Annotated in this window: 51 protein-coding genes and 12 tRNA genes (2 of these 63 only partly in view); 28 read left to right on the forward strand and 35 right to left on the reverse strand. The window is 61.1% G+C overall.

Annotation, left to right across the window (positions count from 1 at the left end):
* The 5 genes from DWU99_RS04075 to DWU99_RS04095 form a co-directional block, all read right to left on the reverse strand.
* A protein-coding gene (locus DWU99_RS04075; RefSeq protein ID WP_115476704.1) for a DUF2058 domain-containing protein crosses the window boundary here: on the reverse strand, positions 1 to 491 show its 5' portion. The gene continues 70 nt to the left of window position 1, outside the view; 491 of the gene's 561 nt are visible here — the first part of the coding sequence; it begins with the start codon at positions 489 to 491; its stop codon lies beyond the left edge, outside the window.
* 29 nt (positions 492 to 520) lie between these two features.
* Positions 521 to 733, reverse strand: coding sequence for a SlyX family protein (locus tag DWU99_RS04080; protein WP_115476705.1), 213 nt, complete (start codon positions 731 to 733; stop codon positions 521 to 523).
* The gene (locus tag DWU99_RS04085; protein ID WP_115476706.1) at positions 730 to 2,079 is read right to left on the reverse strand and encodes a UDP-glucose dehydrogenase family protein; all 1,350 of its coding nucleotides are present in this window, start codon (positions 2,077 to 2,079) and stop codon (positions 730 to 732) included. The genes DWU99_RS04080 and DWU99_RS04085 overlap by 4 nt, the downstream gene beginning before the upstream one ends.
* 149 nt (positions 2,080 to 2,228) lie before the next feature.
* Positions 2,229 to 3,008 carry an FKBP-type peptidyl-prolyl cis-trans isomerase gene (locus DWU99_RS04090; RefSeq protein ID WP_115476707.1) on the reverse strand — a complete coding sequence of 260 codons (780 nt, stop codon included), beginning with the start codon at positions 3,006 to 3,008 and terminating at the stop codon, positions 2,229 to 2,231.
* A gap of 173 nt (positions 3,009 to 3,181) precedes the next feature.
* Positions 3,182 to 4,942 carry a cation:proton antiporter gene (locus tag DWU99_RS04095; protein WP_115476708.1) on the reverse strand — a complete coding sequence of 587 codons (1,761 nt, stop codon included), beginning with the start codon at positions 4,940 to 4,942 and terminating at the stop codon, positions 3,182 to 3,184.
* 159 nt (positions 4,943 to 5,101) lie between these two features.
* Here DWU99_RS04095 and DWU99_RS04100 point away from each other — a divergent pair.
* The 3 genes from DWU99_RS04100 (at position 5,102) to DWU99_RS04110 (ending at position 5,421) form a co-directional block, all read left to right on the forward strand.
* Positions 5,102 to 5,177: transfer RNA gene (locus DWU99_RS04100), tRNA-Ala, on the forward strand.
* A gap of 8 nt (positions 5,178 to 5,185) precedes the next feature.
* Positions 5,186 to 5,261 (forward strand) — tRNA-Glu (locus DWU99_RS04105).
* A gap of 83 nt (positions 5,262 to 5,344) precedes the next feature.
* Positions 5,345 to 5,421: transfer RNA gene (locus tag DWU99_RS04110), tRNA-Asp, on the forward strand.
* A gap of 68 nt (positions 5,422 to 5,489) precedes the next feature.
* On the opposite strand, the gene DWU99_RS04115 is transcribed toward DWU99_RS04110, so the two are convergent.
* Both DWU99_RS04115 and ppsR read right to left on the reverse strand, forming a co-directional pair.
* Positions 5,490 to 5,957: a DUF1249 domain-containing protein gene (locus DWU99_RS04115; protein WP_115476709.1), complete on the reverse strand. Its 468-nt coding sequence runs from the start codon at positions 5,955 to 5,957 to the stop codon at positions 5,490 to 5,492.
* 22 nt (positions 5,958 to 5,979) lie between these two features.
* Positions 5,980 to 6,795, reverse strand: coding sequence for a posphoenolpyruvate synthetase regulatory kinase/phosphorylase PpsR (gene ppsR / locus DWU99_RS04120; protein WP_115476710.1), 816 nt, complete (start codon positions 6,793 to 6,795; stop codon positions 5,980 to 5,982).
* 222 nt (positions 6,796 to 7,017) lie between these two features.
* On the opposite strand from ppsR, the gene ppsA reads away from it, so the two are divergent.
* From ppsA to DWU99_RS04140, 4 genes are all read left to right on the forward strand, one after another.
* The gene (gene ppsA, locus DWU99_RS04125) at positions 7,018 to 9,390 is read left to right on the forward strand and encodes a phosphoenolpyruvate synthase (protein WP_115476711.1); all 2,373 of its coding nucleotides are present in this window, start codon (positions 7,018 to 7,020) and stop codon (positions 9,388 to 9,390) included.
* 138 nt (positions 9,391 to 9,528) lie between these two features.
* Entirely contained in the window at positions 9,529 to 10,227 is a 699-nt protein-coding gene (gene lepB / locus DWU99_RS04130; protein WP_115476712.1) for a signal peptidase I, read from the forward strand.
* Positions 10,228 to 10,303: 76 nt separating this feature from the next.
* Positions 10,304 to 10,393 (forward strand) — tRNA-Ser (locus DWU99_RS04135).
* Between the two features lie 150 nt (positions 10,394 to 10,543).
* A complete protein-coding gene (locus tag DWU99_RS04140) occupies positions 10,544 to 11,245 on the forward strand; it encodes a PP2C family protein-serine/threonine phosphatase (protein ID WP_158543231.1) in 702 nt (233 codons plus the stop codon).
* Between the two features lie 21 nt (positions 11,246 to 11,266).
* Here DWU99_RS04140 and dnaQ read toward each other — a convergent pair whose 3' ends face one another.
* The 3 genes from dnaQ to DWU99_RS04155 are packed head-to-tail and all read right to left on the reverse strand — an operon-like array spanning position 11,267 to position 13,133.
* On the reverse strand, positions 11,267 to 11,983 hold the full coding sequence (dnaQ, locus tag DWU99_RS04145) for a DNA polymerase III subunit epsilon (RefSeq protein ID WP_115476714.1): 717 nt from the start codon (positions 11,981 to 11,983) through the stop codon (positions 11,267 to 11,269).
* Positions 11,980 to 12,423 carry a ribonuclease HI gene (gene rnhA, locus DWU99_RS04150; RefSeq protein ID WP_115476715.1) on the reverse strand — a complete coding sequence of 148 codons (444 nt, stop codon included), beginning with the start codon at positions 12,421 to 12,423 and terminating at the stop codon, positions 11,980 to 11,982. Before rnhA ends, dnaQ begins: the two co-directional genes overlap by 4 nt.
* A gap of 32 nt (positions 12,424 to 12,455) precedes the next feature.
* On the reverse strand, positions 12,456 to 13,133 hold the full coding sequence (locus DWU99_RS04155; RefSeq protein WP_115476716.1) for a methyltransferase domain-containing protein: 678 nt from the start codon (positions 13,131 to 13,133) through the stop codon (positions 12,456 to 12,458).
* 202 nt (positions 13,134 to 13,335) lie between these two features.
* On the opposite strand from DWU99_RS04155, the gene gloB reads away from it, so the two are divergent.
* From gloB to DWU99_RS04170, 3 genes are all read left to right on the forward strand, one after another.
* A complete protein-coding gene (gene gloB, locus DWU99_RS04160) occupies positions 13,336 to 14,100 on the forward strand; it encodes a hydroxyacylglutathione hydrolase (protein ID WP_115477181.1) in 765 nt (254 codons plus the stop codon).
* Positions 14,097 to 15,344 carry a LysM peptidoglycan-binding domain-containing protein gene (locus DWU99_RS04165; protein ID WP_233510863.1) on the forward strand — a complete coding sequence of 416 codons (1,248 nt, stop codon included), beginning with the start codon at positions 14,097 to 14,099 and terminating at the stop codon, positions 15,342 to 15,344. Before gloB ends, DWU99_RS04165 begins: the two co-directional genes overlap by 4 nt.
* A 100-nt stretch (positions 15,345 to 15,444) precedes the next feature.
* Entirely contained in the window at positions 15,445 to 16,227 is a 783-nt protein-coding gene (locus tag DWU99_RS04170) for an enoyl-ACP reductase FabI (RefSeq protein WP_115476717.1), read from the forward strand.
* 96 nt (positions 16,228 to 16,323) lie between these two features.
* Here the strand turns inward: DWU99_RS04170 and DWU99_RS04175 are convergent, their stop codons facing one another.
* The 17 genes from DWU99_RS04175 to DWU99_RS04255 all read right to left on the reverse strand — a co-directional run bounded on the left by DWU99_RS04175 (position 16,324) and on the right by DWU99_RS04255 (position 29,370).
* On the reverse strand, positions 16,324 to 18,249 hold the full coding sequence (locus DWU99_RS04175; RefSeq protein ID WP_115476718.1) for a SurA N-terminal domain-containing protein: 1,926 nt from the start codon (positions 18,247 to 18,249) through the stop codon (positions 16,324 to 16,326).
* Positions 18,250 to 18,346: 97 nt separating this feature from the next.
* A tRNA-Asp gene (locus tag DWU99_RS04180) sits at positions 18,347 to 18,423 on the reverse strand.
* 6 nt (positions 18,424 to 18,429) lie between these two features.
* Positions 18,430 to 18,504: transfer RNA gene (locus DWU99_RS04185), tRNA-Val, on the reverse strand.
* A 17-nt stretch (positions 18,505 to 18,521) separates the two neighbouring features.
* On the reverse strand, positions 18,522 to 18,818 hold the full coding sequence (locus DWU99_RS04190) for an HU family DNA-binding protein (RefSeq protein ID WP_484488886.1): 297 nt from the start codon (positions 18,816 to 18,818) through the stop codon (positions 18,522 to 18,524).
* Between the two features lie 305 nt (positions 18,819 to 19,123).
* Entirely contained in the window at positions 19,124 to 21,634 is a 2,511-nt protein-coding gene (gene lon / locus DWU99_RS04195; RefSeq protein WP_115476720.1) for an endopeptidase La, read from the reverse strand.
* 171 nt (positions 21,635 to 21,805) lie between these two features.
* Positions 21,806 to 23,107, reverse strand: a complete 1,302-nt coding sequence (gene clpX / locus DWU99_RS04200; RefSeq protein ID WP_115476721.1) for an ATP-dependent Clp protease ATP-binding subunit ClpX — start codon at positions 23,105 to 23,107, stop codon at positions 21,806 to 21,808.
* A gap of 109 nt (positions 23,108 to 23,216) precedes the next feature.
* Positions 23,217 to 23,846, reverse strand: coding sequence for an ATP-dependent Clp endopeptidase proteolytic subunit ClpP (gene clpP, locus DWU99_RS04205; protein ID WP_115476722.1), 630 nt, complete (start codon positions 23,844 to 23,846; stop codon positions 23,217 to 23,219).
* A gap of 79 nt (positions 23,847 to 23,925) precedes the next feature.
* Positions 23,926 to 25,218, reverse strand: coding sequence for a trigger factor (tig, locus tag DWU99_RS04210; RefSeq protein ID WP_115476723.1), 1,293 nt, complete (start codon positions 25,216 to 25,218; stop codon positions 23,926 to 23,928).
* Positions 25,219 to 25,301: 83 nt separating this feature from the next.
* A tRNA-Leu gene (locus DWU99_RS04215) sits at positions 25,302 to 25,387 on the reverse strand.
* A gap of 224 nt (positions 25,388 to 25,611) precedes the next feature.
* Positions 25,612 to 25,687 (reverse strand) — tRNA-Lys (locus tag DWU99_RS04220).
* Between the two features lie 16 nt (positions 25,688 to 25,703).
* Positions 25,704 to 25,780, reverse strand: a tRNA-His gene (locus DWU99_RS04225).
* A 14-nt stretch (positions 25,781 to 25,794) separates the two neighbouring features.
* A tRNA-Arg gene (locus DWU99_RS04230) sits at positions 25,795 to 25,871 on the reverse strand.
* Positions 25,872 to 25,893: 22 nt separating this feature from the next.
* Positions 25,894 to 25,970: transfer RNA gene (locus DWU99_RS04235), tRNA-Pro, on the reverse strand.
* A gap of 170 nt (positions 25,971 to 26,140) precedes the next feature.
* Positions 26,141 to 26,217, reverse strand: a tRNA-Arg gene (locus tag DWU99_RS04240).
* Positions 26,218 to 26,402: 185 nt separating this feature from the next.
* Entirely contained in the window at positions 26,403 to 27,206 is an 804-nt protein-coding gene (locus DWU99_RS04245) for an amidohydrolase (protein ID WP_115476724.1), read from the reverse strand.
* Positions 27,194 to 28,339 (reverse strand): pyridoxal phosphate-dependent aminotransferase, encoded by a 1,146-nt coding sequence (locus DWU99_RS04250; RefSeq protein ID WP_115476725.1) that lies wholly within the window; start codon positions 28,337 to 28,339, stop codon positions 27,194 to 27,196. The genes DWU99_RS04245 and DWU99_RS04250 overlap by 13 nt, the downstream gene beginning before the upstream one ends.
* Before the next feature lie 41 nt (positions 28,340 to 28,380).
* On the reverse strand, positions 28,381 to 29,370 hold the full coding sequence (locus DWU99_RS04255; protein WP_115476726.1) for a LysR substrate-binding domain-containing protein: 990 nt from the start codon (positions 29,368 to 29,370) through the stop codon (positions 28,381 to 28,383).
* A 113-nt stretch (positions 29,371 to 29,483) separates the two neighbouring features.
* Here DWU99_RS04255 and DWU99_RS04260 point away from each other — a divergent pair, with 113 nt between their 5' ends.
* Positions 29,484 to 30,065 carry an FMN-dependent NADH-azoreductase gene (locus DWU99_RS04260; protein ID WP_115476727.1) on the forward strand — a complete coding sequence of 194 codons (582 nt, stop codon included), beginning with the start codon at positions 29,484 to 29,486 and terminating at the stop codon, positions 30,063 to 30,065.
* Between the two features lie 72 nt (positions 30,066 to 30,137).
* On the opposite strand, the gene zipA is transcribed toward DWU99_RS04260, so the two are convergent.
* The 5 genes from zipA to DWU99_RS04285 form a co-directional block, all read right to left on the reverse strand.
* The gene (gene zipA / locus DWU99_RS04265; protein WP_115476728.1) at positions 30,138 to 31,139 is read right to left on the reverse strand and encodes a cell division protein ZipA; all 1,002 of its coding nucleotides are present in this window, start codon (positions 31,137 to 31,139) and stop codon (positions 30,138 to 30,140) included.
* 11 nt (positions 31,140 to 31,150) lie between these two features.
* Positions 31,151 to 34,660: a chromosome segregation protein SMC gene (gene smc, locus DWU99_RS04270; RefSeq protein WP_115476729.1), complete on the reverse strand. Its 3,510-nt coding sequence runs from the start codon at positions 34,658 to 34,660 to the stop codon at positions 31,151 to 31,153.
* A 118-nt stretch (positions 34,661 to 34,778) separates the two neighbouring features.
* Positions 34,779 to 36,074: a hypothetical protein gene (locus DWU99_RS04275; RefSeq protein ID WP_147292888.1), complete on the reverse strand. Its 1,296-nt coding sequence runs from the start codon at positions 36,072 to 36,074 to the stop codon at positions 34,779 to 34,781.
* 210 nt (positions 36,075 to 36,284) lie between these two features.
* Positions 36,285 to 36,542 carry a BolA family protein gene (locus DWU99_RS04280; protein ID WP_199535694.1) on the reverse strand — a complete coding sequence of 86 codons (258 nt, stop codon included), beginning with the start codon at positions 36,540 to 36,542 and terminating at the stop codon, positions 36,285 to 36,287.
* Entirely contained in the window at positions 36,539 to 36,841 is a 303-nt protein-coding gene (locus DWU99_RS04285; RefSeq protein ID WP_115476731.1) for a YciI family protein, read from the reverse strand. Before DWU99_RS04285 ends, DWU99_RS04280 begins: the two co-directional genes overlap by 4 nt.
* Positions 36,842 to 36,965: 124 nt before the next feature.
* On the opposite strand from DWU99_RS04285, the gene DWU99_RS04290 reads away from it, so the two are divergent.
* From DWU99_RS04290 to DWU99_RS04320, 7 genes are all read left to right on the forward strand, one after another.
* On the forward strand, positions 36,966 to 37,622 hold the full coding sequence (locus DWU99_RS04290; RefSeq protein WP_115476732.1) for a YidC/Oxa1 family membrane protein insertase: 657 nt from the start codon (positions 36,966 to 36,968) through the stop codon (positions 37,620 to 37,622).
* A 264-nt stretch (positions 37,623 to 37,886) separates the two neighbouring features.
* Positions 37,887 to 38,207 carry a hypothetical protein gene (locus tag DWU99_RS04295; protein WP_115476733.1) on the forward strand — a complete coding sequence of 107 codons (321 nt, stop codon included), beginning with the start codon at positions 37,887 to 37,889 and terminating at the stop codon, positions 38,205 to 38,207.
* A 4-nt stretch (positions 38,208 to 38,211) separates the two neighbouring features.
* Positions 38,212 to 38,586: a GntR family transcriptional regulator gene (locus tag DWU99_RS04300; RefSeq protein WP_115476734.1), complete on the forward strand. Its 375-nt coding sequence runs from the start codon at positions 38,212 to 38,214 to the stop codon at positions 38,584 to 38,586.
* Entirely contained in the window at positions 38,583 to 39,440 is an 858-nt protein-coding gene (locus DWU99_RS04305; RefSeq protein ID WP_115476735.1) for an ABC transporter ATP-binding protein, read from the forward strand. The genes DWU99_RS04300 and DWU99_RS04305 overlap by 4 nt, the downstream gene beginning before the upstream one ends.
* Positions 39,437 to 40,420, forward strand: coding sequence for a hypothetical protein (locus DWU99_RS04310; protein ID WP_115476736.1), 984 nt, complete (start codon positions 39,437 to 39,439; stop codon positions 40,418 to 40,420). Before DWU99_RS04305 ends, DWU99_RS04310 begins: the two co-directional genes overlap by 4 nt.
* A gap of 49 nt (positions 40,421 to 40,469) precedes the next feature.
* Positions 40,470 to 41,006, forward strand: coding sequence for a YggN family protein (locus DWU99_RS04315; protein WP_115476737.1), 537 nt, complete (start codon positions 40,470 to 40,472; stop codon positions 41,004 to 41,006).
* Between the two features lie 43 nt (positions 41,007 to 41,049).
* A complete protein-coding gene (locus DWU99_RS04320; RefSeq protein ID WP_147292889.1) occupies positions 41,050 to 41,601 on the forward strand; it encodes a YggN family protein in 552 nt (183 codons plus the stop codon).
* 38 nt (positions 41,602 to 41,639) lie between these two features.
* On the opposite strand, the gene DWU99_RS04325 is transcribed toward DWU99_RS04320, so the two are convergent.
* Complete coding sequence (locus DWU99_RS04325; RefSeq protein ID WP_115476739.1) at positions 41,640 to 43,037, reverse strand: class II fumarate hydratase; 1,398 nt, start codon at positions 43,035 to 43,037, stop codon at positions 41,640 to 41,642.
* A 100-nt stretch (positions 43,038 to 43,137) separates the two neighbouring features.
* On the opposite strand from DWU99_RS04325, the gene purB reads away from it, so the two are divergent.
* The 10 genes from purB to pilH all read left to right on the forward strand — a co-directional run bounded on the left by purB (position 43,138) and on the right by pilH (position 55,169).
* Positions 43,138 to 44,505 carry an adenylosuccinate lyase gene (gene purB, locus DWU99_RS04330; RefSeq protein ID WP_115476740.1) on the forward strand — a complete coding sequence of 456 codons (1,368 nt, stop codon included), beginning with the start codon at positions 43,138 to 43,140 and terminating at the stop codon, positions 44,503 to 44,505.
* Positions 44,506 to 44,572: 67 nt separating this feature from the next.
* A complete protein-coding gene (locus DWU99_RS04335) occupies positions 44,573 to 45,322 on the forward strand; it encodes a sulfite exporter TauE/SafE family protein (protein WP_115476741.1) in 750 nt (249 codons plus the stop codon).
* A 35-nt stretch (positions 45,323 to 45,357) separates the two neighbouring features.
* Positions 45,358 to 46,569 (forward strand): cupin domain-containing protein, encoded by a 1,212-nt coding sequence (locus DWU99_RS04340; protein WP_115476742.1) that lies wholly within the window; start codon positions 45,358 to 45,360, stop codon positions 46,567 to 46,569.
* Positions 46,566 to 47,075, forward strand: coding sequence for a DUF7931 domain-containing protein (locus DWU99_RS04345; protein ID WP_115476743.1), 510 nt, complete (start codon positions 46,566 to 46,568; stop codon positions 47,073 to 47,075). The genes DWU99_RS04340 and DWU99_RS04345 overlap by 4 nt, the downstream gene beginning before the upstream one ends.
* Before the next feature lie 249 nt (positions 47,076 to 47,324).
* The gene (locus tag DWU99_RS04350) at positions 47,325 to 50,171 is read left to right on the forward strand and encodes a 2-oxoglutarate dehydrogenase E1 component (RefSeq protein WP_115476744.1); all 2,847 of its coding nucleotides are present in this window, start codon (positions 47,325 to 47,327) and stop codon (positions 50,169 to 50,171) included.
* A gap of 17 nt (positions 50,172 to 50,188) precedes the next feature.
* Positions 50,189 to 51,391, forward strand: a complete 1,203-nt coding sequence (odhB, locus tag DWU99_RS04355) for a 2-oxoglutarate dehydrogenase complex dihydrolipoyllysine-residue succinyltransferase (protein WP_115476745.1) — start codon at positions 50,189 to 50,191, stop codon at positions 51,389 to 51,391.
* 126 nt (positions 51,392 to 51,517) lie between these two features.
* Entirely contained in the window at positions 51,518 to 52,942 is a 1,425-nt protein-coding gene (gene lpdA, locus DWU99_RS04360; RefSeq protein WP_115476746.1) for a dihydrolipoyl dehydrogenase, read from the forward strand.
* A 152-nt stretch (positions 52,943 to 53,094) separates the two neighbouring features.
* Complete coding sequence (locus DWU99_RS04365; RefSeq protein WP_115476747.1) at positions 53,095 to 53,691, forward strand: LOG family protein; 597 nt, start codon at positions 53,095 to 53,097, stop codon at positions 53,689 to 53,691.
* Between the two features lie 35 nt (positions 53,692 to 53,726).
* Positions 53,727 to 54,731: a YhdH/YhfP family quinone oxidoreductase gene (locus tag DWU99_RS04370; RefSeq protein ID WP_115476748.1), complete on the forward strand. Its 1,005-nt coding sequence runs from the start codon at positions 53,727 to 53,729 to the stop codon at positions 54,729 to 54,731.
* 72 nt (positions 54,732 to 54,803) lie between these two features.
* Positions 54,804 to 55,169 carry a twitching motility response regulator PilH gene (gene pilH, locus DWU99_RS04375; protein ID WP_115476749.1) on the forward strand — a complete coding sequence of 122 codons (366 nt, stop codon included), beginning with the start codon at positions 54,804 to 54,806 and terminating at the stop codon, positions 55,167 to 55,169.
* Between the two features lie 82 nt (positions 55,170 to 55,251).
* Here the strand turns inward: pilH and DWU99_RS04380 are convergent, their stop codons facing one another.
* Together DWU99_RS04380 and DWU99_RS04385 are read right to left on the reverse strand one after the other, a co-directional pair.
* Positions 55,252 to 56,157, reverse strand: coding sequence for a DnaJ C-terminal domain-containing protein (locus DWU99_RS04380; RefSeq protein WP_115476750.1), 906 nt, complete (start codon positions 56,155 to 56,157; stop codon positions 55,252 to 55,254).
* Between the two features lie 95 nt (positions 56,158 to 56,252).
* Positions 56,253 to 56,674, reverse strand: partial view of an Hsp20/alpha crystallin family protein gene (locus DWU99_RS04385; protein ID WP_115476751.1) — the 3' portion only. Its footprint extends 25 nt past the window's final position; the window shows 422 of its 447 coding nt (coding positions 26-447); the start codon falls outside the window, past its right edge; the stop codon is at positions 56,253 to 56,255.

Genomic DNA, 56,674 nt, shown 5'->3' on the forward strand with positions numbered 1-56,674 from the left:
AACAGGTGGGCGTCGATATCGCGCACCTGTTCCGCGACGGATTGCGAGACCAACAGATAGCGACCGCCAAACTGGACGATACCCAACTTGCCCGCGTTGAGCTCGGCCAGCTGAGTAGCATCGACATGCACGCGACGGATCTTGCCGCCATATTCGAAATGACGGACTTGGTCGACGTCCGATTTGTTTAGTGCCTTGCCTTCGAGCAATTGCTGCACTTTGGCCCTGCGTTCGCGCTTCAGGCGTGCCTCTTCGGCGGCTTCCTGTTCCGCGCGCTTGCGTTCGGTGGCTTCCGTTTGCGCACGGATCGCGTAGGCCTTGGCGAGGTCGATTTCTTCCTGATGGTTGCGCGCAGGCCGCTGTTTATGCGGCGGCTTGCCTTTTCCCTGAGGAACATTCGGCCTCGGGGCGGGCTGCTGTTGACGCTTCTCGTCCTTGAGCTGTTTGACGATGCCGCTCTTCAGCAGCTGATCTCGCAGTGAATCGACCATGATCTAAATCCGATATTACCTGTTGCGTTTCAATAGTGCGGAGGCGGTGGTTCGCTATGCGGATTGTGCCCCTGCCCCGTCCGCACCGATGCCAGTTCACTGCGCAAGTCGCGAACCAGGCGTTCCAATGCCGCGATGCGCATGGATTGCTCGGCATCCGCAGCGACCAGCCCTTGTACGGCCTCGTCAATGAATGCCAGACGTACTTCCAGCTCGGTCAATCGTTGTTCGTGGGTGCTCATGGTGACTCAGGTTGCAGCACGCTGCGCCCGCGCCCTATACCGTAATACGCGAGTCCGGCATCTTCGACGGCCCTGGGCTCATACAGATTGCGCCCGTCAAAAATGACCGGCTCCTTGAGCAGATCGCGGATGCGTGCAAAATCCGGACTGCGGAAGGCCTTCCATTCCGTCACGATGGCCAGCGCATCGGCCCCTTCCAGTGCCTGGTAAGCGTTGTCGCACAGCACCAGATCATCGCGTTGCCCGTAAATACGCTGCGTTTCCTCTCGCGCCTCGGGATCATAGGCGCGTACTTTCGCACCCGCCTCCCACAAGGCCTCTATCAGACGACGGCTCGAAGCCTCGCGCATGTCATCGGTGTTCGGCTTGAATGCCAGCCCCCACAACGCAACGGTTCGACCGCTTATGTTGCCGCCGAAATGGCGCTGAATGAATTCGAACAGCTTGCTCTTCTGGTCGTAATTGACTGCTTCGACCGCATCCAGCAGACGCGCCTGATACCCCACGCTCCGCGCTGTGCGCTCCAACGCCTGCACGTCCTTTGGAAAGCACGAGCCGCCATAACCGGCACCCGGATAGATGAAGTGATAGCCAATGCGCGGGTCCGCACCGATACCCTGACGCACCAGCTCGACATCCGCGCCAACGCGCTCGGCAATGTTGGCGATCTCGTTCATGAAGCTGATCTTGGTCGCCAGCATCGCATTGGCGGCGTACTTGGTCAGCTCGGCGGAACGCACATCCATGACGACTGTACGATCATGATTGCGATTGAACGGCGCATAGAGTTTGCGCAGCCATTCGACAGCCCGCTCGCTGGAACTTCCAATGACGATGCGATCTGGACGAAGGCAGTCTTCGACAGCATCGCCTTCTTTCAAGAATTCGGGATTGGAAACCACGTCGAATGCTATGTTCGCGCCGCGCGCCGCGAGTTCATCAGCTGCAGCCTTAAGCACGCGATCGGCCGTACCTACCGGTACCGTGGATTTGTTGACGATCACCGTATAGCGATCCAGATGGCGACCGATGTCCCTGGCCACGGCCAGGACATACTGCAAGTCGGCGCTGCCGTCTTCGTCCGGCGGCGTACCCACCGCAATGAAAATGATCTGCGCGTGAGCAATGGCCGATGCAGCCTCGGTCGTGAACTGGAGCTGCCCATTGGCGTGATTGCGTCGCACGATCGGCTCCAGACCGGGCTCGAAGATCGGTATTTCGCCTCGGTTGAGGCGGCTTACCTTGTCTTCATCGATATCCACGCAGACCACGTGGTTACCCATCTCCGCCAAACAGGCCCCTGTGACAAGGCCCACATAACCGGTTCCGAAAATGGTGACTTTCATCTTATGAGATCAAAACCTCGTTCGTGACCGACGATTCTAGCAGGGCAAATAAGAAACCCCAGTGTCAGCCGCGCATGCGGCGCACGCAAAGAAACGGGGCGCGAATCGCTTCGCGCCCCGTTCGTTTGTTACCTGCGATGTGCGAGTGATTACTGCCCGCCAGCATTGCCACCTGGGGCACCATCCGGAGCACCACCAGCCGGCGTCGGGCCGGTGCTCACCAGGGTGACGTCAAAGATCAGCGTTTCATTCGGCGGGAAATTGCGCTGCGGCTCCGCGCCGTAGGCAAGGTTGGCCGGGATGAAGAGCTTGTAGTGACCACCCACCTGCATCAGCTGCAGACCTTCGCGGAAACCCGGGATAACGCGAGCCAGCGGGATCGCGGTCGGGCCAGGCGGATTGTTGTTGGTGGAAGAGTCGAACACGTCACCGCTGATGAAGGTACCGGTGTAGTTGACCTTGACCGTGTCGTTCGGACCCGGACGCGCACCGGTGCCCTGCGAAAGCACCTGGTACTGCAGACCCGAGGCCGTGGTCTTCACGCCTGCAACCTTCTTGTTCTTGACCAGGAAGGCGTCGCCGTCAGCCTTGTTCTTCGCCGAGACAGTGTCGTATTCGGACTTGGCCTTGGCCTGGAATTCCGCCATGAAGCCCTTCCACACCGTGGAAGCTTCGGCTTCGGACATGGACGGCTTCTGACCGGACAGAGCAGCCGTGACGGCCTGACCGACGGTCGCCGGATCCACCAGTTCGCGCATCGGACCAGGAATCTGGCCGGCCATCTGGAAGCCGAGCAGCTGACTGGCCTTGGCCTTGTCGACCGTACCCGTCGCTGCAGTACTGGATGTCTGGGCCTGCGCGCCAGCGGTCAGGCCCAGCGCCACGGCTAGAGCGGCCGCCGTCAGCGTGGGTCGCAGAAAATGCTTCATTTGAACTCCCTCGTGTATTGGATATGCCGGCGTGCCGGTCGGACCTCCCCCAAATGGAGGCTGGCCCCGCATTGTGCGGTGTCCTGTCCGGTCTTGGCAACGACGTTCAGGAATTGACCATCAGTTCACATAAAGGTTCAACGCGACGACTGTGCGCCCTATCGCATTCAGATTCATTCATGACCGGCGGATGACGGCTTTTCAAGGGTTTCACGAAGCGCCGCCTGCAATCGCGCATGCACCTTCACCAGTCCTCGCCAAAGAACGATCGCGAGCACCACTGATACCGCAATGAGCGATAGCGCTACACCGCGTGGCGGCAAAATCGCAGATCCCAGCACGCCGACCAGAATGGCCAGGAACAGCAACGTCGCCAACGGTATGAGCCTCGCAAGAACCTGCCGGATAGCTTGCGTATACGATCCGGCAAAGCGCTCGCTGATACCCAACTCGGCCAGCAACATGCCCAGGGCTTCGGCTTTGCGGTAGACCGCAATCAGCAGTGGCAACGACAAGAACAACGCGCACGCCCAGATCACCGAGTGACGCATCTCCAGATTGAGCCCCCAGTTAACGAACCAATGCGCGTTATGCGCATTCACGTACGCTCCGATGACAAACAACGTGACAACCAATGCGATGTTTACGGCTATGTGCCACAGCAATCGCCGAAACATCGCCGCCAGTGTCGCGTTGTCGTCCACGGGCCGCAGGTTTTCCAGCCATCCGCTGTAACTGATCACCAGCAACCGCAAAGGACGTGGAAGTACATGTCGTCCCGCGCGCGCCAGCAGATCGGCCGAGCGAAGCAGATAAGGCGAAGCCAGCATGCAGATCAGCGCAGCGGCGACAGCAATGGGATAAATGAAATCATCCACCGCACGAAGCGTAAGCCCCAGCGTGGCGATCACGAACGAAAACTCGCCGATCTGCGCCATGCAAAGCCCAGTACGCAACGACGTACGCGGATCGTGGCCGATGAAGAACATGCCGACCGTGCATACCACGGTCTTGCCGATCATCACGGTCAACGCGACCAGCACTGCCGGCAACGCGTAATGCGAAAGCTGTGTCGGATCGATCTTCATGCCAATCGCCACAAAAAACAGCGCCGCGAACATGTCGCGCAACGGCTCAACCAAATGCACTACGCGTGGTGCATTGCGCGCTTCTGCCACCACGGCTCCGGCGAGAAAAGCACCGAGTGCACCGCTAAAACCGAGCCATATCGCGAGCAAGCTCGTGCCGAAACAGATGCCCAGCACGCTTACCAATAGAGTTTCATCGCGATCGAAGCCCGCGATGTAGTCGACCAGGCGCGGCAGCAGCAGCAACCCGACAATCATGCCGGCAATCACGAACAAACCCAGATGTCCGATGATGCTGAATGCCGTCTGCGTCACCACCGTTCCGCTGATCGCCACCGCGGTCAGCAAAGTGAGGATCACGATGGTCAGCATGTCCTCGGCAACCAGCATGCCGACGACGAATCGCGCAAACGGCCATTGACGAACACCGCCCTCCACCAGCGTGCGCGTGGCGACCATGGTCGACGACAGTGCCATGATGGCGCCGAGAAACAACGCGCTCCGATTGCTCCAGCCAAATAGCAAACCAAGTTCGTAGCCGACCCAAAGCATGAAGCCGACTTCGATCGCCGTCACCAGCAGCAGTCCGCCTCCCACCTGGCGCAGCTTGCGCACACTGAACTCCAGGCCCAGCGTGAACATCAGCAAGATGACGCCAAGATTGGAAATATCGGCGATAGCACGAGGATCGGCGACCAACACACCCGGCGTATGCGGACCAATCAGCACGCCAGCCAGGATGTAGCCCGGCAACACCGGCAGCCGAAGGCGCTGGAACAGCACCGTGGTGGCGCCGGCCACCAGCATCACGAGCGCAAGGTCGCCAATAAAACCGATATCGTGCATGCCTCACCCCGCGTCCATGTCTCGACCACAGCTTAAACCGAAGCGATGCTGTGACTGCGCACCGGGGAGGCGCATACGGTTCATCAAGCAGTGTGTTTTTTTGTAAAAAACGCTTGACGGAATTCTGAACCCATCCTATTCTTTCGGGCTTCCAGCGGCGGGGCCATAGCTCAGCTGGGAGAGCGCCTGCATGGCATGCAGGAGGTCGGCGGTTCGATCCCGCCTGGCTCCACCAACACATACGTCCCCATCGTCTAGAGGCCTAGGACATCACCCTTTCACGGTGGCGACCGGGGTTCGAATCCCCGTGGGGACGCCAACTTTACCGATAGCCGAAAGGCCACCGCGTCGAGTTGGAAATGGACTTAGTGTGTTGCAGCGCTGGAAGGTAGTACACAACGCGGAGCGGTAGTTCAGTCGGTTAGAATGCTGGCCTGTCACGCCGGAGGTCGCGGGTTCGAGTCCCGTCCGCTCCGCCATTTGTTAGCAAGATCGTTATCGCAAGAAGCTCGCCATCGCGCGGGCTTTTTTGTTGCCTGCGATACCGCTACTTCTTCAGCGCAGGCTCCAGCGTGCCGCTCGAGTGGCCCTGCTCTCCCAGGTATTCCAGCCAGCGCGCCAGAAATCCGTTCATCTGCAAGCGATGCTGGAATACCGTGTGCGCAGGCGGAAAAGGTCCGAGTACCTGCCACAGATGACGCCCCGGATGGCAATGCAAGGCCTCCGCCACGTGTGCATCGGTATACATGCGCAATTGCGCCGACGGTGCGCGAAGACCAGTCTGCGTATCGACAAACCCGTAGGTCAGTTCAAGTTCGAGCGTGTACGGATGACACTCCTGCACGACCATATGCACGGGTAACCCGTCATCCACATCGGACACGTAGTCGCCCACCGCCAGCTTCTGCGGCGCAAACAGACGCGTCAGCCGATGATAATTCTCGGCATAAAGCCCCATCAGGAACTCAAAGCGTCCCGGCAACAGGGCGGTGCGGCGGTCGAGTACGACACTCATAGATGCGAAACAGTCTCCCTTCTCAGAACATGGTTTTTTCTATACCAAACTGATCGAAGATTTTGCTCGCAATCTCTTCGATCGATACGTGCGTGGTGTTAAGACAAGGAATACCCGCCTGCCGCAAAAGCCGGTCGGCCTGCTCCAGCTCCCACCGGCACTGCTTCAGCGTGGCATAACGACTGCCCGGGCGCCGCTGCTCGCGGATCTGCGCCAGCCGCGCCGGTTCGATCGTCAATCCGAACAGGCGGTTTTTGTAGGTGCGCAGGCGCGAAGGCAGTTCCAGCTTTTCCAGGTCCTCATCGGTCAGGGGGTAATTGGCGGCGCTGACGCCGTAATGCAAGGCCATATAGAGACAGGTCGGCGTCTTGCCCGACCGGGACACGCCGACCAGGATCAAGTCCGCCTGCGCATAGTCCACGTCGAGACCATCGTCATGACTGAGCGCGTAATTGGTAGCGTTGATGCGCGCTTCATATTTGGCGAAATCCACCAGGCCGTGGGAGCGATTCACGGCACCGGAATGGCGCGTGCCCAGCTCGTCTTCCAGCGGACCGATAAAGGGCGCGAACACATCCAGCATCAGCGCGCCGCTGGTGGCAACGATGTCGCACAGCGCCCGGTCGGCCATGGTGTTGACCACGATGGGTCGGTCCCCGCTCTGCGCGTACCGCGTTTTGATGCGCAGCGCGGCCGCCTCGGCTTTCTGCGCATTGTCGATGAACGGCAGCCGGTGTTTTTCGAACTGAACGCCTTCAAACTGGGCAAGGATGCTGTTTCCGATCGTCTCGGCGGTAATACCAGTGGAGTCGGAGATAAAAAACACCGAGCGCTGCATGCAAGGTCCGTGGGCGAGAGTGGTTCCTGCCCTGCACCATATCGCAAGCGCGAACACGTGTCTTTCCTTGACTATCACCTGACTGGTATGCAGTTGGCGCGGTGTCGGGCTTCATTGGTCTTCTTGTGCCATGCACCATCCGCAGCGGACAATACCAGTCTTATGCGGCCCGACTTCCCCACGCCGCTCCCAGCCATTAATTCGTGCTCTGAGGAGACTCCCTTGAACGACCTGGTGCTTTGGCTCGACCAACTGCGCATGACCGACCTTGGCAAGGTGGGCGGCAAGAATGCGTCGCTCGGCGAGATGATCGGCAACCTGGCCCAGCTGGGGGTCTCGGTTCCCGGCGGCTTTGCCACCACCGCCGATGCCTTCCAGCAGTACCTCGAAAGGAGCGGTCTTTCCAAGCGGATCGCCGAACGGCTGGCCACGCTGGACGTGGACGACGTCGACGCACTGGTCGCCGGGGGCAAGGAGATCCGCGGCTGGATCGTCGACACCGCCCTGCCCGCCGACCTGGAAAACGCCATCCGCGAGGCCTACGTCAAACTATGCAAGGACGCCGGCAGCGACAACATCGCGGTTGCCGTGCGCTCTTCCGCCACGGCGGAAGACCTGCCGGATGCGTCCTTCGCCGGCCAGCAGGAAACCTTCCTCAACGTGGTCGGCATCGACGACGTGCTGCACAAGGTCAAGGAAGTCTTCGCCTCCCTCTACAACGACCGCGCGATCGCCTACCGCGTGCACCAGGGCTTCAAGCACGAAGACGTATTCCTCTCGGCCGGCGTGCAGTTGATGGTGCGCTCGGACGTGGGCGCGTCCGGCGTGCTGTTTACGCTGGACACCGAATCCGGCTTCCGCGACGTGGTGTTCGTCACCGGTTCCTACGGCCTCGGCGAAATGGTCGTGCAAGGGGCGGTGAACCCCGATGAGTTCTACGTTTTCAAACCCACGCTCAAGGAAGGCAAGCCGGCCGTGCTGCGTCGCAGCCTCGGCGCGAAGCAGCAGCGCATGGTGTACTCGAACAAACCGGGTGAGCGCGTGCGCATCGAAGAAACGCCGGCGGCGGACCGCAACCGCTTCTGCATCTCCGACGCCGATGTGCAGGAACTGGCCAAGCAGGCGCTGGTGATCGAAAAGCACTACGACCGCCCGATGGATATCGAATGGGCGAAGGACGGCAACACCGGCAAGCTCTACATCGTGCAGGCCCGTCCGGAAACGGTGAAGTCGCGTGCACATGCCACGCAGCTGGAACGCTTTCATCTCAGCGAGAAAGGCAAGGTGCTGGCCGAAGGCCGCGCCATCGGCCAGAAGATCGGCGCGGGCAAAGCGCGCGTGATTCGTTCGCTCGCCGATATGAACAAGGTGCAGCCCGGCGACGTACTCATTGCCGACATGACCGACCCCGATTGGGAACCGGTGATGAAGCGCGCCTCGGCGATCGTCACCAATCGTGGTGGCCGCACCTGCCACGCCGCGATCATCGCGCGCGAACTTGGCGTGCCAGCCGTAGTCGGCACCGGCAACGCGCTGGACGCCATCCCGGATGGTCACGATGTGACCGTGTCCTGCGCCGAAGGCGATACCGGCACGATCTACGACGGTCAGCTGAAATTCGAGCGCGTGACAGCGGATTTGGGCGCGATGCCTGAAGCGCCGCTCAAGATCATGATGAACGTCGCCAACCCGGAACGCGCCTTCGACTTCGGCATGCTGCCGAACGGCGGGATCGGCCTGGCGCGTTTGGAAATGATCATCGCCAGCCACATCGGCGTGCATCCGAAAGCGCTGCTCGAATACAGCAAGCAGGATGCAGAAACCAAGGCGAAGATCGACGCACGCATCGCCGGTTACGCCGATCCGGTGAGCTTCTATGTCGATCGCCTCGCGGAAGGCATCGCCACCATCGCCGCCTCGGTGTATCCGAAGCCGGTGATCGTGCGTCTGTCCGACTTCAAGTCGAACGAATATGCCAACCTGCTCGGCGGTTCGCGTTACGAACCGCACGAAGAAAACCCGATGATCGGCTATCGCGGTGCGAGCCGTTACGTCGATGCGGGCTTCGCCGAATCGTTCGGCCTGGAATGCAAGGCCGTCAAGCGCGTACGCGAAGTGATGGGCCTCACCAATGTGTGGGTGATGATTCCGTTCGTGCGCACGCTGGATGAAGGTCGCAAAGTGGTGGAAGTGCTGGCCAAGAACGGTCTCAAGCGAGGCGAGCACGATCTGAAGGTGATCATGATGTGCGAGCTGCCGTCCAACGCCCTGCTCGCCGATGAATTCCTCGACATCTTCGACGGCTTTTCGATCGGCTCGAACGACCTCACCCAGCTCACGCTCGGCCTGGATCGCGACTCCAGCGTGGTCGCGCACCTGTTCGACGAGCGCGATCCGGCGGTGAAGAAGCTGTTGTCGATGGCCATCCAGACGGCGCGCAAGCGTGGCAAGTACGTCGGCATCTGCGGCCAGGGACCGTCCGATCACCCGGATCTTGCCGAATGGCTGATGGATCAGGGCATCGAATCGGTATCGCTCAACCCCGATACGGTGGTCGACACCTGGTTGCGTCTGGCCAAGCGAAAAGCCGGCTGATTACGGGCAACATGCAACACTCTGGGGCGGTGGAGACACCGCCCCTTTTTTGTGCCTGGAAACTAGATCGGGAACGTGTTGTCCACATACGACAAGAAACGGTTCAGCGATCCCGCCACCGGCAAACAGGAGTGTCCCATGCGCCGTTTGACGTCCTTTCTCTCCAGGAACAAAGGATTCATCGCGTTCATGCTCTGCATGATCATGTTCCGCAGCGCCCTGGCCGACTGGAACGTCGTGCCCACCGGCTCCATGCAACCCACGATCCAGATCGGCGACCGGATCCTGGTCGACAAGGCGGCTTACGATATCCGTCTTCCGCTTACGCACATCTCACTGCTTCATCTGGCCGACCCGCGACGCGGCGATATCGTGGTGCTCGATTCGCATGCGGCGAACGAGCGTCTGGTCAAGCGTGTGATCGGCATCCCCGGAGACGAAGTCGCGATGCGCTCGAATGTTCTCTACATCAATGGCGTGGCCGCCCGCTACACACCCACTTTGGTGCAGGGCATCCACGACGATCAACGGGATCCCGCCCGCTACGCCGTCGAACAGGTCGATGGCATGCAGCACCTGGTCAGGCTGTCGCGCTACCACCCCAGCGAAGTTCGCGATTTCGGGCCTGTCACCGTCCCCCCGGGCAAATATCTCCTGCTGGGCGACAACCGCGACAACAGCGAGGATTCCCGCTACCTGGGCTTCTTCCCACGCGACGAAATCGTGGGGCGTTCGCGCTACGTAGCGATGTCGCTGGACCCCGACAATCACTACCTGCCACGCGAAAGACGCTTTGCAGCCCGTCTGGACGGATACAACGGCGCGGGAAGCCGCTGAACGGCCGGGCGCCAGTTGTCAGGGCCGCGTCCAGCACGTATCATGACCGGCTCGCGTGGACCACACGCACCCGTTCGGAGAGGTGGCAGAGTGGTCGAATGTACCTGACTCGAAATCAGGCGTGCGTGTAAGCGCACCGTGGGTTCGAATCCCACCCTCTCCGCCAGTTATACAAAACGCCCCGCTCGGGGCGTTTTGTATTTCAGGGATTCACTTTCCGATCACCGAACGCTCCCAACTGCCGTGTCTTATGAATTCTTTTTTGCGCCACGCATCCACATCCGGCATGCTGCGCTCATCCACCCGGCGGATGCCCATGATCGAATTCGGACACGGAACCCATGTCGGATTGCGCCGCACGCGCAATGAGGACACTTATTACGCCGACGCAGCACTTGGCCTGTTTCTGGTGGCCGACGGCATGGGCGGACATCAGCATGGCGAAGTGGCTTCCGCGCTGGCGCGCGATGCGATCGTGGAACGGATTCGCAGCGGCCAATCCCTCGCTGAAGCCGTACACGGCGCAGCGGCCCAGGTGCTTGAGCATGCGCAGCGCTACGACGACGCTTTACCCATGGGCACCACGGTCGCTGCTGTTCGTTTTTCCGAACAGGCATACGACATAGCCTGGGTGGGCGATAGCCGCATTTATCTGTGGAACAACGGCCTGCGGCGAGTCAGCCACGATCATTCGCTCGTGCAGCGTCTGGTCGCCGCCGGCACGATTGATGAAGCGCAAGCATCGCGCCACCCTTACCGCAATGTGTTGACCCAGGCATTGGGCATTACGGCGCTGGACCAGCTGCACATCAGTATGGCGAAAGGTCAACTTTCGCCGGACATGAGTTTTCTCGTGTGCAGCGATGGTCTGACCGAGGAGGTCAGCGATACGGCCATTGCCGACATGGTGAGCCGGCAGGAACTGGCTGCGCAGGAATGCGTGGATCACCTGTTGCTGGCTGCGCTCGACCATGGTGGCAGCGACAACGTCACTGCCATCCTCGCGCGCGTCCGTTGATGCGCTGACGCGAAAGCGCATTCACGCTTCGGATTCCTGTCGTCGCCACACCGATTGCCCACCCGCACTCTTGTCCAATGCATCGAGGCGACGCAGATGCGCGTCGACTTCTTCGGTATTCGCACGCAATACGCGGGGACGACGCGACAGAATCACCGGTGTAGCGACCGTGCGGACGCCCGCATCGGTTGCGCCCTCGAAGCCGAGATCCAGTACGACCTGGCCTGAAGTCATCGCCAGATAAACGTCGGCCAGAAGCTGCGCGTCGATCAAGCCGCCGTGCAAATCGCGCGCCGAGTTGTCGACGCCAAGGCGTTTGCACAAGGCATCGAGGCTGTTGCGCTGACCGGGATAACGTTCGCGCGCCATGGCCAGCGTATCGAGCACGCTGCAGCGATCGGCGATGCGGCCGTAGCTTTCGCCGACGCGCGCCAGTTCCGAATCGAGAAAGCCGACGTCGAACGTCGCGTTGTGGATGATCAGCTCCGCGCCATCGATGAAAGCGAGAAACTCATCCACGACTTCGGCAAAGCGCGGCTTGTCGAGCAGAAACTCGTCGGCGATGCCGGTGACTTCGCGCGCACCTTCATCGATCGCGCGTTCCGGATTGAGGTAAGTCTGGTAGTGACGTCCGGTTGGTCGGCGCTCGATCAGTTCGACGCAGGCGATTTCGATAAGGCGATGACCCTGGCGTACTTCAAGGCCGGTGGTTTCGGTGTCGAGAACGATTTGTCTCATGCCTGATCTCTAAACTGTTCGGCTTGTTCGCGCGCGGCCTGATCCACACGCTCGTTTTCGACGTGACCAGTATGGCCGCGAACCCACTTAAAACTCACCTTATGGCGCGCCACCGCAGCCGCCAGCCGCTCCCACAGATCCTGGTTTTTCACAGGCTTTTTGTCCGCGGTGCGCCAACCGTTGCTGATCCAGCGCGGCACCCATTCTTCCATGCCCTGTATGACGTAGCGCGAGTCCGTGGTCAGCGTCACCGTGCAAGGACGGCTCAGTGCTTCGAGCGCGCAGATCGCCGCCAGCAGTTCCATGCGATTGTTGGTGGTTTGCGCTTCGCCGCCGCTGAGCAGACGTTCTGTCCCCTTTGCCCTCAATAGTGCTGCCCATCCACCGGGACCAGGATTGCCGAGGCACGCGCCATCGGTAAACGCTTCCACATCCGCCACTCGTTTTGCTCCAACGTTCTTGTTCGTAGTGTTCAACTGACCGAGCTTCGGCGCGCTCCCGGCGCGAGGCCGGCCGGAACCTGGGCCGTGACCGGCTTGGGCCGCAGCCGCGTCGGCACACTCATGGGGCCTTTCTTGCGCGCGATCAGCACGTAACCGCCTCCAAGCCAGCCGGAAGCCTCTCCCGGACCGGCCGACGGCATCGGCCACACCCGTCCTACCCGCTGGACGCGCTCCACCTGCAGTTCGGAACGGCGCAGACGCGCCGCGAGCTGAATGGGAGACTTGGCATGCGAAGCCGTGCCGCGCGTCTGCCAGAGCCACCAAGGGGTCCATCCGCTTAACGGATTCACGCCAGTCAGCACCAATACGCCACCTGGCGCCAGCACACGGACGATATCGTCCAGCGACAGCGGCACAGGTTCCAGCGCATGGCGCAGCAAGATCAAATCAAAGGCATGATCGGAGAAAGGCAGCGGTTCGGAGGCGCTTGCCCGTATATCGCCCTCTATGCGGTCCCCTGTCAGCCGCAGCGTGACCCACTGGCCAAGATAGGGCGGATTCGGCGGACGGTCCTCCAGGGCTGCTGAGAGCAGCAGCGCACGACTGCCCGTGCAACGCCGCAAATCCGGCGTGTAAGCAACGGCTTCGTCCGCCAGCAAGCCCCGCATGGGCGTACTTGCGTAGATGTCGTGGGCACGCTGGGGCATGGAGAGATGGCCTGTCGCGGAGCGGGTCGGACAAGAGTCTACTGGTTGGCTTCACAAAGGCGAACCAAGGCCCAACAATGTTCGAATTATATTTCGATTAACACGTACGTAACGAGAGCCTCCCCTAGGGGTTTTATAGTCGACCGCCATGCGCAAGCCGGACGCCTGCGCCAGTCGATACGAAACCGCAGCGGAGTACGCCTTGCACGTCGTACCGTTACCGGCGCTTGCCGACAACTACATTTGGCTGCTCCATGACGGCGAGGGCAACGCCATCGTCGTCGACCCGGGCGAAGCCGCCCCGGTGGAGTCTGCACTGCGCTCGCGCAAACTCACGCTGCGAGCTGTTCTGCTGACCCATCATCATCATGACCACATCGGTGGCGCGGGCCGTCTGCGCGACGATCATCGCGTTCCGGTTTACGCCCCGGATGACGATCGGATCGAAGTGGCCACGCATCGCGTGAAAGACGGTGAAACACTACGCCTGGAGCAACCGTCTGCGCGGTTCGACGTGATCGCTGTTCCCGGGCATACGTTGAGCCACATCGTTTACGTCGGCGAAGGCGTATTGCTGTGCGGCGACACGCTGTTCAGCCTGGGCTGCGGACGTCTGTTCGAAGGTTCGCCCGCGCAAATGCTGTCGTCATTGCGGCGCATCGCTTCGCTTCCCGGCGACACGCTGGTGTGTTGCGGTCACGAATACACCGCCGCCAACGGTCGCTTTGCGCAAACGGTCGAGCCCGATAACGCAGCCTTGAAACAACGTGTGGATGAAGTCGCACGGCTGCGCGCGAATCACCGTCCCAGCGTACCGGCAACGCTGTCCAGCGAACTGGCCTGCAATCCCTTCCTGCGCGTGGATAGCGAAGGCGTGATGGACTGGTGCCGCCAACATGGTGCGGCCAATGATCCCGTCGCCCGCTTTACGGCGTTGCGCTCTGCCAAGGATGTGTTCAGCGCATGAGAGCCGCGAAGCGAATTCTTCCCATCATGCTTGCTTCGCTGCTGGCCGCGTGCGCGACGCCTTCAACCGTAGGTCCTGCGCACACACCGACGCCTGCACCGACGCCACCTGCGCCATCGCCGGCATCCGCCACAGCGCCCGCTCCGTCTGCCTCAGCAGCGCCGTCCTCGCCTGCCGAAGCGACGAATGTGTGGGACAAATTGCGCGGCAGTTTCGCGATGGCCGATTGCGATGCCGACCCGCAAATCATGGTTTGGGCGCATCGCTTTACGCAGAATCCGCAACGCTTCGAAGCGCAGATGGATGGCGCGCTGTCGCAGCTGATTTATGTGCAGCAAGTGGCGGAAAAGTACGACGTAGCCGGCGAATTCGTGCTGCTTCCATGGGTTGAAAGCCAATATCGACCGGTGCCCGGGCATCGCAATCTTCCCGCCGGCATGTGGCAGATCGTGCTGAGCACGGCGCACGTCATCGGTTTGCATGTGGATCGCAACTACGATGGTCGCCTAGATACGTCAGCGTCCACCGACGGCATCATGCACATGCTGCATGACTACCACGACCAACTGCACGACTGGCGTCTGGTCGACTACGCGTTCAATCATGGCGAGTACGGCGTGCAACGACTGGTGCAGCAATATGGCGAGCCACCGCCGGAGCCCGCGATTCCCAAGCTGCCGGTTTCGCGCATCACGCGCGAGCACTTGACCAAGTTGCTGGCCATCTCTTGCGTCATTCGCGATCCATCGCGCTTCAATGTCGAGCTGCCTACGCTTGAACCCGACCAGCATCTGGAAACCGTGCAGGTAAGCCACGGCATGACCTTGTCGGGAGCTGCCAGCCATGCCGGTATGCCGACCGAAACACTCAAGCAGCTGAACCCTGCCGTTCAGAGTGATTTGCTCAACGCAAACGTTCCACAGTTGCTGATGCCGCATCGCAATGCCGAGCAACTGCGCAGTGCCATGCAGATGGCCAATGATCAGGACATGACGGCGAGCGCATCCACGTCGAACGATCCGGCCGTGCACGCTCCGTTTGTGGACACGTCGAATGCCAGTCAGGACGATCCCGAGCCGGCCACGCCACCGCATCACGCGAGAACGCATACGGTGCGCCCCGGCGAGAGTCTGTGGCAAATCGCAAAGCACTACTCGGTGAGCGTCAGCACGCTTGAGCGCCTCAATAACCTGCACGGCAAGCCGCTCAAGCCCGGAGAAGTTCTGAAGCTGGGCACGCCCTGATCATTTCCATGCCTGGACGTATGGAAGCCCCGCCGGGCCATGCCTGCTAAACTCCGGCCGCTGCGCCGACCGGCGCACTGACCAACCTATTGGAGGACGCATGGGATTCCTGCACGGCAAGCGTGCCCTTATCACCGGCATTGCCAGCCAGCGCTCGATCGCCTGGGGCATTGCCAATGCAATGCATCGCGAAGGCGCACAACTCGCCTTTACCTACCCGAACGATCGCATGAAGGATCGCGTCGACGAAGCAGCCAATGCGTTTGGCTCCAACATCGTCCTGCCGTGCGACGTCGCCGAAGACGCCCAGATCGAAAATCTGTTCGTCGAGTTGGGCAAGCATTGGGATGGTTTCGACATCCTGGTGCACTCGATCGGCTTCGCACCGCGCGAGGCACTCCAGGGGCAGTTCCTGGACAACCTGACCCGCGAAGGCTTCAGCATCGCGCACGACATTTCCAGCTACAGCCTCGCCGCGCTCGCCAAGGCCGCGCGTCCGATGATGGCAGGCCGCAACGGCGCCATCCTCACGCTCACCTATCTCGGCGCCGAGCGCGCGCTGAACAACTACAACGTGATGGGCCTGGCCAAGGCGAGCCTTGAGGCCAATGTGCGCTACCTCGCGCTGAACCTCGGCCCGGAGACGACCCGCGTCAACGCGATTTCCGCAGGTCCGATTAAGACACTCGCCGCGGCCGGCATTGCCAACTTCCGCAAGATGCTCGATCACGTGGAAGACAATGCTCCGCTGCGCCGCAGCGTCACGATCGACGAAGTGGGCAACGTGGGTGCCTTCCTGTGCTCGGATCTCGCCTCCGGCATCACCGGCGAGGTCACCTATGTGGATGCTGGTTACAACATTCTTGGCATGACTGGCGTTTAAGCCTTCTGCCATCGAAAAAAAGGGCGACTCGCCGAGTCGCCCTTTTTATTGGGCAACGCCACGTTGTGACGCTGCCTGATTCCGACGCCCGGCGCGTTACATCCTGTCCTTGGCGATCTCGATATTGGTGTTTGCCTTCAGCATGTCGACGAAACCGTTCGTTTCGAGAAGGCCGTAGTACTGCATCATCTCGCGATACTGCTCGCGACGCTCATCTTCGGAGATCTTGGACAAATCGCCCGGCTCGACCTTGTCCACAGCGAGTACGGCGTAAACGCCATTGCCCATGGCGATATCCGCATACTGCGATTTGCCACTTGCCGGATGCGGCGTCACAAAAGCCTGGGTCCGCACGGACATCGGCACATCCTGCTGGCCCGGCACCGGAATGCGCTGAATTTCGGTTGCCGTTTGCAGCTGTGCATGCTCCGCCTGAGCGACGGTCGCGATGTCCTCGCCCTTGCTCAACCGATCAACAATGACGTCGGCTTTCTGGTGAGCCGTATCGGCAATACGCTGGTCGAGGATCTTCTGAATGATCGTGTCGTGCACTTCCGCCAGGGAACGCGGGGAGGCCGGAACGTGCTTGTCCACACGCAGAACGATGGAATCGTTCTTGCCCAGGTCGATCAAGCTGGAGTTGTTGCCGGCAACGAGCACGTCGTTGGAGAACGCGGCGGCGATCGCCTTGGCATTGGAGGCAACGGCCCCCTGTCCGCCGGCACGGCTGAACAACGGTACTTCCTTGATCTGGAGTTGCAACGCCTGCGCAGCCGGTTCCAGCGAACCGGGGTTCTGCGATGTGAGATCGGTCATCTTGCCGGCCACATCGCTGTACATGCGATCGCGGTCCGAGGCCGTGGCTTCCTTCAGAAGCTGGTCGCGCACTTCCGCATAGGGCTTGGCCTGGCCGCTGTGGACATCGCGCAGCCAGATGATGTGGTAACCCTCGTCGGAAAGCACCGGCTTGGAAATCTGGCCCTTCTGCAGCGTAAACATCGCCGATTCGAAGGCAGGGTTGGTCACGCCCTTCTGCAACCAGCCCAAATCGCCGCCTTGCAGCTTGGAACCGACGTCGTCCGAGTTCTGCTGCGCCAGCTTGGCGAAATTGTCGGGCGTGGCTTCTGCTGCGATCTTGTCTGCTTTCTCCAGGGCAGCCTTTTGCTGCGCTGGCGTCGCGTTCTTCGGCACGTTGATGAGGATATGCGAAACCTCGCGTTCCTCGGGCATGCCGAAACGCTGGATTTGGTCCTGGTAACGCTTTTTCAGATCGTCTTCGCTGGGTTGTTGCTGCGCGTCGGACTTCAGGTCCGCCGCGTTCACTTCGATGTATTTCAGCGACACCTGCTCCGGATTCATGAAATCCGCTTGATGAGCCTTGTAGTAATCCTGCACCTGCGCATCGGTCACCTGGCTATCCGCCGGTGCCGGACGCGACAGGACGAAGTAGCGAATGTCGCGACGCTGACGCTCGATCTCCAGATAACGATCGACATCGGCATCGGTGATGACGGTGCTTCCGCTGATGGCATCGGGAAGCAACCCGATCTGCAGAGAGGTGCGTATGTTGCCCTGGAACTTGTCTGGCGTCATGCCGTTGGCGGCCAGCGCGGTGCGGTACATCTCCGGATCGAACTTGCCGTTGACCTGGAAACTGGGAATGGCCGCAATGGTGTCGCGCAACGCCTGATCGGATACGCGCATGCCGATATCATCGTTGGCCTGCAACAGCACCTGCTGGCCGACCAGCTGGTCGAGTACGCGCTGCTTGAACTCGGGCTTGTCGAGCATCGCCGAGTCGAATCGGTCACCCATCTGGGTACTCAGCTCCCGACGCTTGTCGTTCATGGCGTCCTGAAACTGCTGCTGGCTGATCTCTCGCTTGCCGATCTTGGCGACGAAGGTATCAGCCTGAGCGCTGAAGTAACCTTCAATGCCGAAGAAGGACATCGCAAATACGGCAACGCCCAGCACGATAATGGCTGGCCATCCATGTATTTTGTCACGTAGTGACTGCAGCATGAGTTCTTCTCGCGATGATGTTGGCGCGTTTGTGCGCGTAACCTGGACAGCATGAATCTAAACAACAAGGGCGCCACACGGGCGCCCTTGGAAAACGTGGCGGAGCGGACGGGACTCGAACCCGCGACCTCCGGCGTGACAGGCCAGCATTCTAACCGACTGAACTACCGCTCCACATTCTGGTGGGTGCTGTAGGGATCGAACCTACGACCCTCGCCTTGTAAGGGCGACGCTCTACCGCTGAGCTAAGCACCCGGACCCCATAGGGCCGCTTAGTTTAGGGCGTCCTTGAGCGTCTTGCCAGCCTTGAAAGCCGGAACTTTGGAGGCGGCAATCTTGATCTCTTCGTTCGTACGGGGATTACGGCCGGTACGGGCGGCACGGCTGCGCACCGTGAAGGTGCCAAAGCCAACCACCGACACATCCTCACCGTTCTTCAGCGCCTTCTGCACGGTTTCGAAGAAAGCCTCCAGTGCACGGCCGGCATCGGCCTTGGTCAACTCTGCATGTTCGGCCACGGCATTGATCAGATCGGTTTTATTCATTGAGTTACTCCCTTGAACAGGTATTCGGCCCGCGGATAGGTTTGGGACGGGACAACGCAGGAAAGGATCATTGATTGACGGAAGGCGTTGCCACGCGATCCCGCATCACTGTGCATTCTGCTGAAGCCCCAGGATGGCGGTGAGCCTTTATACCAGCGCCCCTCAGGGTCCGCAATACAAGTAGTACCAACGCTTTGCGGGGGTTCATCGACATAAAGAGATTCACAGCCGCATACCATGCAACTGTTGTTTAACAACGGTATTGCACGAGATGAAACAGGCGACACGCGTAACGTGTCGCCTATCGCAGATTGCGCAACGCAATGCGCTCAATGCGTGCGCGATGGCGCCTCGGAGCCGTCTTCGTGTGACGCACCTTCGGCCGTCGAGGCAGACGATTCCGCGTCTTTGGCGGGCAACGGCTGCAACGGGCGCTCCAACGCAATATCGAGAACTTCGTCGATCCAGCGTACTGGATGAATTTCCAGCGATCCGGTGATGTTCTCCGGAATGTCGGCCAAATCCTTGCGGTTCTCGTCCGGAATGATCACGGTGGTGATGCCGCCGCGATGCGCCGCGAGCAGTTTTTCCTTCAGGCCACCGATCGGCAGCACGCGACCGCGCAGCGTGATTTCACCTGTCATCGCCACTTCGGAACGAACCGGCACTTTCGTCAGCGCCGATACTAGTGCCGTGCACATCGCGATACCTGCGCTGGGACCATCTTTGGGCGTGGCACCTTCGGGCACGTGAATGTGCAAGTCGAATTTCTCGTGGAAATCAGGATCGATACCGAGCTGGCCCGCGCGTGCGCGAACGACCGAAAGCGCAGCCTGGATCGATTCCTTCATGACATCGCCCAACTGGCCGGTATGCACCTGACGCCCCTTGCCCGGAACGATCGATGCTTCGATGCTCAGCAGGTCGCCACCCACTTGCGTCCATGCAAGGCCCGTCACCAGACCAACTTCGTTCTGCAGCTCCTTGCGCCCAAAGTCGAAGCGACGCACGCCCAGATACTGGTCAAGGTTAGCCGAGTCGACACGCACCTTGCCCGGAGCGGCTGCTTTCGCCTTGCTCTTCTTGGTTTCCACTGCCTTCGACTTCTCGGTCGCTTTCTTGCGTTCGCCAAGCGTCAATTGCTTCACCACCTTGCGGCAGATCTTGGAAATCTCACGCTCGAGATTGCGCACGCCGGACTCGCGTGTGTAGTAGCGCACGATGTCGCGCACCGCTTCCTGGTCCACCGTCACTTCGTCCGGCTTCAAGCCGTTCGCCTTGATCTGCTTGGGCAGCAGGTATTTCTGCGCGATCCCCAGCTTCTCATCCTCGGTGTATCCCGGGATGCGAATAACTTCCATGCGATCCAGCAGCGGGCCGGGAATATTCAGCGAGTTCGCCGTGGCGATCCACATCACCTCGGAAAGATCGAGATCGACTTCCAGGTAATGGTCGTTGAACGCATGGTTCTGCTCGGGGTCGAGCACTTCGAGCAACGCGGACGACGGATCGCCGCGGAAGTCCATCGACATCTTGTCGATTTCATCGAGCACGAACAGCGGATTCTTGGTACCCACCTTGTTCATGTTCTGCACGATGCGCCCCGGCATCGAGCCGATGTAGGTACGACGATGGCCGCGAATTTCGGCTTCGTCGCGCACACCGCCCAAGCTCATGCGGACAAACTTGCGGTTCGTCGCCTTGGCAATCGACTGGCCGAGCGAGGTCTTGCCCACGCCGGGCGGACCGACGAGACAAAGGATCGGGCCCTTCATCGCGCTCACGCGCTGCTGCACGGCGAGGTATTCAAGAATGCGTTCCTTGACCTTCTCCAGACCGAAGTGATCGGCATCGAGCACGTCTTGCGCGAGCGCGAGATCCTTGCGCACCTTGCTGCGCTTTTTCCACGGCACGCCGATCAGCCAATCCAGATAGTTGCGCACGACCGTGGCTTCCGCCGACATCGGCGACATCTGCTTGAGCTTGCCGAATTCCTGCCGTGCCTTCACCAGAACAGGCTTGGGCATGCCGGATTCTTCGATCTTCTTTTGCAGCTCTTCGATTTCGTTGGGGCCGTCTTCGCTTTCACCCAGTTCTTTCTGGATGGCCTTCATCTGTTCGTTGAGGTAGTACTCGCGCTGGCTCTTTTCCATCTGCGACTTGACGCGGCCGCGGATGCGCTTTTCCACCTGCTGCAAATCGATCTCGCCGTCGACGAGGCCGATCAACAATTCCAGACGCTGGCCGACGTCGGCGGTTTCCAGCACCTTCTGCTTGTCGGACATGCGCACAGTGAGATGCGCGGCAATCGAATCGGCGAGACGCGAAGGATCGTCGATGCCGGAAAGTGTTGCGAGCACCTCGGGCGGCAGCTTGCGGCTCTGCTTCACGAGCTGTTCGAACAGCGACACCAGCGTGCGCGAGACGACATCGAGCTCGCGTTCCTTGACGCTGTACACCGGCTCGATAACGCGCGAACGCGCAATGAGCATGCCAGCATCGTCGTGATATTCCTCAATCGCCACGCGCGACTGACCTTCCACCAGCACTTTCACGGTGCCATCGGGAAGCTTTAACAGTTGCAACACACCGGCGAGCGTACCGATTTCGTGAAGATCCTTGATCGCAGGATCGTCGATATCCGGGCTCTTCTGGGCGACCAGGAGAATCTGACGCTCGCCTTCCATCGCACGTTCGAGCGCACGCATGGATTTGTCGCGGCCGACGAACAGTGGAATCACCATGTGCGGGTAAACCACGACGTCGCGCAACGGAAGCACTGGCAGTGCGTCTACAAGAGCACCCGTGGTAGTTGCGGTAGATGCGGCACTTTTTGCCATCGCAGGAAATCTCTCGCGAAAAATTAAGACGGACGGCCCCGACACTGCGCCGAGGTCACTGTCTCGTCAAGTGGAGGCGTTACGAGCGGCAGTCAAGTGCCGGCCCGATAACGAAAAACAGACGGCCCCAGCGTCAACCGCTGGGGCCGCAGATGGCGGATGTTGTGACGATCAGGCTGCAGCGTCGCCGCTTTCGCTGCCAATGCGCCCCTGCTGCTGCAGATTTCCGCGATAGATGAGGTAGGGCTCGGCCTGCCCCTCGATCACGGCATCGTCCACCACGACCTTGCTGACGTGCTCCAGCGACGGCAGCTCGTACATGGTGTCCAGCAATACCTGCTCGAGAATGGTGCGCAAGCCGCGTGCACCCGTCTTACGCTTGAGCGCCTTGCGGGCCACCGCCTGCAACGCCTCCGGACGGAATTCCAGGTCGACGCCTTCCATCTCGAACAACTTGCGGAACTGCTTGGTCACGGCGTTGCGCGGCTCGGTGAGAATCTTCACCAGCGCGTCTTCGTCCAGTTCATCCAGCGTCGCCACCACAGGCAGGCGGCCGACGAACTCCGGAATCAGACCGAAACGCACCAAGTCAGAGGGTTCGACTTCAGCCAGCACCTTGCCGAGATTTTCCGTGCGCTCTTTCGAACGCACTTCGGCGGAGAAGCCGATGCCGGTCGTTTCGGAGCGCTGCTGGATCACTTTCTCCAGACCCGCGAACGCACCACCGCAGATGAACAGGATGTTCTTGGTGTCGACCTGCAGGAATTCCTGCTGCGGATGCTTGCGACCGCCCTGCGGCGGCACCGAGGCCAGGGTGCCTTCGATAAGCTTCAAAAGCGCCTGCTGCACGCCTTCGCCGGAAACGTCGCGCGTGATCGACGGGTTTTCGCTCTTGCGCGAGATCTTGTCGATCTCGTCGATGTAGACGATGCCCGACTGCGCCTTCTCGACGTCGTAGTCGCACTTCTGCAACAGCTTTTGAATAATGTTCTCGACGTCCTCGCCCACGTAGCCGGCTTCGGTCAGGGTGGTGGCGTCGGCGATCGTGAACGGAACGTTGAGCAGACGTGCAAGCGTTTCCGCCAGCAGCGTCTTGCCCGAACCGGTCGGACCGATCAGCAGGATGTTGGACTTGCCCAGCTCGATTTCGTCGCTGCGCTGGCGAGACTCCATCCGCTTGTAATGGTTGTAAACCGCCACGGCCAATGCTTTCTTGGCGCGCGTCTGCCCGACCACGTACTGGTCGAGGGTCTCCATGATTTCCTTGGGCTTGGGCAGCTGGCTACGCCCGGAGGCGGCCTTCTCCTCCAGCTCCTCACGGATGATGTCGTTGCACAGCTCCACGCACTCGTCGCAGATGAACACGGACGGACCCGCGATCAGCTTGCGCACTTCGTGCTGGCTCTTGCCACAGAAGGAGCAGTAGAGAATCTTGCCGCTGTCGTTGGAACGGCCCTGCCGCTCGTCGCTCATTCGTTTGATCCTGCTGAAAAATCCCGGTACGGGTCGAGAATAGCACAGGGTCCCGAGTCCGCACCCGGACGCGGGACCCCTGTATGTCTAAAGCTTGGATCGGCCGAAATCAGGCCGACTTGACCGTTTCGACGGCCCGGCGGTCCAGAACGGCATCGATCAGGCCGTATTCCTTGGCGGCTTCGGCGCTCATGAAGCGGTCGCGCTCCATGTCACGCTCGATCTTGTCCAGGGGCTGGCCGGTATGCTGAACGTAAATGTCGTTCAGGCGGCGACGCAGGTACAGGATTTCCTGGGCCTGGATCTCGATGTCGGTGGCCTGGCCGCGGGCACCGCCCGACGGCTGGTGAATCATCACGCGCGAGTTGGGCAGCGAGTAGCGCTTGCCCTTGGCGCCGGCCATCAGGAGCAACGAGGCTGCACTGCAGGCCTGGCCGATGCACATGGTGCTCACATCGGGCTTGACGAACTGCATGGTGTCGTAGATCGCCAGGCCCGCCGTGACAGCGCCGCCCGGGCTGTTGATGTACAGATGAATGTCCTTGTCGGGGTTTTCCGATTCAAGGAACAGCATCTGCGCCACCAGCAGATTGGCAACCTGATCGTTCACTTCGCCGACCAGGAAGATCACGCGCTCTTTCAACAGGCGCGAGTAGATGTCGTACGAACGTTCGCCGCGAGCAGTCTGCTCGACGACGATCGGCACCAGGTTGAGGTTCTGGATGGGATCCATGGCCATGCGTGATTCTCCGCGTGTGGGGACTGAATAGCGATTCGTCGTATCAGGTCTGACTATAGCCGGACCTGATCGAATCGTCTCAGGCACCGACCGGACGCATCACTTCGTCGAAGCTCAGATTCTGAACGGTGGTGTTGGCGTGTTCGGCCACCCACTCGGCCACCTGATCTTCCATCACGCGGTTTTGCAGCCCGGACATGAGTTGGGGATCGCCGTTGTAGAGTTCAATAACCTTCTCCGGCTCCTCGTACGTCGAGGCGATCGCGGCGAGCTGTTCGGCCAGGCGCGAGCGGTCGAGCTTGAGCTCCTGCTTGCGGGCGATTTCACCCATCAGGAGGCCCGCAATGACGCGCATGCGCGCGGCAGGCGCCGCGGAGTCGATAAGCTGCTGCGGCGGCTCCTGACCGCGCGGCACGCTGCCGGCAGCCAGATTGCGCGCTTCGGACTGCACCATCAGATTCGGCACTTCGAGCTCGCTGTGCGCGGTGGCCAGCTTCTCGGCCACCTGGGCCTTCAGGCGACCCATCAGCGCAGCCTTCAGCTCGCGCTCGAGGTTGGCGCGCACTTCCTTGCGGAAGTTGTCGAGGTTGCCGTCGTTGATGCCAAACAGCTTGATGAATTCGGCGTTGATTTCCGGCAGGTTCGCCTGCTGGACCTTCACGATCTTGAAGGTGACCTTGGCGGTCTTGCCAGCCAGGTTTTCATTGCGGAAATCGGCGGGGAATTCGACATCGGCTTCGAATTCTTCGCCAGCCTTGCGACCCGTGAGCGCCGCATCGAGCGCCTTGAACAGGGTGCCCGAGCCAATCACGCTGCCAGCACGTTCCAGGCCTTCGTTCGGGAAACGGTAGTCGCCGGCGACGGCGGCGTATTCGAACATCACGAAGTCGCCTTCCGCGGACGCACGCTCGACTTCGTCGAAGCTGCGGCGCTGCTGGCGCAGGGTTTCGATCATCTTCTCGATGTCGGCGTCGGTCACCTCAGCCGCCGGGCGGCTGATTTCGAGTGCGGCGACGTCGATGTTCGGAAATTCCGGCATCACCTCAAAGGTGGCCGTATAGGCGATTTCGCCGTTCTCCGGCTGGCCGGTGGTGTCGATCGCGGGATTGGCGACGGGACGAAGGTTTTCCTTCTCGAACGCCTCGCGCAGCGTGCTGCCGATGAGATCCGACAGCACCTCGCCACGCACCTGCGCGCCGAAGCGCTGCTGGATCACGTTGGCGGGCACCTTGCCCGGGCGGAAGCCCTTGAGGCGCACCGTGCGGCTCATCTCGGCGATACGCGCGCTGACCTGGGTCTCGAACCGCTCAGCCGGGAACTTGACCGTGAGCTTGCGCTCGAGCTTGCCGACGTTTTCAACGGAAAACTGCATGACGTCTCCTGGAATTACCTGTAGTGGCCCGTGACGGCGCCGCGGCGGCCCCCGGCCGCCAGTCAAATCAAACTCAAGGTATGTGGTGCGAAAGAAGGGACTCGAACCCTTACGGGGGTTACCCGCTGGAACCTAAATCCAGTGCGTCTACCAATTCCGCCACTTTCGCATCGGCTATCGATTGCAAGCCACTGACTTTCAACGATTTTCACCAGCTTTACTGGAAATCGCCAGAAAACCGCAGGACCGCGACCCTAAGTCGATGATTACCTTGTGCCAAGCCGGTCATTTTACGGTTGCGCGACAGACCAGCACAAGCGCTCAAGCGGCCAGGGAGCGCCGTTTTCGTCAGATAAACAAAAAGGACCCGCATTTCTGCGAGTCCTTCGTAGCTGGTGGGCCGTGTAGGATTCGAACCTACGACCAATTGATTAAGAGTCAACTGCTCTACCAGCTGAGCTAACGGCCCAGTAACTGCTTTGAATTGGGGTGGACGATGGGACTCGAACCCACGACAACCGGAATCACAATCCGGTACTCTAACCAACTGAGCTACGCCCACCGTAACCACGAATCTGGCGCGCCCGACAGGAATCGAACCTGCAACCGTCGGCTTAGAAGGCCGATGCTCTATCCGGTTGAGCTACAGGCGCTTGACTGAAGCAGAACACCTGCTGGTCGGGGCAGAGGGATTCGAACCCACGACATCCAGCTCCCAAAGCTGGCGCTCTACCAGGCTGAGCTATACCCCGATTTCGAAACCCGGTCAGCTTTCGCGCACCGAAGCTTTGAAATGCTACGGGCGTCACTCTGCCCCGTCAATCCGTATCGAACACACCGGATTTCAAACTTTATCCGGTTCGGCAAGCGATGTTCTGCTTACCTTACAAACACAATAAAACAGCGTTGCGTCTGCTAAAAATGGCGCGCCCGGAGAGATTCGAACTCCCGACCACCAAGTTCGTAGCCTGGTACTCTATCCAACTGAGCTACGGGCGCGTGGTTAAATCTGATTGCTGCCGCCAGGACCGATAGCCGGAAGGCGCCGAAGCAAGAAGCGGAATTATTCAGGTACTGGTCGCAGCCGTCAATACTCTTTGTGAAGATTTTTGAAACATTCGGTTCATGTACCGGATTGTTTCACGCACTTCCTGCCGCTCCCACAGACTGAACGCTTCGCCGAATCAGATCGACGCGAGCGTGAAGTCATCTGCATCCATCCATGCGGGAAAGCGTGCGCGATGCGCCAGCAAGGGAGCAGGATCGATCGCCACGGTCACCACCTGCTCTTGCGAACCCAATTCGACGAGCGGCTCACCGACCGGATCAATCACCGCACTGTCGCCGGCATAGGGCAACTCGTTGCCGTCGACGCCGACGCGATTCACGCCGATCACGTACGCGAGATTCTCGATGGCTCTGGCGCGCAAAAGCGTTCGCCAGGGTTGTCGGCGCGGAGCCGGCCAATTGGCGACGAACAACGACAAGTCATAGTCCATGCCACCGGTTGCCGATTCCAGACGCCGATTGCGCAACCAGACCGGAAAGCGCAAGTCGTAGCAAACCTGCGGAAGAATGCGCCAACCTTTGAGTTCCACGATCAAACGTTGCGAACCGCCGCCATAGCGCGTGTGTTCGCCGGCCATTCGAAACAGATGGCGCTTGTCGTATTGCGAAAACGTACCGTCGGGACGTGCCCAGATAAGTCGGTTGTAAACTGTATCGCCGTCGCGGATGGCCAAACTTCCCGTCACTACCGCACCCACTTCGACCGCCAATGCACGCATCCATGCAATGCCCTCGCCGTCCATGGTATCTGCGCTGGCGCGCGTGTCGTTGCTGAAGCCTGACAGAAATGTTTCCGGCAGCACCACCAGATCGCTCTGCCCCGCCACGCGCCGCACCAGCGATCCGTAGTACTCGCGATTGGCCGGCGCATCGTGCCAGTGCGTTGATCCCTGCACGAGCGAAACGTTCAGAGTTTGCATAGGCGCTCCGCGGCCGCATCCATCGTCGCATCGCTCTTGGCAAAACACAGGCGAACCAGGCGGGTACCCGGCGCTTTTTCATAGAACGGCGTGAGCGGAATCGCAGCCACTCCACCCTCTTTCACCAGCCACTCGCAGAATGCGAGATCGTCTTCGTCGCGGATGGCCGAATAGTCGACCAACTGGAAGTATCCGCCCGGCACGTCCAGCAGTTTCAGGCGCGACGGCGCCAGCAAATTCCTGAAACGATCGCGTTTGGCCTCATAAAAGGCAGGCAGCTCGACATAGTGTTCCGGCGTGCTGGCGAGAAATTCCGCAAACGCCACCTGTGCAGGATGGAAGGTGCAGAACGTCAGATATTGATGCACCTTGCGAAATTCCGCCGACAGCTTGGGCGGCGCCACGGCATAACCGACCTTCCAGCCCGTGCAGTGATACGTCTTGCCGAAGCTGGACACCACGATGCTGCGCGCCGCCAGCTCCGGATGACGCAACACGCTCTCATGCGCGACACCGTCGTAAACGATATGTTCGTACACCTCGTCGGAAAGCACGACGATCGGCGTGTCGCGCACGATTGCCGCCAGCTCGTCGAGATCCGCCGACGACAGCACGGCACCCGAAGGATTGTGCGGGCTGTTGATCAGGATCATGCGCGTCTTGGGCGTAATCGCATCGCGCACACGTTGCCAGTCGATCGAGAAACTCGGCACGGTGAGCGGAATATGCACCGCACGCGCACCTTGCAGATCGATGGCGGGTTCGTAAGAGTCGTACGCGGGATCGAACACGATCACTTCGTCGCCTGCGCGCACCACTGCGGCAATGGCAGCGAACAGTGCCTCGGTCGCGCCGGACGTCACCGTGACATCGCTATCCGGACTGACCTTATGACCATACAGCCGCTCGGTCTTCAACGCGATCTGCTCACGCAACGCGGCTGTGCCGATGCCGGGCGCATATTGATTGAGCCCATTTGTCATAGCGCGACTCAACGCATCGCGCAAGGCCTGCGGCGGTTCGAAATCGGGAAAGCCTTGACCAAGATTGACCGCCTTGTGCTGCACGGCCAGATGGCTCATCACGCTGAAGATGGTGGTGCCTACTTTTGGAAGCTTGGTTTCGATGGTCATGATCGGAAGTATGGATGTCCAAACGCAGAGACTAACATGGCTTAAGGTGCGGGCTGCCCTGATACATCCAGAGCCTCGAGCGGCCGTTTCATGCACTCCTCGTGTTTGAGGCGAGTGGCTTCGGGCAATCGTTCGGCCAGAAAGTCCACCAGTGCACGCACGCCCGGCAACATGCCGCGTCGGCTAGGGTAGACAAAATGCATGACACCTTGCGGCGCGCTCCACTCGGGCAGAATCACTTCAAGGTCGCCCTGCGTGATCGCCGGGGCGCAGACAAATTCGGGCAGCAGCGCGACGCCAAGGCCACGCCGTGCCGCTTCGAGCAAAACAGCAAAGTCACCGGTGATAAGCCGCGCCTGAACTTCCACATTCACGCGCTCGCCATTGGCGTCGATCAATTCCCAGATTTGAGCACCTTCGTGCTCCTGCACGGATAGCGCAGGCATTCGCGCCAGATCCTCGGGATGCTGCGGATAACCATAGGCCTTCAGCAGCGAAGGACTCGCCACCGGCAGGATGCGCGACTGACTGAAACTGCGCACGATCATGTTCGCGTCGGTATCGAGCTTGGTGCGTACACGGATGGCCAAGTCGTAGCCTTCGCTGATCAAGTCCACGCGCCGATTGTTGGAGAGCACCCTCACCTGCAACTTCGGATACAGCGCCATGAATTCCGGCAGGATGTAGGCAAGCACGGTCTGTGCGAGCGATATGGGGCAACTCAGTCGCACCACACCGCGCGGTTCGGCACGCAACTCTTCGACGGCGTCCTGGGCGGCGCGCGCTTCTTCCAGCACGGCACGGCAATGGCCGTAGAAACGCTCTCCCACCTCGGTCACCACGAAACGGCGCGTCGTCCGCTGAAGCAGACGCACGCCAAGGCGATCCTCCAACTGGGCTATCCGCTTGCTGAGGCGGGACTTGGGCACCCCAAGGGCGCGCCCCGCCGATGAAAATCCCCCGTGTTCCACCACGGCTGCAAAGAAGTACAGGTCATTCAGATCCTGCATGGCACCTGGCAAGGTGGTCATCTTTGTTTCCCATTTAGAACGATAAGTTCGAGTTTAACCGTCTTATCTTCTGTTCGTTCGGATTTTATCTTTATTCCATCGCCGGCCCGCCCGGCTGGAACCGAGATAAGACCATGAAACTCCTACATCTTGACGCAAGCTCCCTGGGCCAGCACTCCGTATCGCGCGAGCTGACCACCGCCATCGTGGCCCAGATCGCCCAGGAACACCCCGCCCTGGACGTGACCTACCGCGACCTGACCGCCCATCCGCTGCCGCATTGGGCACCGGTGGTGGACGCCGCAAGCGAAGCCGCAAAGCTCGGCGAGGCCGTGATGGACGAATTTCTCGCCGCCGACGTCGTGGTGATCGGCGCCCCGATGTACAACTTCTCGATTCCGAGCCAGTTGAAGGCATGGATCGATCGTATCGCGGTGGCCGGAAAGACCTTCGGCTACACCGAGAACGGTCCGAAGGGCCTGGTCAACGGCAAGCGCATCATCGTCGCATCGAGCCGCGGCGGCATCTACAGCACGGGTCCAGCTGCCGGCATGGACTTCCAGGAATCGTATCTGCGCACTGTGTTCGGCTTTCTCGGCGTCACCGATCTCGAATTCGTGCGCGCTGAAGGCGTGAACATCAGCGCCGAGAACAAGACCAAGGCCATCGCGTCGGCCCACAACACGATCGGCTCCCTCGCCGTGAAAGTCGCCTGATCGAGCGACACATCGATAAGCCATCATGGAGCGCCCTCTTTGGGCGCTCTTTTTTTGCCTTGAATACCGCGGTCAGCGACCGAAGCGAATCTCGCCGCCGTCGTGCTCGCGGTCCCAGCCGCGCAATTCGTCGCGAATGTGGGCAATCCGTTGACGACCCAGTGCGTTGCGCTCTTCGTCAAGCACTTGGCCGTCGAGCAGCTCGGCCAGTCGTTGCGCCGTGGGCAACATCGCGTCCCAGGCGTCCAACGCCGCAACCGGTCCGGGCAATGCCATGAAGAAACTGAGTCCTGGCGTACGCAGTGCGTCCAGGCGTGTCAGATCGAAGCTGCCGGGCTTGAGCATGTTGGCAACGCTGAAGATCGGACCAAGCTCGCGCTTGCCATCCACCAGACGGTGGTAGATGCCCATGTCACCGTATTCCAGACCTGCTTTTTCGGCAGCCACAATCAGATCCGCACCGTTGAAAGCGTGCCCTTCCCGGGCCACTACAAACAGGCTGACGATGCGCTCGACCGGCACCTGCGTCGGGCGTTTGCCCAGATCGGAACGCGGTGGAATGCGCGGTGCCGGCGCAGGTGTCGGTGCCGCAGGTGCGTGAGCGGTCGATGCGGGCGCATGAGAAGAAATGGCTGCACTCGGCCCGGACATGGTCGCTGCCGTGTACTCGGGCTGCGAGGGAGAACGCAACACCTCGACGATGGATGCCGCATGGCCGGTCGGCTTGGGCATCTGGATGGTGGCGTGGCGCTCGTCCGCGAGCGTCGCGCTTAACTTTTCCAGTTCCTCGCTAAGTCCTACATCCAATTCGCCCTGATGCGGCGTCGGGCTGGAGAACCGGGGATCGATCCGTTCGTCCGAAATGTCCCTGAATGCGTCGCCTTCGTCTGCCGCGTCACCCAGCCTTGGCTCGCGCCGCTCCGCACCCGGCTCGGGAGCGGGACGCCGCGTACCTTGTTCTTTCTTGGGTTGGCCGAACAGCCACACCAGCACCAGCACGATCACGCCGACGACGACCGTGGGAATACCTATGGCAGGGTCCCACGAAATAGCTAACTCCGTTCCAGGCAACATGATGTGACTCCTCAGGCCGCGCCGGCCAGCTTGGCTGCCTCGGCAAGATCCACCTGCACAAGACGCGAAACACCCGGCTCGCGCATGGTAACGCCGCAAAGCTGGCTCGCCGCTTCCATCGTCGCTTTGTTGTGGCTCACGAAGATGAACTGAACCTTCTCGCTCATCTCGCGCACCATGTTCGAGAAGCGACCGACGTTTGCCTCATCGAGCGGCGCATCCACTTCGTCCAGCAGACAGAACGGCGCCGGATTCAACGCGAAGATCGCGAATACCAGCGACACCGCCGTCAGCGCCTTTTCACCACCGGACAGCAGCGTAATGTTGGACACGCGCTTGCCGGGCGGACGCGCCATAATCGACACGCCCGTGCTGAGCAGATCGTCGCCCGTAAGCTCCAGGTACGCGTGACCGCCGCCGAACAGGCGCGGGAACAGTTCCTGCACACCGGCATTGACGCGATCGAACGTTTCCTTGAAACGCTGGCGGGTTTCGCGGTCGATCTTCTTGATCGCGTTTTCCAGCGTTTCCATCGCGCTGGTAAGGTCGGCCAGCTGCGTATCGAGGTATGTCTTGCGCTCGCTCTGCTCGGCGTGCTCCTGGATGGCCGCCAGATTCACCGGTTCCAGGCGCGCAATCTTCTGGGCGAGATCGGCCAGTTGCTGGCGCCACTGCGTCGCGTCGACATCTTCCGCCAGCTCAGCGAGCAAGGTTTCGAGATCCAGCCCGGATGCCGTAATGGCCTCGGCAAGCTGGTCGGCGCGCATTTGCAGCGCCTGCGCGGCGAGCTTCTGCTCGGACAATTTTTCGCGCAGGCCGGACAGTTCCTGCTCCACGTTGTGTCGCTGTTGTTCCAGCTTGCGGAATTCGATATCGCAATCTTCCAGTGCACGGCGTGCATCGACCAACTGACGGTCGACCAGCAGGCGCTGGTCGAGATAGGTCTGGCGCTCGGCTTCGAGCTCGGCGATCGGATCGGAACCGGCAGCCAGCTGTTCGGTGATTTCGCTGCGACGCGCTTCGATCTGGCGGATCTGGTTGTCCATGCGCGATAGCGCTTGTTCGAGCGACGTCAGCGAGGAGCGCTTGGACTCCAGGCTCAACGCGAGCGCATGCGACTGATCGGCGGCCTCGCGGGCATTCATGCGCGCTTCTTCGCGCGCCTCCAGCAAGGCGCGACGTTCGTTCTCCAGTTCGCGGCGCTGATCTTCGAGATCGCCCATGTTGTTGACCGACTCGTCGAGTCGCGCACGCGCTTCGCGTGTCTGCGTCTGCAACTCGTCCATCTGTTCGAGCAAGACCGACAGTTCGCCCGTCACCTTTTCGGCACGCGCACGGGCAGTCTCCACTTTGCCGCGATGGCTCTGCAGCTGTCCTGCCAATTCCGACTGACGGCGATGCGCGTTGTACAAGTCGCGTTGCGCGTCGTCGCGCGCGCGCTCGGTTTCGAACTTGTTGGTGCGCAGGTCGTCGAGCTTGGCAGTAGCTTCCTCGATCTGCGCTTCAAGCGACTCGGTCTGCTCGGTCAGCACGCGGATTTCGCGTTCGCGCGCCAACACGCCCACCTGGTTGCCCTGGGCGCGACGCACGCGCGCCCAACCCGGACCCAACCATTCGCCGGTGCGCGTGATGACCGACTGATACGGCGCCAGCGCAGAAAGCCCGGAAACGCGCTGATGCGCTTCATCGATGGACTCTGCCGTCAGCACATGGCCAAGAATCGCGATGGCGGATGCCGGTCCACGCACGTGCGCTGCCAGCGTGCCCGCGGTTGCGGCGCCACCTTCGGTGGCATCGAGCAAGGCGACGTCGGCATTTTCCAGACCGGGAAATTCGCGCGCCAGATCGTGCGCGCCATCCACCAACACGCTGTCGATGAAGCCCGACAACACGGTTTCGACAGCCGTCTCCCAACCTGCCTCGACCTGCAGCGCTTCGCCGAGGCGGCGCTTCTTGTCCAGGCCGAACCTCGACAGCCAACTGCTGGCCGCACTTTCTTCCTGGCCGAGCGCTGCATGCTGCAAGGCTTCGAGCGAAGCCAGGCGGCCACGCGCCGTCTGCAACTGCTGGCGTGCTTCGTTGAGCACGGATTGAACCTGGCGCTCTTCGTCGAGCACTTTTTCGTGGGACAGCTTGTGCTGATCGAGCAGGCCGCCCAACGATTCGACGCGTTCACGTTGCGTATCGTGTTCGACATGCAATTGTTCAGCGGCAGCGTCGAGCGCGGCGACGTCCGTCGCTCTCTGTTCGGTTTCCAGCGATTCCTTGCGCTTGCCCAGGTCCATGGACTGGCGATCGAGATAGGCGAGTTTGGTGCGCTCTACTTCCGCTGCGCGACTCGCTTCACCTGCAGTGCGCGTGTACGTGTCCCAGCGCTGCTGCCAGTCGGCCAGCTTGGTTTCGGTTTCGCGCTGCGCGTCGGCGGTTTCTTCCTGCATCTGATGCAGGGCTTCGAGCTTGGGCTCGCCTTCGGCCAACGCCATGCGCAACGTTTCGACCTGCTCACGGTCGGTGGCGATGTGCGACGCCAACTCGCTATGTTCGCGCTCCGCGTCCAACTGTGCGCGTTGCAGGCGCTCGGCGGTTTCGCGGTTGTAGCGAACCTGCTGTTCGACGCGCGCGATTTCGGAGCCGACCTTGTAGACCTCGGCTTGTACTGCGTTGAGGTGTTCGCTCGCTTCCGTGTGACGTTCGCGAGCGCTCTCGATCTGCGCCTCGATCTGGCGTTGCTCGGCCAGGCGCTTCTCGATGTCGATTTCGGCGGCGGAAAGCCCTTGCCCCTGCCCTTCGTGCTGACTCTTCAGCCCACGGTATTCCAGTGCGCGCAACTCGGCTTCCTTGCGCGTCTGCTCTTCCTTATGGGCTTTCCAGCGCTCGGCGGCGCGCGCCTGACGATTCAGGTGCTCAAGCTGCTTGTCCACCTCGTCGCGCACGTCGCGCACGCGGTCGAGGTTTTCGCGCGTTGCCTTGATGCGGCTCTCGGTTTCCTTGCGGCGCTCCTTGTATTTAGAGATGCCGGCGGCTTCCTCCAGATGCGTGCGCAGTTCTTCCGGATGCGCCTCGATGATCTGGCTGATCATGCCCTGCTCGATGATCGAGTAACTGCGCGGACCGAGGCCGGTGCCGAGGAACAAGTCGGTGATGTCGCGACGGCGGCAACGCGCACCGTTGAGGAAATAAGCCGATTGTCCGTCGCGCGTCACCTGGCGCTTGACCGAGATTTCCGCGTACTGGCCGTATTCGCCCTGAATGGTGCCGTCGGCGTTGTCGAAGATCAGTTCGACCGTCGCCTGCCCCACCGGCTTGCGCGCGTTGGAACCGGAGAAGATCACGTCCGTCAGCGAATCGCCGCGCAAGCGGCTGGCGGCGCTTTCGCCCATCACCCAGCGGATGGCATCGATGATGTTGGACTTGCCGCAACCGTTGGGCCCCACCACACCGGTCATGTTGGTGGGCAGATGCAAGGTGGTCGGGTCGACGAAGGACTTGAACCCGGCAAGCTTGATCGTGGTTAGGCGCATGAAATTCTCATCATTGGTGATTCGATCCTACGGCAACAAGTTATCTTCGTCATTTTCCGGGTAGACGCCACATCCCAGCAAGCCTTTGATTCAAAAGCCACTGATCGCGCCGGCCAGTTCATTGCAGCTGCACGATGCGCCCGTCTTGCAGCACCGTGTAGCGTGGAACGGCCGTGTCGTCGAATTTGGCATGCGGCAGGAAAAGCGGGAGCAACGTGCGCGTATCGGGAGTGATCCAGAACAGCGAAAGATAATGCGGGACTCTATCATTCTGGAAAACAGGCATGCCGCCACTCAGCTGTGCGGTCCCGGCCCGGACATTTCCAAGGTAATGATGGGATTGATCCATCATCCAGAGCAAACCCAACGGTTGCTGCCGCCCGGATCTCACGTAACCGATGTTGACGGCTGCATAAGCGAGCACTAGCGCAAAGCCCAATCCCCATGCCACTTTTCGATGGACCCCCAGCACAACGCCCGCGCTCACTTGCGTACACCAGATGCCTGCCAGGAGCGCAAACATGTGCAATTCTTCATAGCCGTATCGCGTTTGATGCATGATGCGCAAGCCTATCCACGTTCCGCGATTGGATAGCGTGATCGGCAGAAAATCGAGCATCACCACCAACAGCGCCGCAAGAAGCACTTTCCAACTTCCGCGTCGCCGTATGGCGCTCCACAGGACTGCGACGCAGCCCGCGAACAGTACGCATAGCAGCCGGAGCGACAGGCCGTGCTCGGGAACATCATGGGCATCCTCGGCCCCCATCCCGGATGCGGTGGCGAAAAACACCTTGGCAAACTCCAGGTCAGCCCGAATCGCCTGTAAAGGGGGCGAGCTTGCCGCTCCCCTGTGAATCCATAGATAACCCAAGGCATAGCCAAGTGCCCCCAGCAGCATCCAGGCGACAGGAGTAAGCCATGCCTTGGCATGGGAGCGAAAGCGATGCTCATCGCTGAGATATCCCACCAAGACCAGATGCACCGGGATCAGCACCGCTTTCTCGTAAAAACCGAATGCCAGCACAAATGCGAGCGCCATGCAGAACAAGCGTGCTCGCCTGCCGTCCTTCATCCACGCCAAATAGTTGTAGATCGCGCAGACATCCATGAACACATAAGGCGCGCGGCACTCGGCATGCGCCCACCACACCAGGCCGTAGACGATCATGGCCGAGGCGGCATATCCGCAGAGGATGAGCCCGCCGACAGGCCCTGCTTGCAGCAACCGCAGCGTGCGTGCCAGGAAAACGAGGGTCCCGATGTGAAAAGCCAGCAGAACCGCGATCGCCACGGAAAAATTCATGGGCGCCACGTGATAAACCAGCCAGCTCATAAGTCGATGCAGAGGCACATAGTGCACATCGACGGGTGTCATCAGGTACTGCCAAAAACCGGTGTGCTGCATAAGCACGAAATTATCGAGATCGTCGTTGCTGAAATCGCTGTGTCTATGCAAATACCAGGCAAGATGAACAACAAGGGCGACCGTGGTCGCAACAACCACTCCCCTGGTCAAACTCTCCCAGCGGCCATTCGCAGACCTTACCTCCCCAAGCGGCATTCCCGTCGCAGACCGTCCCATCCACCTTTTCCCCGAGTAACGTAGCCCCGAAAATTCGATTTATTCAGCTCGCGCATCAATCGACAAGGCATGAATACCGCTATCCATCAGCCCCTCAAGAGCGGCATAGACCATGCGGTGGCGCTTGAGCGGCAACTGTCCCGCAAATGCAGGGCTGACAATACGCACGTAAAAATGCCCCTTCCCTTCGTTAGCATGACCGGCGTGCTTGTAGCCTTCGTCGAGCACTTCGAGTTCGACTGGATGAAGCGCCGCATCAAGGCGGCGACGAATCTCTTCCACCATCGCGGCTGTCATGCCGGGAGTACCTTGCGGAATGGCTTCACGGTGACGCTGGCGTAGACGTTTGCATCGACATAAGGGTCAAGCCTCGCCCATTGCTCGGCCTCGGGCAGCGAAGCGAACTCGGCGACGATCAAACTGCCGCTAAAGCCAGCCGGCCCAGGTTGTTCCGCATCGATGGCCGGAAACGGGCCCGCCAACAGAAGACGGCCTTCCTGCTGAAGCTTTTCGAGTCGCTCCAAATGGGCGCCACGCGCGGCGAGCCGGCGCTCGAGTGAATCGGGATGGTCGGTGCCGGTGATGGCGTACCACATGTGCTTTGCTCCCTCAGGTGATCCACGATTTTATCCGACCGCGTCGTGGAACACCCGATGATTCTTGAATCCGCGTCGCGAGAGCCCCATTAGCAAGTCTCCAACCTGGCGGGGAGTGCTGGTTATGTGGTCGACGTTCGTGGGCGGACTTATCGCGCTGCTGGCTCAATTGGCCCATTGGCTCGACGGTAGTTACGGGGCCGCCGTGGTCGTGATGGCCATCGTCGTTCGCCTGATCCTGCTACCCATGACACTGCACACGGCGGAGCAAGCCTGGCATCGGCAGCACAAGCTGGCGCGCTTGAAGCCAGAGCTGGAACGCCTGCGCGAACGTCACACCAAGGACCCGACCGCTTACGCAACAGCATTGCAGGCGCTGTATCGCAAGCACGAGGTAACGGGTGGACTGGGAAGCGGCATGCTTACCGCCATCGTGCAGGCGCCACTCGGAGCAGGCATCTACGCAGCCATCCGTCAGAGCGTGGTCGGCGCCGGCTCTTTCCTGTGGATTGGGCGGCTGGCGCGCCCGGACATCTGGCTGGCCTTTATCGTGGCGCTTCTGAGTTGGGCGGCGATCATGCTCAACCCATCCATGTCGGAACAGGCCCGAACCCTCCTGCACTGGCTCCCTGTCATCGTCACCTTCCTGGTGACCTGGCATCTGAGCGCAGGCCTCTGTCTGTACTGGGCGGGAGCTGGCAGCGTGGGAGTGCTCCAGGCCGCTCTGCTGCGCCATCGGGTCACCCGGAGCAGCCATCGAGCCCAGCCGCCCCGGCGCTGAGCCTCCGAGCCATGTGATACCTGTCAGGAACGATCCCTGACAACGTCCGCTGCCCCGCCGGACGCGTTGCGCGCACGCTTTCCCTGCCCCGAACCGGGCTCATCTGCTCGTTCCAGATGAGCGCCGAGCCCAGGCGGCAAGCCATTTTCGGCGCGTCATAGCCAGCTAGGCCATCAGTCATGGCACGCGGTCGTTGACAGCTTCGAATATGGTGTTATAGTTCACTACAACACCGGTCCACGAGAGCACTAAAGGAGAGCCGTCATGAAAGCACCGAACCCGATCGCCCTGACTGCCGCGGTTCTGTTTACCACGGTAAGCCTGATCGCCCTGAGCCCGAACGCCCCCAAGTTTCCTGTCGCCGAAATCAACGGCATGAAGGTCATCGACCTGGCCCCCGTCGAAGTTCGCCCGACCGCCGACGACGAACGCGCCGCCGCCATGCTGGCCTCGGCCAGCCTGACGATCGCCAACTCGCCGATCGCCAACGCGACCGATAGCGGTGCAAGCCTGCTCGGAGCCCAGCTGGCCATGCCCTACTATTCGTTTGGCTCGACCAAATTCGCCGGCATCAGCAAGGAATAAATCCATGTCCATCACCTGGAACGACAGCGTCCCGATCTATCGTCAGCTGCGCGAACGCGTCGTGGCGATGATCCTGGACGGCGCCTTGAACGAGGGCGACCCGCTGCCGTCAGTGCGCCAGGTGGCGGCCGATTTCCAAATCAATCCGCTCACCGTATCGAAGGCGTACCAGGAACTGGTCGACGACCAACTTGTGGAAAAAAGGAGGGGGCTGGGCATGTTCGTTACCGACGGAGCGCGCGAGGCGCTGCTTAAATCCGAACGCGAGCGTTTTCTGCGCGAGGAGTGGCCTGCACTGTATGCACGCCTGCAGCGCCTTGGCCTGGATCTGAAAACCCTGTTGCGCGAAGCGCCGCAGGATACGGAGAACCACTCATGAACGCGGTCGTCACCGCCAATGGTCTGAGCAAGCGCTACAAGAACGCGATTGCGTTGGACAACGTGAGTTTCGACATTCAACCGGGTCGCATCGTGGGCCTGATCGGCCCGAACGGTGCCGGCAAGACCACAGCGCTGAAAGCCATCCTGGGGCTTACCGACTTCCAGGGCCGGCTCGACGTGCTTGGGCTCGATCCTCGCAGCCAGCGCGACAAATTGATGGAAGAAGTCTGCTTCATCGCGGATGTCGCCGTGCTGCCGCGCTGGATCCGTGTGCGTGAAGCGATCGATTTTGTCGCGAATGTGCATCCGCGCTTCAATCGCGCCAAGTGCGAGGCTTTTCTCGCCCGCACCAAGCTCACGCCCGATATGCGCGTGCGGCAGATGTCCAAGGGCATGATCGTGCAGTTGCATCTCGCATTGGTCATGGCCATCGACGCCAAGCTGCTGGTGCTCGACGAGCCCACCCTCGGCCTGGACATCCTGTACCGCAAGCAGTTCTACCAAAGCCTTCTGGAAGAGTATTTCGATGACAACAAGACGATCATCGTCACGACTCACCAGGTGGAAGAAATCGAACACATCCTCACCGACCTTATGTTTATCCGCGACGGCAAGATCGTGCTGAACACCGACATGGAAGCCATGGGCGATCGCTTCGCCGAAGTGATGGTGAGCGCGGACATGGCCGCCACCGCACGCCAGCTCAATCCATTGGACGAGCGCCAGGTGTTCGGCAAGAGCATCTTTCTGTTCGATGGCGTCGATCATTCGCGGCTGCAGACCTTGGGCGAAGTTCGCCGTCCTTCCGTCAGCGATCTGTTCGTCGCCACCATGAAGGGGACCTACGCATGAAAACCCTCTACTGGCTCGTCAAGCGCGAATTCTGGGAGCACCGCGGCGGCTTCTTCTGGGCACCGGTGATCACTGGCGTGGTGTTCCTCATCCTTAACCTGATGGGCATCGTCGCCGGAGAGATGTTCGGACTGCATCACGGGATCACCATCGGCTACTCGCCCCATGGCGATAACAGCATTGCGGCCATGATCGAGTCGATCAAGGCGAATCACATGCAGGATGTGGGCTCCACACTGGACGTAGTGATGCTCTCATCCAGCTTTCTGATCAGCGTCGTCTTCAGCTTCGTGGTGTTCTTCTACTGTCTCGGTGCGCTTTATGACGACCGCCGCGACCGTAGCTTCCTGTTCTGGAAATCCCTGCCGATTTCAGACAGTGCCACGGTTATCTCGAAAGTGATCACAGCCACGCTGGCCGCACCTGTGGTCGCCGTCGTGAGCGGTGTACTGACCGGCATCGCCATGCTGCTGATGTTCGCCATCGCACTGTCTTTCCACGGCGTGAGCGTGTGGTCGCTGCTGATGCTCGCCCACCCCGTTCAGGTCACCGCCACGCTGATCGGCTCGATTCCGATGTACCTCATCTGGGCATTGCCCACCGTAGGCTGGCTGATGTTCTGCTCCGCATGGGCCAAGAGCAAACCGTTCCTCTGGGCAGTCATCGTTCCCGTCGGCGTAGGCATCGTGATCAGTTGGTTCAATGTGCTCGGCTCGATGGACGTCCAGAACACGTGGTACTGGCGCAACGTGTTTGTGCGCTCGTTGTTCAGCGTCTTCCCCGGTGGCTGGTTCCACATAGCGGCTGAACATCAGTTCGGTCCGGATGCCCAACCCACGGCGCAAAACATCGCGGACTTCTTCAGCCTCTCCAATTCGTATGCCGCCCTGGCTTCGCCGAACGTGTGGATCGGTGCGGTACTGGGCCTCGCGATGCTCGCAGGTGCCATCTGGTTCCGCCGCTGGCGCGACGATAGCTGACGCGCCACACTTACCGCCTGGCCAACATGATCAGATCGGGGACCGCATCATGAAGTACCAACGGACGATTCTTCTGCTTGCGCTGATGGTTGCCGTAACGGCATGCAACATGCCGTCAACCACTATATCGAACGGAGGCGGCAAGATCATGTTGTATGGCGATGTCGTAAAACTGAGTGTCGACGGATCGCCCGACGCAACGATCAACACCGCGGGCGATTTGACCATCGACGATAAGCCGGTATCGACGACGCCATCCCAGAAGGGCCTGCTCATTCTTTACGCCCAGAGCGTAAAGGCTGTGCATGATCAGGCTCTGGCCCTGGGCAGCGCCGGCGCCAAGATCGGCCTTGCTGCGCTGAAGAACAAGCTCAGCGGTGACGACAGCGACGCCGCGAAGAAGCAGCGCGACAACCAGGCCTCGCAGCAGGCGCATGACTTCACGTCGAAGCTGTGCCAGGACCAGGCGGACATCAAGGTCGTGCAGGACCAGCTTGCCAGCCAGCTCCCAGCCTTCAAACCTTACGGCAGCATCCTCCGCGACAAGGACCTGGCCGATTGCCGCAAGGATGCGAACGGCAACTGAACGTTACCGTCACACCATGACTGACAAACGGGGAATGGTTTTTATGAAACACGCAGCCCTATTTGGAATCGTGTTGCTGTGTGGCGCAATGAGCGCATGCAGCAATCACATGGACGATCTCAACAGCAGCGACATCATGAACGGCTCGATTCGGTTGAGCCATGAACAGGTGACGCTACATGCGAAAGACTCACCAGATGCGGTCATCAGCGCCAACGGCGACCTGCAGATCGATCAGAAGTCCGTCGAAACCAGCCCTGCCGAGCGCGAACTGCTCAAGTCGTACTACGAAAACGCGATGATGATTCGCACCGACGGCATCGCTACCGGCAAAGCCGGTGCTGCCGTCGGTGCGCAGGCACTGAAGAGCGTCGCAAAAGGCATCGCAGGCGGCAACGGCGATCAGATCCAACAGGAGATCGATGCGAAGACCAAGGTCGTGAAGGAAGCGGCGCTGAAAATCTGCCAGGACCTCGCCAACATCAAGACGAACCAGGATCAGCTCGTTGCGCAACTGCCGGCATTCAAACCCTACGACAACGTCATCAGTGGCGACGATGTAGGCGACTGCCAGAAAGATCAGAAATCCGATTGATGACAGGGCATGGCGCCGCGCCAAGGATGGAGCGGCGCTTAACCGCCGCCACCTCCGCCGCCGTGAATCCCGCCCTTGGTCAACGTACGCGGATCGAGCAGCTTCTTGAGTTCTTCCTTGGAGAGCCCTGATTTCTCCAGCGCCACATCCATGATTGGACGCTTTTCCTTGTAAGCCTGCTTGGCGATAGCCGCACCCTTTTCATAGCCGATCACCGGATTCAACGCGGTGACGAGAATCGGATTCATCGCCAACGCCAGATCCACGCGTTCCGCATTGACGCGGAAACCGGCAATCGCCTTGTCGGCCAGCAGGCGCGACACATTGGCCAGAATATGGATCGACTGCAGCAGGTTGTAGGCGATCAGCGGCAGCATCACATTGAGCTGGAAGTTGCCCGATTGCCCTGCGACGGTGATCGATGCATCGTTGCCGATCACTTGCGCGGCCACCATGGTGGTCGCTTCCGGAATCACCGGATTCACCTTGCCCGGCATGATCGACGAACCGGGCTGCAAGGCCGGCAGCTCGATTTCGCCCAGTCCCGCGAGCGGTCCGGAATTCATCCAGCGCAGATCGTTGGCGATCTTCATCAGCCCGACGGCCAGCGTCTTGAGCTGGCCCGAAAGCTCGACGGCCGCGTCCTGCGCAGCCATGCCTTCGAAGTAATTGGCGGCCGAATCGAAACGCACACTGGTGATTTTCTTGAGCTGACGCGCCACCGCCGCACCGAATTTCGGATCGGCGTTGATGCCGGTGCCGACTGCCGTGCCGCCCAACGGCAACTGCCGCATGCGCTTGAGACTGTCCTCGATGCGCTCGATCGCCGATTCGACCTGGGCCGACCAGCCCGACAATTCCTGGCCGAACGTGACCGGCATGGCATCCATCAGATGCGTGCGACCGGTTTTCGGTACGTTCTTCAACTCACGTGCACGGCGATCGATCACGCGCTTCAAATGTTTCAGCGCGGGCAATAGCTCTTCGTGCGTCGTCAAGGTGGCGCTGACGTGAATCGTGGTGGGAATCACGTCGTTGGAACTCTGCCCGTAGTTCACGTGATCGTTGGGATGAACCTTGGCACCGCCCTTGGCTGCGAGGTGCGCGATCACCTCGTTGGCATTCATGTTGGTGCTGGTGCCCGATCCCGTCTGGAAGATGTCGATCGGAAACTGATCGTCGAACTGCCCCTCCGCCACGGCCAGCGCCGCCTTGCGGATCGCCGCGGCCTGCCCTTTCTTGAGATAGCCCAACTCCAGATTGGCTTCGGCCGCAGCGGCCTTGACCAGACCCAGTGCGCGAATGAATGAGCGCGGCAGATGGAGACCCGAAATCGGAAAGTTGTCGATCGCGCGTTGGGTCTGCGCGCCGTACAGCGCATCAGCGGGGACCCTCAACTCGCCCATGCTGTCGTGCTCGATACGAAAGCCGGTCATGGTGATACCTCACGCCAGGGGAGGCCGACACTATAAACCCGCAAACGTTAGAGCCCGCTCAATGTAAAATGCCGGGTTCTGATCCCCCGGAAGCTGCCCGATGTCCACCCACGCCCTCACCGCCCTGTCCCCGCTCGACGGCCGATACGCCAGCAAGACCGAAGCGCTGCGCCCGATCTTCAGCGAATTCGGGTTGATGCATCGCCGCGTGCACGTGGAAATCGAATGGCTCCTGGCACTTGCCGCCGAATCGGGCATCGCCGAACTTCCGGCATTCACCGATGGGCAGATTGCGAAGTTGAAAGCGATCGCATCGGATTTCAGCGTCGAGGACGGCGCACGCATCAAGGCGATCGAAGCCACCACCAATCACGATGTGAAGGCGGTGGAATATTTCATCAAGGAACGCATCGGCAACGATGACTCGCTCGCACAGGCCAAGGAATTCGTGCACTTCGCCTGCACCAGCGAAGACATCAACAATCTTTCCTACGCGTTGATGCTGCGCGATGCGCGCACCAACGTGCTGCTGCCGTGGCTGGACAAGATCATCGCCAGGTTGCGCGAGCTTTCTCACGCCAACGCCAATCTGCCAATGCTCTCGCGCACGCACGGCCAGACCGCCTCGCCGAGCACGCTCGGCAAGGAGCTGGCCAACGTGGTCGCGCGACTGGAGCGTCAACGCAAGCAGCTCGCCGCGGTCGAAATCCCCGGCAAGATCAATGGCGCGGTGGGCAATTACAACGCGCACGCGATCGCTTATCCGGATGTCGATTGGCGCGGTTTCTCGCAGCGTTTCGTCACCGGCCTGGGCCTGGACTACAACCCGTACACCACTCAAATCGAACCGCACGATGGCGTGGCCGAATACTGCGACGCCGTGCGTCGCGCCAACACGATCATGATCGACCTCGCACGCGACGTATGGGGCTACATCTCGCTCGGCTACTTCAAGCAGGCATTGAAAGCCGGCGAAGTGGGTTCGTCCACCATGCCGCACAAGGTCAATCCGATCGACTTCGAAAATGCGGAAGGCAACTTCGGCCTGGCCAATGCCCTGCTCGGCCATTTCGCGGAAAAGCTGCCGATCAGCCGCTGGCAGCGCGACCTTACCGATTCGACGGTACTGCGCGCGCTTGGCACGGCATTCGGCCACACGCTGGTCGCGCTGGAATCGTTGCAGAAGGGCCTGGGCAAGCTCAATGTCAACGCCGACCGACTCGCCGCCGATCTCGATGCGAGCTGGGAAGTGCTCGCCGAGGCGGTGCAAACCGTGATGCGCCGTTATGGGCTGCCGGAGCCGTATGAGCAGCTCAAGGCCCTGACCCGCGGCCAGGGCATTACGCAGGCATCGATGCGCGAGTTCATCGCAGGCCTCGCCTTGCCGGATGATGCCAAGCAGCGCCTGCTCGACCTTACGCCGGGCACCTACACCGGCCTCGCTTCCGATCTGGCGAAAAAGATCTGACCGGTCGGACCAGACAAGGCATCATGGCTTTTGTCATGATGTCCCCTGCCCGGTCTGAACGAGCCTCATGGCGCCTCTCTCCGAATTCCTGATCTTCGCCGGCATCGGTGCGCTCGCCCAACTGGTGGATGGGGCGCTCGGGATGGCGTATGGCGTCACCTCCGCGGGCATGCTGCTGGGCATGGGCATGCCGCCGGCGATGGCGAGCGCCAGCGTGCATTACGCGGAGACCTTTACCTGCGGCGCATCCGGACTCAGTCACTGGTGGGCCGGCAACGTGCAGCGCCCGCTGTTCTGGGCTCTGGTCATTCCCGGTGTGATCGGGGCTGTGATCGGCGCGACCCTGCTCGCACATCTGCCACCACTGTGGATTCGCTACTTCCTCACACCCTACCTGCTTGCGATGGGCCTGTTCCTGGTGCTCCGCACCACCCGCCGCAAGGATCGCCGTGCTGACGTACCGCCCGGCACAGGCGTGCTGGGTTTTGTGGCGGGGGTGCTCGACGCAGCAGGCGGTGGCGGATGGAGCGCACTCACCGTGACGACGATGGTCGCGCGCGGGCAAGAACCGCGCATGGTGATCGGCAGCGTGCATCTGGCCAAATGCATCGTCAGCCTGGCGGCCAGCATCACCTTTCTGCTCAGCATCGGGCAGAGCAAATTACACGTCGTGCTGGGGTTGATTCTGGGCGGCGTGATTGCCGCGCCCTTCGGCGCCTGGCTGGTGCGGCGATTGCCGCCGCGCGTGTCCACCTTGATGGCCGGGCTGACCGTGCTCGCACTCGGCATCTACAACTTCTACCGCTTGCTGCGTTGAGCGTGGCGGGCGGCCGCCCTTTACAATGCCGCCCCATGACGCTTTCACAACCTTCCCGCAAGCCGCTCCCCATGGAAGTACGCGGCACTTCGAAGCTGCCGCTGGGGATGAGTCCCGCGCAATTCCTGCGCGATTACTGGCAGAAGCGACCTTTGTTGATCCGCAACGCCTTTCCCGACTTCCAGTCCCCGGTCGCCCCCGAAGATCTAGCGGGTCTCGCGTGCGAGGAAGGCGCCCTGTCGCGACTGATCCAACACGATGAAGACCGCGAGCGCTGGCGCGTAAAGACCGGCCCGCTGAGCGAAAGCGACTTCGCCAAGACCGGCGACGCCAACTGGACTTTGCTCGTGCAGGATGTCGACAAGTGGGACATGGATGTGGCCGCACTGCTGGACCATTTCCGCTTCCTGCCCAGCTGGCGCGTCGATGACGTGATGATTTCCTACGCCGAACCCGGCGGCGGCGTCGGCGCGCACGTCGATCAATACGACGTGTTCCTGCTACAGGGACTGGGGCAACGTCATTGGGCGATCAGCACCGATCCCAAGGCCCCCAAGGATTTCCGCAGCGACGTGGAACTCAAGCAACTGCAAGAGTTCCATCCCACGCACGAATGGCTGCTGGATCCGGGCGACATGCTGTACCTCCCGCCCGGCATACCGCATGACGGCGTGGCGTTCGGCGGTCCGTGCATGACGTTTTCCATCGGGATGCGTGCCCCCTCCCAGGCGGAACTGGTCGGCGACCTGGCCGATTACCTCGCCGAGCATCTGCCGGAGGAGCTGCGCTATACCGATCCCGACCTTTCACCCGTGAAACGCGTCGGCGAAATCGACAAAGCCGCATTGAAACGCATTCGAGCTGCGATCCCAACCGCAGCGACTTTGGACGATGCAACGCTGCTCGATTGGTTCGGTCGCTTCATCACCCGTTATCGCACGGCGCAGACGCCCGTCGTCCCGGACAAGGCGTTGAGCGAAGCTGCGATGATGAAACAACTGGACGGCGGTGCATCCGTGCTGCGCCATCCCTGGTCGCGCATGGCGTGGGCACAGTCGGGTTCGCGTTGCACGCTATACGCCAACGGCCATGCCTACGAGGCTAGCGCTCCATGGGCCACGCGCCTGTGCACGGAGCGCACCATGTCGCCACCGCACAAACTGACCACCGTCGAACGCACGCTATTGCTGGCATTGGTCAACGACGGTCACGTGATACTTCGCAAACTGCGGGGACACCGCTCATGAGCACCACACCGCCCGATCAGGACGCCGGCCCGCGCGCGGTCAGTGGCCGCGAGGACATTGCCGAAGCGCGATTGCAGTTGTTGACGGCAGCCCGCTACAAGCTGTCCATCTATCTCCCGTCTTTGCCGGCGGATATCTATAACAGCCTGGCCGAACTCGCCGAATTGCGCCGCATCGCCACGTCGGGGCGCGGCGCCGAAATCCGCGTCCTGCTGGGCGATCCCGCCAACGTGTTGCGCGAAGGGCATCGGCTCATCGACCTTGCCCAGCGTCTGCCCAGTGCGCTGCAGATCCGCGTGCCTTCCGACGATCAGGTCGAAAACCGCACGACGTCCGCATGGCTCATCAATGACACCTACGGCTACCTGTTCCTCCCCGATGCCGACCGGGTGGAAGGCCGGGCAGCCATGCACGACGGGCCAGGCCTGGCGCCTTTGCTGCTGCAGTTCGATCAGATGTGGGAGCGCGCCGTCCCAGCGACGCAGTTGCAACCACTGGGCTTGTAAACCGCTGGCTGAACAACGATATGCAGCGCATTCCGGAGCTTTTCATTCGTTTCGGTTCGATTTGGAGCGGTAAAGCCTTGTTGATGCTGCGTTCGTTCCGACCGACGACCCGTGCGGCAACCCTGTCCATACGACAACCAGCTTGCCGCGTCGCAGCAGCCGCAGGCTATAATTGACGGGATTTTTCGCCAGCGAACCGCTCTGGTCAGACGGTTCGCTGCAAGGCCTCCCTTCCCTGCCGGTGGTGACGTGAGCACAAACCTGATCCGCGAGTTTTCCGAGTCCTCCCAACTCGCAGGCGGCAACGCCGATTACGTTGAATCGTTGTACGAAACCTGGCTTGCCGACCCTGAGTCGGTACCAGCCGAGTGGAATACCTATTTCAAAACCTTCAAAGGCCGCGAGTCGGGGGATGTTTCCCACACCGCGGCCATTGCGCGTATAGAGGCCGCACAAAAGCAGCGCCCCAACGGCGCAGCGGCTGCGGCCCCCGTCAGCGATGCGCATGCGCGCAAGCAAGCAGGTGTTCTGCGCCTCTTGACCGCCTATCGTTCGCGCGGCCATCTCGCCGCCGACCTCGATCCGCTGGGCCTGGCACACAAAATGGACGCGCCGGACCTGGGCCTGGGCTTCCACGGTCTGTCCGACGCCGATCTCGACACCGAATTCGACTGCGGCAACTTCGCCGGCGGCGGCCAGCGCATGAAGCTGCGCGAACTGTTCTCGCGCTTGAAGCGCGTCTACACGAACACGGTCGGCTCGGAGTTCATGCACATCTCCGACCACGCGCAGCGCAACTGGATCTACAGTCGTCTGGAACAGGCCAACGGCAACGCCGGCCTCGACAAGGCAGGCAAACAGCGCGTGCTGGACGGCCTTACCGCCGCGGAAGGCCTGGAGCGCTACCTGCACACCAAGTACGTCGGCCAGAAGCGCTTCTCGCTGGAAGGCGGTGACAGCCTGATCCCGATGATGGACGAAGTCGTTCGCGCCGCAGGCGACAACGGCATCAAGGACCTCGTCATCGGCATGGCCCATCGCGGCCGCCTCAACATGCTGGTGAACATCCTCGGCAAGCCGCCGAAGACGCTGTTCAACGAATTCGAAGGCAAGTTCGAGCACGCCGAAGACGATCCTGCCCACTCCGGCGACGTGAAGTACCACATGGGCTTCTCCGCCGACGTGCGCACGCCCAATGGCGGTGTGCATGTGGCGCTGGCGTTCAACCCGTCGCACCTGGAAATCGTGAACCCCGTGGTTGCGGGTTCCGTGCATGCGCGTCAGGTTCGTCGCAAGGACACGGAGCGCACGCAGTCGCTGGCCGTGCTGATCCATGGCGACGCCGCGCTCGCAGGCCAAGGCGTGAACATGGAACTGTTCAACATGTCGCAGGCGCGCGGCTTCAAGATCGGCGGCACGCTGCACATCGTGGTGAACAACCAGGTGGGCTTCACCACCTCGAATCCGCAAGACGCGCGTTCCACGCTGTACTGCACCGACCTCGCCAAGATGGTGAATGCGCCGGTGCTCCATGTGAACGGCGACGATCCGGAAGCAGTGATCCAGGTCACCCGCCTCGCGTACGAATTTCGCAAGCAGTTCCGCAAGGACGTGGTGATCGATCTGGTGTGCTACCGCCGCCACGGCCACAACGAAGCGGACGAGCCGGCGGCCACGCAGCCGGTGATGTACCAGATCATCCGCAAGCGCCCCACCACGCGCGAACTCTACGCGCAGGAACTGGTGAAGGAAGGTTTGCTGGCCGAGGGCGACGCGCAGAAGCAGTTCGAAGCCTATCGCGATCGCCTGGAAGCCGGCGCGGCGATGACGGATCTGCATCCATCCTTGACCAAGGACGTGGAAGTGGACTGGAGCCAGTTCATCGGCGGCAAGCTTTCCACCCCGGCCAAGACGGGCGTGGCGAAGACCAAGCTGGTCGAGCTCGCCAACCGCATTCTCGATGTGCCGAAGGATATCGCACTGCAGTCGCGCGTCGCCAAGATCTACGACGACCGCCGCAAGATGGCGAGCGGCGAGCAGCCGGGCGACTGGGGCTTTGCCGAAAACCTCGCTTACGCCACGCTGATCGACGAAGGCCACAACCTGCGCATCGTCGGCCAGGACTCGGGACGCGGCACGTTCTTCCATCGTCATGCCGTGCTGCATGACCAGAAGGACGGTCACACCTTCATGCCATTGGCCACGCTGCGCGCGGACGCCAACGTCGAAGTGATCGACTCCCTGCTCAGCGAAGAAGCCGTGATGGCGTTCGAATACGGCCACGCCACCACCGATCCTTACACCCTCAACATCTGGGAAGGACAGTTCGGCGACTTCGCCAACGGCGCGCAGGTGGTGATCGACCAGTTCATCAGCTCGGGCGAAGCGAAGTGGGATCGTCTCTGCGGTCTCGCGCTGTATCTGCCGCACGGCTATGAAGGCCAGGGCCCGGAGCACTCCTCCGCGCGACTGGAACGCTTCCTGCAATTGTGCGCGATGGAAAACATGCAGGTCTGCGTGCCCACCACGCCGGCGCAGGATTTCCACATGATCCGCCGCCAGATGCTGCGCCCTGTGCGCAAGCCGCTGATCGTGATGACGCCCAAGTCGCTGCTGCGCCACAAGCTGGCCGTGTCCACGCTGGACGAACTGGCCAATGGCAGCTTCCAGCTGGTGATCGGCGAACACCGCGATCTGCCGGCGAAGAAGGTCAAGCGCGTGGTGCTGTGCTCGGGCAAGGTTTACTACGACTTGCTGGAAGAGGCGGATAAGCGCGGCGCCAACGATGTTGCCATCGTACGCGTCGAGCAGCTCTATCCGTTCCCGCGTCAGGAAGTGACGGCCGAACTGGAAAAGTATCCTTCCGCCAAGGAAGTGGTCTGGTGCCAGGAAGAGCCGATGAACCAAGGCGCGTGGTTCCAGATCCGTCATCACCTGCAGGCGTGCGTCGGCAGCAAGCAGAGCCTCTCCTACGCCGGTCGCGCACGCTCGCCCGCGCCTGCCGCGGGTCACCTCAACGATCACATCGCCGAGCAGGCCGCGCTGGTTGAACAGGCGCTGGTCGCACCGGTCGGTCCCGATCACTCAGCAGAATAAATGTCCAAGGATTAACCATGTCTACTGAAGTCAAAGTCCCCGTTCTGCCCGAGTCCGTTTCCGACGCCACCATCGCCACCTGGCACAAGAAAGCCGGCGATGCCGTGAAGCGCGACGAGAATCTGGTCGATCTGGAAACCGACAAAGTCGTGCTGGAAGTGCCGTCGCCGGTCGACGGCGTGCTGAAGGAACTGAAGTTCCAGGCCGGCGACACCGTGAACAGCCAGCAGGTGATCGCGATCATCGAGGAAGGCGCCGCTGCCGCTGCTCCGGCTCCCGCCGCCGCAGCCCCCGCTCCGGCCCCGGCTGCTGCGCCGGCTCCGGCCGCACCGAAGACCGCTGCAGGCTCGGCGGATCTTTCCCCGGCCGGCCTGCGCGTCGCCACCGAACAGAACATCGATCCGTCCAAGGTCGCCGGCACGGGCCGCGATGGCCGCGTGACCAAGGAAGACCTGGTCAACTACGGCAAGGGCGGCGCTCCCGCAGCCGCTGCGCCGGCCGTGGCGCCGACGCCGGGTTCGCGTCCGGAAGAACGCGTGCCGATGACCCGCATCCGCGCCCGCATCGCCGAGCGCTTGATGCAGTCGAAGAACTCGATCGCGATGCTCACCTCGTTCAACGAAGTGAACCTCGCCGAAGTCAGCAAGATGCGCAAGACGCTGGGCGAGCAGTTCGAAAAGGCGAACGGCGTGAAGCTCGGCTTCATGAGCTTCTTCGTGAAGGCCGCTGCCGAAGCGTTGAAGCGCCATCCGATCGTCAACGCCTCGGTCGACGGCAACGACATCATCTATCACGGCTACCAGGACATCTCCATCGCCGTGGCCACCGACAAGGGCCTGGTGACGCCGGTACTGCGCGATGCGCAGAACATGAGCTTCGCCGATATCGAAAAGGGCATCGCCAACTACGCGAAGAAAGCGCGCGAAGGCAAGCTCGGCCTTGAAGATCTGCAGGGCGGCACGTTCACCATCACCAACGGCGGCACCTTCGGTTCGCTGTTGTCGACGCCGATCGTCAACCCGCCGCAGAGCGCGATTCTCGGCATGCACACCATCAAGGAGCGTGCGATCGTCGAGAACGGCCAGGTGATCGCCGCGCCGATGATGTATCTGGCGATCTCCTACGACCACCGCATCATCGACGGCAAGGATGCGGTGCTGTTCCTGGTCGACATCAAGAACCAGCTGGAAAATCCGCAGCGCATGTTGCTCGGCATGTAATGCCGGCGATCGATGGCGAGGGCGCGTTCGACGCAGCCCTCGCCATGTCGCCAGAGCAAGCCCCCTTTCGAAATCCTCTCCGCGCCGCCATATACGGCACGATCCGCTCCCCAGGAACCCCGAACCATGAGCGAAAAATTCGACGTCATCGTCATCGGCGCCGGCCCTGCCGGTTATGTGGCCGCCATTCGCGCCGCGCAGCTTGGCCTGAAGACCGCCTGCGTGGACGCCTTCGTCGGCAAGGATGGCAAGCAGGCGCTCGGCGGCACCTGCCTCAACGTGGGCTGCATTCCGTCCAAGGCGCTGCTGGATTCGTCCAAGCAGTTCTACAACCTGTCGCACAACCTGCCGGCGCACGGCATCAGCGTCGAGAATGCCAAGGTCGACCTGGGCACCTTCATCGGCCGCAAGGACAAGATCGTCAAGCAGTTCACCGGCGGCATCGGCCAGTTGTTCAAGGCCAACAAGGTCACCGCGTTCTTCGGCAAGGGCAAGCTGCTGAAGGGCAACAACGTCGAAATCACCGGCAACGACGGCAGCAAGCAGACGATCAGCGCGACCAACGTGATCCTCGCTTCCGGTTCCGTGCCGATCGAGCTGCCGTTCGCGAAATTCGACAACAAGTACATCCTCGACAACGCCGGCGCACTCGACATCAACGAAGTGCCGAAGCGCCTTGGCGTGATCGGTGCCGGCGTGATCGGCCTGGAGCTGGGCAGCGTGTGGCGCCGCCTGGGTTCGGAAGTCACCGTGCTTGAAGCGCTGCCGGATTTCCTCGGCGTCGCCGATGCCGACATCGCGAAGATCGCGCTGAAGGAATTCACCAAGCTTGGCCTGGACATCAAGCTCGGCGCCAAGCTGAGCAAGGCCGAGATCAAGAACAACACCGTTGCGCTCACCTACGAAGACAAGGACGGCAAGCACGAACTCACCGTCGACAAGCTGCTCGTCGCCGTGGGCCGTCGCGCTTACACCGATGGACTGCTGGCCGACGACACGGGCGTGAAGGTCGACGAACGCGGCCGCATCGTGGTCGACGAACACAACCACACCGGCGTCGACGGCGTGTGGGCGATCGGCGATGCCGTGCGCGGTCCGATGCTTGCGCACAAAGGTTCCGAAGAAGGCGTGGCGGTGGCCGAGTGGATCGCTGGCAAGGCCGGTCACGTGAATCTCGACACGGTTCCTTGGGTCATCTACACCGAACCGGAAATCGCCTGGGCCGGCAAGACCGAAAAGCAGCTGAAGGACGAGGGCGTTCCGTACAAGGTCGGCACCTTCCCGTTCGCCGCCATCGGCCGCGCCGTGGCCATGAACGAAGCCATCGGCCAGGTGAAGGTGATCGCCCATGCCGAAACCGATCGCCTGCTTGGCGTGCACATGGTCGGCCCGGGTGTGTCGGAGTTGATTGCCGAAGCCGTCGTGGCGATGGAGTTCAAGGGTTCCGCCGAAGACCTGGCCCGCATCGTCCATGCGCATCCGACGCTGTCGGAAGCCGTGCACGAAGCCGCGCTTTCGGTCGACAAGCGCGCGATCCACAAAGGCAACTAAGGCTCTTACGATGCCCGCCTGACGAACGGCCTGCTCGTGGCAACATGGGCAGGCCGTTGCATTTTCAGCGCATACGAAAAGACAACCTCGTTGCGACGAAAATCCTCACTTTCACGCTGCCATCCACAACGAGCCGAGTCGAGTCCACCGATATGCCCTTGCCTACCTCTCTGTGCGTTTATTGCGGCTCAAGCTCGGGCAAGCATCCGGAATACGTCGCGCAGGCGCGCGATATCGGCACGGAGATGGCCCGGCGCGGTATCACGCTTGTCTACGGTGGCGGCAAAGTGGGCCTGATGGGCACGGTGGCCGACGCCGTGCTCGCCGCGGGCGGCAAAGCCATCGGCGTGATTCCACGCCAACTGGTGGAACGCGAGGTTGCCCACCCGGGCCTTACCGAGATGCACGTGGTCGAAACGATGCATCAGCGCAAAACGCGCATGTACGAATTGTCCGACGCTTTCGTCGCCCTGCCCGGCGGTTTTGGCACCATGGATGAAATGTTCGAAATGCTTACCTGGTCGCAATTGGGTCTGCATCGATATCCCTGCGCTTTTCTCGATGTGCGCGGCTATTACGCGCAATTGCGCGGGATGATGGATCACATGGTGAGCGAAGGATTCGTTCGCGCCGAACAACGCGGCTGGATATGGTTCGGCGACAGCATGGAAAAAATGTTCGACTGGATGACACACCACCAAGCTGGATATGCGACTAAATGGATCGACAGCAGCAGCGTCGAAGCCTGAGTTGCCCTTCCGCACCCGTTGTAAGGAAATCCGTCATGAATACGCCTGCCGACTTTCGAGCTTTTCGCATCCACAACGACGCCACCGGTTATCGCGGCGGTGTCGAGACGATGAACTCCGCCGCTCTCAGCGATGGCGAAGTGCTGGTGAAGGTGGCGTACTCGTCGGTCAATTTCAAAGATGCCCTCGCCGGCACCGGCAAGGGCAAGATCCTGCGCAAGTATCCCCTTAACGGCGGCATCGACGCCGCGGGCGTAGTGGTGGCTTCCACCGATTCGAACTTCAAGGAAGGCGACCACGTGCTGTGCACCGGCAGCGGTCTCTCCGAAACGCAAGACGGTGGCTACGGCGAATACATCCGCATGTCGTCGCAGTGGACGATTCCTCTGCCCAAAGGGTTAAGTCTGCGCGAAAGCATGATTCTGGGTACGGCCGGCTTTACGGCCGCGCTGTCGCTGCTGCGCATGCAGGACAATCACCAGACTCCCGCCATGGGTCCCATCGCCGTTACCGGTGCCAGCGGCGGCGTGGGCATGCTTGCGATCGATATCTTCAGTCGCGCCGGCTACGCCGTGCATGCCATCAGCGGCAAAGCCTCCCAGTTCGATTTCCTGCGCGGTCTGGGCGCAGTCGAATGCATCGATCGCCACCAACTCGCTTTCAGTGGCAAGCCCATGGATTCGGCACGCTTCGGCGGCGCACTGGATAACGTGGGCGGCGCGATGCTCGCCGGACTCCTGCCGCTGACCGTGCCCTACGGCAACGTCGCCATCTGCGGCAACGCCGGCGGCATCGCGTTCGAGAGCACGGTGATGCCCTTCATCATTCGCGGTGCCAGCCTGCTGGGCATCGCGTCTGCCGGCACCCCGCGCGACCAACGCGATCAGGTGTGGCAACATCTGGCCAGCGACTGGAAACCGCTTCATCTCGATCGGATCGCGACCCGGGAAGTGACGCTGGATCAACTCCCGGACGTGTTCGGGCGTATGCTGGATGGCGATTCGTTTGGCCGTACCATCGTGCGCGTCGGCACGGTTTGACAGCCGCCAGCTTGGAAGCGCCACGGCGCCGCTTTAGAATTATCTCGGAACAACTAAGGGGACTCCCACCTTATGGCTCGTATTCTGATTGTCGACGATTCTCCGTCGCAGCTTCTTGGGATCAAGCGCATCGTCGAAAAGCTCGGCCATGAGACGCTTACTGCTGAGGACGGCGCCGCCGGCGTCGAGGTTGCAAAACAGGAAAAACCCGATCTGATCCTGATGGACGTGGTGATGCCCAACCTCAACGGTTTCCAGGCCACCCGCACCATCAGCAAGAACCCCGACACGGCGCACATCCCGATCGTGCTGGTCACCACCAAGGATCAGGAAACCGACAAGGTATGGGGCATGCGCCAGGGTGCCAGGGCCTATGTCACCAAGCCGATCAAGGAAGAAGAACTGGTCGCCACCCTGAAAGAACTTCTGCCGGTCTAAGTTCCGGATGGCATAACGCAGAAACGGCGCCTTGCGGCGCCGTTTTGCGTTTCCGGTTTCACAGGTAACGCGTATTCAACGCTCAATGCCTCGGATCGTAATGCGGAAACTGGACCCGCAAGGCTTCGTAGGCTTGCCGCTGCGACTCGCTCTCCACGGCCGGCACCTTGATCGACACCTCCACTAGCTGATCGCCTGGCGGGTGCCCCGGAAATCCACGCCCCTTCAGGCGCAGCTTGCGCCCCGACTGGGTGCCTGCCGGGATCCTGAGATCGACGGTACCGGCAAGCGTCGGAACGGGCACGGAAGCGCCCAGAGCCGCCTCCCACGGACTGACCGGAAGCACGTGCAGCACGTTGCGTCCATCCAGCTTGAATCGTGCGTCCTCTCGGATACCCACTTCGAGCAGAAGATCGCCACTCGGGCCACCGGCGACACCCGGTTGCCCCTGACCGCTCAGGCGAATCACCTTGCCCGGTTGGATACCGGCCGGAATCTTCACCTCGAGCACACGCTCGGTGCCGCTGCCGTCGTCCAGGTTCAAGCGCGTGCGGCCGCCATCGAACGCCGTCTGCAGATCGATCTGTACGTGCGCCTGCACATCGCGGCCACGGCGTGCGCGCGGCGGTCCCTGACGATGAGCACCGCCTCCGGTGCGTCCGAACAGGCTCTCGAAGAAATCGCTGAAATCGCCCTCGCCTGCCTCGCCAAAATCGAAGCCCTGCCCTTGCCCCCAGTTCGGTGGCGGGCGGAACTGCTCGCCCGACCGGTATCCGCCGGCGCGTAGCTGATCGTAGGCACGGCGTTTTTCGGCATCGCGCAGCACTTCGTTGGCTTCATTGACCGCCTTGAACTTCTCCTCGGCGCCGGCTTCCTTGTTCTTGTCCGGATGAAATTTGCGTGCCAGCTTGCGATAGGCCGCCTTGATGTCGGCCTCGCTGGCATCGGGCTTCACGCCCAGGGTGTCGTAATAGTCTTTGAATTCCACTGCCGCTCCCCGGCTTTCTTTTCATAAACACGATCAGCCCGCCACGGATCATCGTCCGTGGCGGGCTGCCTGCGCAACATCAGGCGATGTGCGGATCAGTGCGCGGTGTTGATGGTGATGCGACGCGGAGCGGTTTCCGCCTTCTTCGGAATCACGATTTCCAGCACGCCGTGTTTACCATTGGCGACGATGTTGTCGGCGTCTGCGCTATCGGGCAGGGTAAAGCGACGATGGAAACTGCCGTGCGCACGCTCGACACGCGTGAAGCGGTCGTTCTGTTCGGTCTTCTCAACCGAGCGTTCACCCTTGATGCTGAGGATGCTTTTTTCCATGCTCACCTCGATGGCGGCAGGATCAACACCGGGTACATCGACAAAAATCACGAACCGCTGGTCTTCTTCCTTGATATCCACGCGCGGCGCCCACTGGCTGGTCGCCACGTTGGGCTGGTCGTCGTGCTGAAGGAAACGATCGAACACCTGGCGGATATCCGAAGGCATTGCGTGGGTCGTGCCCC

The sequence above is a fragment of the Dyella psychrodurans genome (assembly GCF_003363265.1).
GTDB lineage: Bacteria > Pseudomonadota > Gammaproteobacteria > Xanthomonadales > Rhodanobacteraceae > Dyella_B > Dyella_B psychrodurans.

Coding starts and splice junctions, on each gene's coding strand:
- DWU99_RS04365 (WP_115476747.1), top strand. CDS start 53,095: ATGCCCTTGCCTACCTCTCTGTGCGTTTATTGCGGCTCAAGCTCGGGC.
- DWU99_RS04320 (WP_147292889.1), top strand. CDS start 41,050: ATGAAACACGCAGCCCTATTTGGAATCGTGTTGCTGTGTGGCGCAATG.
- clpP (WP_115476722.1), bottom strand. CDS start 23,846: ATGGCCATGGATCCCATCCAGAACCTCAACCTGGTGCCGATCGTCGTC.
- lpdA (WP_115476746.1), top strand. CDS start 51,518: ATGAGCGAAAAATTCGACGTCATCGTCATCGGCGCCGGCCCTGCCGGT.
- DWU99_RS04295 (WP_115476733.1), top strand. CDS start 37,887: ATGAAAGCACCGAACCCGATCGCCCTGACTGCCGCGGTTCTGTTTACC.
- DWU99_RS04080 (WP_115476705.1), bottom strand. CDS start 733: ATGAGCACCCACGAACAACGATTGACCGAGCTGGAAGTACGTCTGGCA.
- DWU99_RS04165 (WP_233510863.1), top strand. CDS start 14,097: ATGAGAGCCGCGAAGCGAATTCTTCCCATCATGCTTGCTTCGCTGCTG.
- dnaQ (WP_115476714.1), bottom strand. CDS start 11,983: ATGAGACAAATCGTTCTCGACACCGAAACCACCGGCCTTGAAGTACGC.
- DWU99_RS04335 (WP_115476741.1), top strand. CDS start 44,573: ATGGCGCCTCTCTCCGAATTCCTGATCTTCGCCGGCATCGGTGCGCTC.
- DWU99_RS04340 (WP_115476742.1), top strand. CDS start 45,358: ATGACGCTTTCACAACCTTCCCGCAAGCCGCTCCCCATGGAAGTACGC.
- lepB (WP_115476712.1), top strand. CDS start 9,529: ATGCGCCGTTTGACGTCCTTTCTCTCCAGGAACAAAGGATTCATCGCG.
- purB (WP_115476740.1), top strand. CDS start 43,138: ATGTCCACCCACGCCCTCACCGCCCTGTCCCCGCTCGACGGCCGATAC.
- DWU99_RS04370 (WP_115476748.1), top strand. CDS start 53,727: ATGAATACGCCTGCCGACTTTCGAGCTTTTCGCATCCACAACGACGCC.
- DWU99_RS04255 (WP_115476726.1), bottom strand. CDS start 29,370: ATGACCACCTTGCCAGGTGCCATGCAGGATCTGAATGACCTGTACTTC.
- tig (WP_115476723.1), bottom strand. CDS start 25,218: ATGCAGTTTTCCGTTGAAAACGTCGGCAAGCTCGAGCGCAAGCTCACG.
- pilH (WP_115476749.1), top strand. CDS start 54,804: ATGGCTCGTATTCTGATTGTCGACGATTCTCCGTCGCAGCTTCTTGGG.
- DWU99_RS04260 (WP_115476727.1), top strand. CDS start 29,484: ATGAAACTCCTACATCTTGACGCAAGCTCCCTGGGCCAGCACTCCGTA.
- zipA (WP_115476728.1), bottom strand. CDS start 31,139: ATGTTGCCTGGAACGGAGTTAGCTATTTCGTGGGACCCTGCCATAGGT.
- DWU99_RS04170 (WP_115476717.1), top strand. CDS start 15,445: ATGGGATTCCTGCACGGCAAGCGTGCCCTTATCACCGGCATTGCCAGC.
- DWU99_RS04300 (WP_115476734.1), top strand. CDS start 38,212: ATGTCCATCACCTGGAACGACAGCGTCCCGATCTATCGTCAGCTGCGC.
- DWU99_RS04315 (WP_115476737.1), top strand. CDS start 40,470: ATGAAGTACCAACGGACGATTCTTCTGCTTGCGCTGATGGTTGCCGTA.
- ppsR (WP_115476710.1), bottom strand. CDS start 6,795: ATGCAGCGCTCGGTGTTTTTTATCTCCGACTCCACTGGTATTACCGCC.
- DWU99_RS04280 (WP_199535694.1), bottom strand. CDS start 36,542: ATGACAGCCGCGATGGTGGAAGAGATTCGTCGCCGCCTTGATGCGGCG.
- DWU99_RS04155 (WP_115476716.1), bottom strand. CDS start 13,133: ATGCCCCAGCGTGCCCACGACATCTACGCAAGTACGCCCATGCGGGGC.
- DWU99_RS04175 (WP_115476718.1), bottom strand. CDS start 18,249: ATGCTGCAGTCACTACGTGACAAAATACATGGATGGCCAGCCATTATC.
- DWU99_RS04325 (WP_115476739.1), bottom strand. CDS start 43,037: ATGACCGGCTTTCGTATCGAGCACGACAGCATGGGCGAGTTGAGGGTC.
- DWU99_RS04090 (WP_115476707.1), bottom strand. CDS start 3,008: ATGAAGCATTTTCTGCGACCCACGCTGACGGCGGCCGCTCTAGCCGTG.
- DWU99_RS04245 (WP_115476724.1), bottom strand. CDS start 27,206: ATGCAAACTCTGAACGTTTCGCTCGTGCAGGGATCAACGCACTGGCAC.
- DWU99_RS04250 (WP_115476725.1), bottom strand. CDS start 28,339: ATGACCATCGAAACCAAGCTTCCAAAAGTAGGCACCACCATCTTCAGC.
- DWU99_RS04085 (WP_115476706.1), bottom strand. CDS start 2,079: ATGAAAGTCACCATTTTCGGAACCGGTTATGTGGGCCTTGTCACAGGG.
- DWU99_RS04115 (WP_115476709.1), bottom strand. CDS start 5,957: ATGAGTGTCGTACTCGACCGCCGCACCGCCCTGTTGCCGGGACGCTTT.
- DWU99_RS04310 (WP_115476736.1), top strand. CDS start 39,437: ATGAAAACCCTCTACTGGCTCGTCAAGCGCGAATTCTGGGAGCACCGC.
- DWU99_RS04140 (WP_158543231.1), top strand. CDS start 10,544: ATGATCGAATTCGGACACGGAACCCATGTCGGATTGCGCCGCACGCGC.
- DWU99_RS04095 (WP_115476708.1), bottom strand. CDS start 4,942: ATGCACGATATCGGTTTTATTGGCGACCTTGCGCTCGTGATGCTGGTG.
- clpX (WP_115476721.1), bottom strand. CDS start 23,107: ATGAGCGACGAGCGGCAGGGCCGTTCCAACGACAGCGGCAAGATTCTC.
- lon (WP_115476720.1), bottom strand. CDS start 21,634: ATGGCAAAAAGTGCCGCATCTACCGCAACTACCACGGGTGCTCTTGTA.
- DWU99_RS04290 (WP_115476732.1), top strand. CDS start 36,966: ATGTGGTCGACGTTCGTGGGCGGACTTATCGCGCTGCTGGCTCAATTG.
- DWU99_RS04345 (WP_115476743.1), top strand. CDS start 46,566: ATGAGCACCACACCGCCCGATCAGGACGCCGGCCCGCGCGCGGTCAGT.
- DWU99_RS04285 (WP_115476731.1), bottom strand. CDS start 36,841: ATGTGGTACGCCATCACCGGCACCGACCATCCCGATTCACTCGAGCGC.
- DWU99_RS04305 (WP_115476735.1), top strand. CDS start 38,583: ATGAACGCGGTCGTCACCGCCAATGGTCTGAGCAAGCGCTACAAGAAC.
- odhB (WP_115476745.1), top strand. CDS start 50,189: ATGTCTACTGAAGTCAAAGTCCCCGTTCTGCCCGAGTCCGTTTCCGAC.
- smc (WP_115476729.1), bottom strand. CDS start 34,660: ATGCGCCTAACCACGATCAAGCTTGCCGGGTTCAAGTCCTTCGTCGAC.